This window comes from Streptomyces sp. NPDC000880 (genome assembly GCF_053599675.1).
Window position 1 is genome coordinate 173,209 of sequence record NZ_JBSFMS010000001.1, and the last position, 56,203, is coordinate 229,411.

The window sequence follows — 56,203 nt, forward strand, 5'->3', positions numbered from 1 at the left end:
GTCACCGGCCAGCGCACGCTGCGCGGCATCGATGATGCCGGTCAGCTCGTCGGCCACAGCCGCGTAGGTCTTCGCCGCCTCCCGGTGCACCCAGGCGATGGACGAGCCGGGCAGGATGTCGTGGAACTGGTGCAGCAGCACCGTCTTCCAGATCCGGTCCAACTGCCCGTACGGGTAGGGGAAGCCGGCCCGAACCGCGGCGGTCGCGGCCCACAGCTCGGCCTCGCGCAGCAGGGACTCGCTCCTGCGGTTGCCCTGCTTGGTCTTCGCCTGGCTGGTGAGGGTCGCGCGGTGCAGCTCCAGGTAGAGCTCACCGACCCAGACCGGCGGGTTCGCGTACTCCGCCTCTGCCTTGGTGAAGAAGTCGGCGGGCTTCTCCCATTCGACGGTCGCCGAGCCGTCGAGGCTGCGCAGCCGGGCAGCCTTGGCGACCATCTCGCGGGTGGTGCCGCCGCCCCCGTCGCCCCAGCCGGTGGGCGCGAGCGAGTGCCTGGCGACGCCCTTGTCCTTGAAGTTCTTCGCCGCGTGGGCGATCTCGCTGCCCTTCATCGAGCAGTTGTAGGTGTCGACGGGCGGGAAGTGGGTGAAGATGCGGGTGCCGTCGATGCCTTCCCACTGGAAGGTGTGGTGCGGGAACGAGTTGGTCCGGCTCCAGGAGATCTTCTGTGTGAGCAGCCACTTGGAGCCCGCGGCCTTGATGATCTGCGGCAGCCCGGCGGCGAAACCGAAGGTGTCGGGGAGCCACGCCTCGTCGTTCTCGATACCGAACTCGTCGAGGAAGAAACGCTTGCCGTGCACAAACTGCCGGGCCATCGCCTCCGAGCCCGGCATATTGGTGTCGGACTCGACCCACATTCCGCCGGCGGGCACGAACCGCCCTTCCGCCACCGCCTTCTTGACCTTCGCGTAGACCTCGGGCCGGTGCTCCTTGATCCAGGCGAACTGCTGCGCCTGCGACATGGTGTAGATAAAGTCCGGCTCGTCCTCCAGCAGGGCGGTCATGTTGGAGGTCGTACGGGCGACCTTGCGCACCGTCTCGCGCAGCGGCCACAGCCAGGCAGAGTCGATGTGGGCGTGGCCCACCGCGCTGATGCGGTGCGCGGTCGGTGCGGCGGGCGTCGCCAGGACGCCGGCGAGCCGCTCGCGGGCGGCGGCAGCGGTGCCGTTCACATCCTGCAGATCGATCGCGTCGAGCGCATGTCCGACGGCGCGCAGGATGTCCCAGCGGCGGGCGCCATCCACGGGCAGCTCCTGCATCAGCTCACCCAGCACCTCCAGGTCGAGCACGAGCTGCCACACGTTCTCGTCGAAGACGGCGAGATCCATGCGGGTGAGCCTGTACTGCGGGTCCGTGCCCGCGGTCTCCTTGTCGCCGAGCTGTGTCGGCAGGAAGGGGTGGTAGCCGAGGATCACCGGGTTCGATGCCGCCTCGATATACAGCCGCACCTCCTCGCCGCCCTCGACGGGCGCGCCGATGCGCACCCACTGGTTGCGCGGGTTGAGCCCCTTCACCGGGGAGCCGTCGGGGCGGTAGACGAGGCCCTCGCACTGAAAGCCGGGCATGTTCTCGTCGAAGCCGAGGTCGAGGATGGCTTCCACCGTGTTCCCGGCCCACTTTGCCGGTACGGTCCCGGTGACCCGGAACCAGCTGGTGCCCCACGGAGCGCCCCACATGTCGCCGACCGCGATCGGCGCGGGCGAGGCGGCCAGGCCTTCGGCGACCGGGACGGGCGCGCCCGGCGCGTTCCAGACGGCCACCTCCAGCGGTACGGATTCGGGGTACACGGCAGGGCGGATGCGCTCGTCGAGGACACGCTTGAGGCGGGCTTCGACCAGGGTGCGGTCGTCATGCATGAGGGGTCACTCCGAGGGTTTCGGTGGCTGTTACCCAATGATGGACGGCGGTCGCGGGGGCCGACGCGGTCTGGAGCTCCCCGACTGCGCGCAGTTCGAACCCCGCCGACCGCTCACCCTGCTCGGGCTCCAGGCCGGGAACGAAGAAGGCTCGTGACAAGTTGCCCCGAGGAGGCGCCGTGTCCCGTCGGGCAGGACGCGGTGCAGTGTGTAATGACACGTACGGCGCCAGGAGCGCCCTGCCATACGAAACACAGGTTGCCGCCCGTGGCGGCGGTGATCCGCAGCTCGCCCGGGGCGGCGGGGCTCTGTGCGGCCTTGTCGCGGACGGCCAGGGCGCCGAGCCGGGTGCTGGCGGGTGACTCGGCGCCCACGGCGCTCATCTACGACAACGATGTGATGGCCACGGCCGGAGCGAACATCACGGCGGGCCTTGGCCTGTCCGTCCCTGGCGATGTGTCGATCGTCTCGTGGGAGGACTCGGCCCTGTGCCGGATGGTCCACCCCTGGCTGACCGCGCTCTCCCGGGACACGATCGCCTTCGGGCGGATCGCCGCGCAGTGCTGACCGCGCTGCTAGACGGTGGCGCCGCCCGGGACGTACAGGTTCCGCTCCCCGAGCTCATCGAGCGCGAGATCACAGCGCCGGCGGGCATCGACTAACCTGCCGGGGCCACGATGCCGCGTGCGATGCCCAGGTCCACGAGGTCCTGGGGGCGCAGGTGAAGCTGGTCGGCCGTCTCGCGAGTCGCCCCGGCCCCGCGTTTGAGGATCGCGGCGGCCAGCTCCGGAGCTATGACGGAGAAGTAACTGTCCGGCGTGACCCAGGTGTTGTGGGGTGCGGCGAGCGCGAGTGCGCCACCGGAGCCGCCCTCGCCGATCAGCAGAGTGGTGACCGGCACGCGGACGGTGGCCACGGCGCCGAACAGGTCCGCGATGGCGGCGCCCGCTCCCGCACGTTCCGCGTCGGCGTCGTTGGCGGCGCCCGGTGTGTCGATCAGGGTGAGCACCGGGACGGACAACCGGTCGGCGAGGCGGATCAGCCGGGCCGCGGTGCGGTAGCCGGCCGGGAGTGTGGGGGTGCCGCACTGGGCGGCGTACGCGATGGCCCGGCCCTCGCGCAGGCCGAAGCCGCAGAGCATCCCGCGGTCGACACCTCCGCAGCGGTCGCCGCTGACCGACTCGCGGGTCTCGAAGTACGCGTCGAGATAGGCGGCGGCGCGGGACCGGTCGGGGGAACGGGCCTGGAGCACCGCGTCCCAGCCGGTGGCGGGGAGCCCGGCACGGCCCAGGGCATGGGGCGTCGGCGCGGGCTGGAGGAACTGGCCGGACTCGGCCGCGTGGCCTGCGGCCGGCGGCCGGTGGGCGGCATCGGACGCGGCGGGCAGCGGCGTCGAGGAACCGCCCGTCAGCAGCCTCAGCCACCGTTCCAGCGTCCCGGGCAGCTCCTCCTGCCGCACTACCGCGTCGACATGGCCCGCCGCCCATTGCGCCTTGGCCGTGTACGCGTGCGGATCCGCCTCCGGCGGGCGTACGCGCGAGCCGGCGAAGCCGATCTGGGCATCGGGCAGCGCCAGGATCACGTCCGCACCCGCGCCCAGCGTCGCCCAGCCGCCGCCCGTCGTCGGGTCGCGCACCACCGCGACCTGCGGCAGCCCGGCCGCCCGGGTCAGTGCGGACTGCCGTGCCACGCGCTGGAGTTGGACCAGCGCGCGCATCCCCTCCTGCATCCGGCTGCCGCCGGTAGCGATCAGTGAGACGACGGGCAGCCCTCGCTCTCGCGCATGCGTGTGCGCCGCCTCCAGCCGGTCGCCGGTCCGCTCGCCCAGCGATCCGCCCAGGAAGCCGAACTCGAAGGAGATCAGCACCGCTTCGGTGGCCCCGACCAGGCCGGTGCCGCAGACGACCGACTCCTGTTCGCCGGTGCGTTTCGCGGCGCGGGCGCGCTGCTCGTCGTATCCCTGCCAGGCGATGGGGCCGTCGGGGGCGGACACGCCCTCGGGGACGGGCAGTTCGGTGAAGGCGGATGTCACCCGGGTGACGGCATCGCGGGCCGTGAGGTGGTCAGTCATGGAGGGCCCGCTTCATGACCTTGCCCATGTCGTTGCGCGGCAGGGCCTCGAGAAAGCGCACGTCACGAGGGCGTTTGTGCGGGGCAAGCTGCGCTGCGACATGCGCGGACAGCTCCTCAGTCGCGGGTGGCTCGGACGGGTCGGCCGGCACGATCCAGGCGACGATCCGCTCGCCCAGGTCCGCGTCCGGCTCCCCGGTCACCGCCGCCTCCCGTACGCCGGGGTGGTCGAGCAGCGCATTCTCGATCTCGCCCGCGCCGATCTTGTAGCCGCCGCTCTTGATGAGGTCGGTGGCCTTGCGGCCGACGATCCGGACATACCCGTCGGCGTCGAGGCTCGCCATGTCCCCCGTACGGAACCAGCCGCCGTCGAAGGCGGCCGCGGTCGCGTCGGGCCGGTTCAGATACTCCGTGAAGAGGTTCGGCCCGCGCACCTGGATCTCGCCGATGCCGTCGCTCTCGTCGACCAGCCGCAGCTCAACTCCCTTGAGGGGCAAGCCGACCGTGCCGGGACGCGGCTCGCCGTCGGCGCGCACGGAGGTGTTCATGAGCGTCTCCGTCATCCCGTACCGCTCGATGACGCGGCGGCCGGTCGCCGCCGCGATCCGCTCGTGGTCGTGCACGGGCAGCGCGGCCGAGCCGGAGACCAGCAGCCGGGCCCCGGCCAGGGCCTTCGCGAGCTGCGGATCGCCGGGAACTGCCTCGGCGATCCGGTGATACATCGTCGGCACGCCGAACAGCATCGTCGCGCCCGACTCCAGCTCGCGCGCCACGCCGTCCGTGCTGAACCGTCCCAGGTGCCGCACCGAGCCGCCGCGGCGCAGCGGGCCGAGGATGCCGAGGATCAGTCCATGGACGTGGAAGAGCGGAAGGCCGTGGACGAGGACGTCGTCGGAGGTCCACTGCCAGGCGTCCTCAAGGGCGTCCAGGGTGGCGGTGATCGCGCGGCGCGGCAGCACGGCGCCCTTGGGCGGGCCCGTGGTACCCGAGGTGTAGACGATGAGGGCGGGCGCATCGGCGGACGGCTCGGGCGGCAGCGGCGCTCGCGCGGCGGTGGTCTCTATGTCCGTACGCGGCAAGGCGCGCAGTGCCGGGGGCAGTTCGGCGCCCGGCTCCGCCAGTACGAGTGACGGCGCGCTGTCCCCGACGATGTGCGCCAGCTCGCGCTCGCCGGTCTTCGGGTTGAGCGGTACGGCCGGCACACCCGCCAGCAGCGCGGCCACCACGCCCACCGCCGTCTCGAGGGTGGGCGTCGCCCAGACCGCGACCCTGCGCGCATCGGTGATCCGGGCGGCCAGTGAGCCTGCCGCCGCGGCCAGTTCAGCGTAGGTCAGAGACCGGTCGCCGAACCGGAGAGCGGGCAGCGGCGACCCTGCGGCGAGGGCGGGGAAGAGAGGGGACACGCGTCGTACTCCTTGCTGTCGTCGAGTCTGCCGGTTGTCCGAAGCCCGGCATCACGATGATCCCTCCGTACGCCGTCCGCTGGGGTGAAAAACGGTAAGGAAGCCCGGTCGCCGGGTGCGTTCCGGACCAGCACGTCGCGCAGGAGCAGCACTGCGGGCTGAGTGCGGGGCAGATGCTGCGGGACCGCTACGAACGCGAGCTCCACGCTCCCCGGCCGCGGGTAGCGCAATTCCGGGTCCACGTCGCCGGGTTCACCGCCGGCTCGTCGTCCGGCCGGGGCTCCAGCAGACCGGCCCCGTCACCGGCTCCCCGAAGCCGGCCGTATCGCTCCCCATCGCCCATCATCACGGTGGGGTGCGATATCCGCACCCCACCGCCTCTCGGCCGGTGATCCGGAACGAGTCGATGTGATCAGTACCTTCCGTGCGTGCGCGTCAGCGCATCGGGGAGATGCCGGCGTCGCCGCGAGCGCCTGCGCGGGCTCGGACACGACGGGGTGCGCGATCGTCCATGGCGGCCATGGCCAGGCCGAGCAGCAGTGCCACGGCGCCGACGATGATGTTGTTGACGATGGTCCGAGTCGTGTCGACGTTACCGACGACGACCCACGGAGAGATGATCGTCCATGCTCCGATGGCTATCGCGCACCAGGCCATGGCGTGTGTCCGCTCGTATGCCGAGCCGAACCCGCCCATGCACAGGACATAGGCGGCGCCGGTGATGAGGTTGCACACTGCCAGCGTGGTGAGGCCGTTGAACCCGGCTATCCACGGCGATGCGGCCAGGTACAGGCCGGTCAGCAGGGCGAGCGTCTCGATCGCCTGGGCACGGGGAGTGGTGGTCGCCCGTTCGAACCGGGAGCGCATCTCGGCCAGATCGGGGTGTTGCTCGATACTCGGATGGGTGGTCATTGTGGGGCGCCTCCATTCAGAAGCCTTTATCTGCCCTTTAACTCTGATATAACGCTTGTTGGGGCATTCCAGTCAACAGGTGGCGCCCAAGCACCTTTGGCCAGTGTTCTCCGGCCGCTCCGGGGGGTGCCCGGACCTGCCGAGAAGAGCACCATGGGCTCATGAACGGACGCATCGGTGACATCAGCGCACCAGGGCGCGTCGCGGCACCCGATGAAGGCATCGGCCTGGACGAACTGGCCCTCGCGGCCCGCAATCACGGGCTGCCGCTGGAGGCCATGCGCTACGACCTCACCCCGGCCGGACTGCACTACGTCCTGGTCCACTACGACATCCCCGCGGCCGACGCCGATGGGTGGGAGCTGACCGTCAGCGGCCGGGTGCGCACTTTGCTGACGCTGGACATGGCGACGCTGCGGTCGTTCCCTGCAGCCACCCAGCGCGTGACGATGGAGTGCGCGGGCAACGGCCGGGCCCGGCTCTCGCCGCGCCCGGTGAGCCAGCCCTGGCTGGTCGAGGCTGTCGGAACCGCCGAGTGGACCGGGGTGCCGCTGCGCACACTGCTCGCCGAGGCCGGGGTGGCTGCGGATGCCGTCGAGGCCGTCTTCACCGGTGCAGACCATGGCGTCGAGCGCGGTGTCGAGCAGGACTACCGGCGCAGTCTGCCGTTGCCCGTGGCAAGGGGCAACGAGCCAGAGGTGCTGGTGGCGTACGCGATGAACGGGCGTCCCCTGCCGCCGCAGCACGGCAGTCCGCTGCGGCTGATCGTCCCCGGCTGGTACGGCATGGCGCACGTGAAGTGGCTGTGCGACATCGCCCTCACCGACACCCCGTTCACCGGCTTCCAGCAGACGGTGGCCTACCGCTATCGGCAGCAGGCCGACGATCCCGGCGAGCCGGTCACCCGGATCGCGCCACGAGCCCTGATGGTCCCGCCCGGGTTCCCCGACTTCATGTCCCGGGCCCGTGTCGTACGGGCCGGTGAGGTGCCGCTGGAGGGCCGGGCCTGGTCCGGGCACGCCCCGGTGACGAGGGTGGAGGTGAGCACCGACAACGCCGGCTCCTGGCGCGAGGCCGAACTCGCCCCGGCGGACGGGCACCGGTGGGCCTGGCGGCGCTGGCAGTCCTCCTGGGCCGCCGCGCCGGGCAGCCATGTACTCAGCGTCCGCGCCACCGACGCCGATGGCCGCACTCAGCCCCTCACCGAGCCGTGGAACCGCGGCGGCTTCGCCAACAACCTGGTCCAGCGGATCCCCGTGCTGTGTCTGGAGAAATAGGTGTTCACGACGGCAGCGCCTGCTCGGCCCAGATCGTCTTGCCGGCGGATGTGTGCCGCGTGCCCCACCGCAGGGTCATCTGCGCGATGAGGAAGAGACCCCGGCCGCCTTCGTCGTCGCTGCCGGCGTGGCGCAGATGGGGTGAGGTGTGTCCGGTGTCGGAGACCTCGCAGATCAGCGTCTGCTCGCGGATGAGCCGCAGCTGAATCGGGCCGGAGGCGTACCGCATCGCATTGGTGACGAGCTCGCTCACCACCAGCTCGGTGGTGAACACGAGGTCGTCAAGGCCCCACTCGGCGACCTGCTCGGCGACCGCGGCCCGGGCCCGGCCGGCCTCCTCCGGATCGGCCGCCAGCTCCCACGCGGCCACCTGGTGGCGGTCCAGCGTGCGCGTGCGTACGAGCAGCAGCGCGGCGTCGTCGTCCACGGAACCGGGCAACAGTGGCCCCACCGCCTCGTCGCACAGTTCCTCCAGCGGGTGTCGGTGCTCGGTGAGGACGGCGCGGAGCCGGTCGAATTCGGCGTCGACGTCCCGGCCGCGGCCCCGGACGAGGCCGTCGGTGAACATGGCGACGAGGCTGCCTTCCGGCAGTTTCAGTTCCGCGCTCTCGAAGGGCAGGCCTCCGAGGCCGAGGGGCGGGCCCGCGGGCAGGTCGGGGAAGGTGACCGAGCCGGTCGCCGGGTCGACGACGCCAGGGAGGATATGGCCTGCGCGCGCCATTCGGCAGAGACCGGACACCGGGTCGTACACGGCGTACAGGCACGTCACCCCGAGCGCGGTGCCGTCGCTCTCGATGAGGGCGGCGTCCTGCTCGTCGGCGGTCTGCCCGATCAGGTCGTCCAGGCGCGCGAGGAGCTCCTCCGGCGCGAGGTCGAGCCGGGCGAGCACACGTACGCTCGTGCGTAGCTGGCCCATGGTGGCTGCGGCGCGCAGACCGTGGCCGACCACATCGCCCACGACCAGACCGACCCGCGCGCCCGACAGGGCGATGACATCGAACCAGTCGCCGCCGACTCCAGCCCTGCTGTCCGCGGGCAGATAGCGGTACGCCATCTCGACGGCCGTGAGTCGCGGCAGAGACTGCGGAAGCAGACTGCGCTGAAGCATGAGGGCGGCGGCGTGCTCACGGGTGAAGCGGCGGGCGTTGTCGATGCATACGGCGGCGCGGGCGACCAGTTCGTCGGCGACCGCCAGCTCACCGGTGTCGAACGGGTCGGGGTGGCTGTCCCGCGCGAAGGTGACCACTCCCAGCGTGGCGCCCTCGGCACGCAGGGGTACTACCAGCCGCGAGCTCGCGGGCGGTCGCCCGTCAGCGCCATGGGTGACCAGCCGGCGTTCCAGTACGGACCGCCCCGAGGAGAGGCTGCGTGCCTGGGGCGAGTCCGGCGGGAAGTCGATCCGCTGGGCGGGCCGCGCTTCGTCCGGGCCCGTTGCCCCGTGTCCTGCTCCCCACACCCGGACCACGCTTCGCGTCGGCTCACTGCCCGGCGTGGGCTGATCGCCGCCCAGGACTTCCTCCAGGAGGTCGACCGTGACCGCGTCGGCGAACTGCGGGACAGTGACAGCGGAGAGCTCCTGCGCCGTGCGGGCCATGTCCAAGGTGGTGCCCACCTGTCCGCCCGCTCGGACCAGAAGGTCCAGTCGCTGTTGCGCGAGATAGCGGGCGGTGATGTCCACCGTCTCCTCGCACACGCCCAGCGCGGGGGACCCGGCATCCTGCAGCCGGTAGTAGGAACACGACCAGACGTGGTCGTGCTCCGGGTCCGCGGGCGGGCGGCCTCGGTAGTGGAGTTCGATGACGGGCTCACCGGTGGCGAGCACCCGCCGCATGGTCTCCTCCAGCGTCGCCGGATACCGCGAGGAGAGGACCTCGCCGTGGGTCACCATGTCGTCCGGGCCCATGCCCGCGTACTGCGAGGTGCCCATCTCATGGAGCAGGGCGAAGTTCGTCCACACCACCCGTAGCTGCGTGTCGTAGATGGCCAGGCCGACCGGTGACTGCGTGGCCAGGCCGCGGAGCATCGCCTGCAGGGCCTCCCACTGTTCCGTCTCGTCCGCGTCGGCCAGGCTCAGCAGCCGGGCGGGCCCGGCTCCCGTGTGGGACAGCGGAAGCACCGTGGTGGCCACGCGGAGGGTCCGGCCGTCCCGGTGCCGCATGGGCAGCACCTGTCGACGGGAGAACGGTGCGCCCGGAAGATCCGCGGCCGTGCGATGCCCGCCCGCGGAATGCACCACCAGGGCGCCGATCGGGTGCCCGAGCACTTCCTGCGGCAGGTAGCCCAGCAGCGTCTGGGCCGTGGGGCTCCAGCCGACGACGGTGCCACGGGCGTCCAGTACGGCCGTGGCTGCTCTCGTGACGTCGAGGGGGCCGCGGAAGCCGCGATTCTCGGCTGCGTTCAGCGTGCTCATGGCACCCGCCTCGTTCCGGCCCCGACCCCGTGCGCCCGCGTCGTCCCGGCCCAGCGGGCGGCGAGCAGCAGTGCGATGTCGTCGGGCCGGTCGGTGGCGTGCCGCGCCTCGCGGATGAGGCGGTCCGCCGTCTCGGCGAGAGAGGACGAGCCGGCTTGGGCGAGTGTGCTGCGCAGCTGGTCAATGCCCAGGTCAATGTCGCTTCCCGGCAGCTCCACCAACCCGTCGGTGAACAGCGCCAGGACGTCGCCCCGCGCGAGCCGCAGTTCGGTGACGGGGTACGAGGCGTCGACGTCGACGCCGAGCACGACGCCACCGGGGAGGTCCAGGACCTCGGTGCGACCGTCGACGTGTCGCAGCAGGGGCTGCGGGTGCCCCGCCCGCACGGCCTGCGTCGCGCCCGTCGCCGGGTCGAGGACGATGTAGCAGCAGCTGGCGAACTGGCCGGGATCGAGGTCGATGAGCAGCCGGTTGGTCCCGGCCATCACCTCCTGCGGATCGTGCACGCTGAGGGCGAAGGCGCGTACGGCGCTGCGCAGTTGGCCCATGGTCGCGGCGGCGGAGACGCCGTGTCCCTGCACGTCGCCGATGACCAGGGCAAGACCCCGGCCGGTCTCGATGACGTCGTACCAGTCGCCTCCGACGTCCATTCCCTGGGTGCCGGGGAGATACCGCCCGACGGTGTCGACGTGTTCGAGTACGGGCAGCCGGTGCGGCAGCAGGGCGGCCTGCAGACCGCGGGCGAGAGCGGCCTCGGTGTCGTAGCGCTGGGCTCGCTGCAGAGCCTGCGCGATGAGTCCGGCCAGCGCGGTGAGGACCGTGCGCTCTTCGGGGCTGAAGCCGCGGGGCTGGTCGAAGCCGAGGATGCAGGAGCCGACGGGACGCCCGGAGGCGATCAGCGGCAGGAAGGCCCTGGCGCCGACGTTGGCGTCCATGGGGATGCCGGGGTAGGCGGCGCCCAGGCGTTCCATGGACTCGAAGAAGATGGGGCGGCCGGTGGTGAGGGTCTCCACGCCGGGCAGCCGGGCGTCGAGACCGACGCCGTTGAAGCGATCGAGGAAGCCACGCGGGAAACCGGTCTCCCAGGCGAGGTAGAGATGTCGCTCGCTCAGGAGGTAGATCGCCAGTTGCCGGCCGCCGAAGGCGGGCAGCAGTTCCTCCGTGACCACTGCGGACACCTGACGGGCGGTGACGGCCTCGGTCAGCGCGATGGCCAGGGCGACCGGGCGGTACAGCGCGGAGGCGCGGTCGGCGGGGGAGCCGAGTCCCGCGCCAGGCTGGGCGACGGACTCCGGCGAGTACGCGGGGCCTTCCTCCGCGGCGACAGTGAGGGTCACTCCATCGTGGCCGGGGTAGAGCGAGACGGACATCCACTCCTTGGACGCGCTCCGGGCCGTGAAGTAGACGGGCTCGTGGGAGATCAGTGCGGCCCGGAAGTGGTCCTCGTAACCGGGGTGCCCGAACCACGGCAGTGCCTCCCACAGGACACGCCCGGCCAGCTCGGACCGGGCGTGGCCGAGCAGGGTCTCCGCGCTGTGGTTGACGTGGGTGATCCGGCCGAGGCGGTCGAGCGAGAAGATGCCTCGCGGGAGCCGGTCGGTGGCTTCGGCGGCGATCGGCCCGATGCCGAGGTCCACGAGGAAGCCGGTCAGGTGACTGCCGGCCCCGTCATCCGGCGGGAGCGCGCGGCCCGAGATTTCGAGCAGGTGCGGTCGGCCGTCGGGGCCTCGTAGCCGCATCCTGCGCGCCACCGGCCGGCCCGACTCCACGGCCTGTCGGGCGATCGCCCACAGTCCGTACACGTCCTCCGGCGCCAGCCGCGCCGCAAGCGCCTCGATGGTGCCGGGGAAGGCCGCAGGGTCGCTGTCGAGGATCGCGCACAGTTCCTCGTCGGCGGATACGGAGCCGCTGACGAGGTCCCAGTCGAAGTGACCGATCCGCACCGGCGGCGTGGTGGCCGCGGGCAGCTGGACGGTGACCGGTTCACCCTCCCACTCGACGAGCGCTCCGCCGGCGCCCAGCTCCGCGAGGGTGCCGTCGAGCCGCCTCGCGGCGACTTTCAGTCGGCGGCGGTCGCTCTGGCTGACCGGGTGTCCGGGGGTGGCCCGGCGCAGCACCACGAGCACCCCGTACTTCTCGCGGCCGCTGCCGATCGGTGCGTACAGGGAGCCGAATGGGTACGGCATGCCCGCCATCAGCTGCGGGAAGCGGCGCATGGCTTCTTCGGCGTCGGCAAGATGGATGGCCTGGCCCGAGCGGTAGGCCTCGGCCACCGGGAACGGCCGGTTCACATGCATGCGCCACCAGGGGCGGAAGAGCCGGGCCGGCAGCCCGGCGAGCACGGCGAGGCGGAGCAGCCCCTGCGTCCGGGAGCGCAGGTAGATGCCACCTGCGTACCCGCCGACCGATTCGATTCCGCTGACGGCGGCCTGTGCGAGCACCATGGCCAGTTCGTCCGGAACCCGGCCGGTGGTGATCGGTTTCCCGGGCGGCGGCCCGCTCTCAGTCAGCGGTGCGTGCCCGGCCGCCCCGTACCAGTTCACACAGCCAGCATGCTCCCCGGCGGCAGTGGGGCGCATCTCAGTGCACCGCCCGCTCGGACAGCCACCGGCCCACCGAATGGAACATTGCGCACATATCGCAGGTAAAATTACACGCAGGAAGTTTTCCCTTCAAACTTCCCGCGAGCGAGCCTGGAGGTAACAGTGGATGTCCTCGTGCTCATCGGTCGCATTCTCTTCTGCGTCCTGTTCCTCAACTCGGCGATGGGCCACCTCACCAAGACGAAGGCCATGGCCGGTTACGCCGCCGCCCGCGGCGTCCCCGCCCCCGTGGCGGCGACCGCGGGCAGCGGACTCCTCCTCCTCATCGGCGCGCTGATGGTGGCGTTCGGGGTCTGGTCGGACCTGGGCGCGCTGCTGCTGGTCGTCTTCCTGGTCCCGACGGCGTTGCAGATGCACTCCTTCTGGAAGGAGACGGACGAACAGGCCAAGACGGTGGAGATGGTCAGCTTCTTCAAGGACCTGTCGCTGGCCGGTGCGGCGCTGATGCTGCTGGCCTTCTTCTCGTACGTGGGCCACGATCTGGGGCTCACTCTCACAGGTCCGCTCTTCGACATCAGCTGAGCGACCGCATCAGCCGATCGGTCAGCCAGTGTCGCCCGGCCTTCTCCTCTCCAGTGCCAGGCGGACCAGGGCCGCGGCGAAGACGGCCGGATCGGCGTCCCCCGCCAGTCGAGCGAGCTTCTTCGGCTCGTCCGGCAGCCCGAGGCGACGTGCGCCTTCGAGAGCCTTGTCGTCCAGATACGGAGCCACTTCGGGCCACACTCCCTGCACCTCGCGCAGGAAGATGTCCACGCCGGCCGGGCCGATGCCGGGGAACTTCTGCAGCAGCCCGCGCAGGGCGTCGACGTCCCCGCCGGCCTCCTTCCGCAGTCGGCGCAGATCGCCTCCGTAGGTGCTGATCAGCAGCTCGGCTCCGTCGCCGAGCTGGGTCGAGGTGCGCTCTTTGTAGCGGCGGTAGCCACCTCGCGCCAGCGCGTCGACCCGGTCCTGCCAGCTGGCCGCCGCCATCCGCTTGGGGTCGCCCAGTCCGACGTCGTAGAGCTCGCGGGCGGCGGCGACGGCGATGCTGCTGCGGATGCGGGCGCTCAGCAGGACGGCGAGCACCAGCAGCCGGTAGAGCGGCTGCGGGGTGTCCCGCAGCCGGATGCCCGCCTCCTCGGCGTACGTACGGCCGTAGGAATCGAGCAGCTCGCGGACCTTCTCCTCGTAGCGTGCTTGCGGCATGGCACGACCTCCCTTCTACGCAGGGGGTTTGAGCGGGTCGTGCCCGATCGACATCAGGCGGTGGCGCAGGCTCGGATCGCCCTCCCGCGGATCGTCATGCCGCTGGGTGCCGACGGCGTCCACCACCTCGTACATGACGTTGATGTCGTCATTCGTGAGGTCGGCGCGGCGCTTGTGCAGAATGCCGAGCACATGCAGCCCGGTGGGGCTGCCGTCGTCTTCCGGCAGCGGCTGTTCGCTCTTGTCCGCCTTGTCCGCGTCGTACGTCGTCAGCCAGGCGCTCAACTCCTGCGAGGTCATATTGACCACACGGTGGAACTCCGCCCAGAGCGCGTCGAGTTCAAGGGTGTCGATGTCGGCCATGGGTCCTTCCTCCTGGGGGTTTGCGCGGCCTCCTCGGACGGCGGCCTCCTCGGACAGCGGTCTCAGACCGTGGAGGAGAGGCCGCGCAGGGTGTCGAGCACCTCTCGGTCCGAGACCTGGCCGAAGTCCGCGTACCACTGCCCCACCGACTGGAAGTTGTGCGGCTGGTGCAGGCACATGAGGTCGTCGGCCTCCTCCTCCAGTTCCACGACGCTGCGCGGAGCGCAGACCGGCACGGCGAGAATCAGCCGTCCGGGGTTCTGGCGGCGAAGATGGCGCAGCGCGGCGTGCGCGGTGATGCCTGTGGCGAGGCCGTCGTCGACCAGGATGACACTTCGGCCCTGCACCTGAGGTTCGGGCCGCCCGGCGCGGTAGAGGTCGTCACGACGGTGCAGTTCGAGCCGTTCCATGGCCACGTCCGCCGCGAATTCCGACTCGTCCAGGCCCAGGACTTCCAGCGCCAGGCGGTCGAAGACGGGCGGGTCCTCGCCGACAACCGCCCCGATGCCGACTTCCCGTGCGCCCGGGGCACCGATCTTGCGGACCACGAGGACGTCCATGGGTACGTGCAGGGCCCGGGCGACCTCCGCGGCGACGGGCACACCGCCACGAGGCAGAGCGAGCACGACGACGTCGGTGAGGTCACCGTCCGCGGCCCATTCCAGGAGCCTGACACCAAGCTCCTGGCCGGCTTGCCGGCGATCGTCGAATCGCATGGCGTCCCTCCTAGCGACCGGCGCCCGACGTGCGCGAACGCGGTTCCGCCATCCTGCGGTGCGCAACCGCTTTCACGCTGTCCGGGAGTACCCTGCCGGCGAGCCCCTGGACCTTGGTCCTGGCAGAACCCGCGACGAGCTTCTTCCTCCCGGCCATCAGCGCCTCGAAACCCTGCCGCGCCACCAGCTCGGGATCGTCCTTCGGCTGCCGGCCGACCCTTGTGTCCTCCATCCCTGCCCGGTGGAAGAAATCCGTGTCCGTCGGCCCCGGCATGAACAAAGTGATCGTCACACCCGTGTCCTTGAGCTCGTTCTGCAAGGCCTGCGCGAACGACTGGATGAAGGACTTCGAGGCGTTGTACACGGCCTGGAAGGAGCCGGGCACGGTAGAGGCGATGGAGGAGGTGAAGAGCAGCCTGCCCTCGCCACGGGCGACCATGTCCGGCAGCAGGCGCTTCGCCAGCTGCACGGTCGAGGTGATGTTGAGGTCGATGATGCGGAGCTCGTCCGCGAGATCCGTCTCAAGGAACGCCCTGCCCTGGCCGACACCCGCGTTGAGCGCGGCGGCCGCGACCGGCCGGCCCGTGGCCGCGACGACCCGGTACAGCTGCTCCGCGCCGCCCTGCGTGGCCAGATCGACCTGGACCGCCTGGACCTCCGCGCAGGCCCCACTCGCACGGACCTCGTCCGCCGCGAGGTGCAGTTCGCCGTCCTCCGCCGCCAGTACGAGGTCGAATCCGTGCTCCGCGAATTGCTTGGCCAGTTCGAATCCGATGCCGCTCGACGCACCTGTGACGACGGCCAGTGGTTTGGTCTCGTTCATGCACTCCGGGTACCCGTCACCACATACGCAAACGTCTCCGGTCGGCTCGCCGCCTGCGGGGGTCAGGTGCGTTCCAGCTGGGCCAGCAGGCTGCTGTCGAGGTGCGACAGCAGATCTGCGGGGTCACGGTAGACGACTGCCGCTCCGGCGCCCTCCAGGTCGGCGCGCGGGATGCCCCCCGACAGCAGGCCTACGGGGCGAACGTCCGCCTTCACTGCCGCCTCCATGTCCCACACCGTGTCGCCGACGAACACCGCTTCACCCGCCGAGGCCCCGGCAAGCTCCAGGGCACGATGCACCGGATCGGGTGCCGGTTTGCCCGCGGACACGTCGTCCGCGGGCAAACTTGACTCGATGACATCGTCCGCGTCGACAGCGCGGCGCAGAGCGGCCAGCTCACGCCCTCCCGCGGAGGTGACGAGGACGATCCGCCAGCCGCGGTTCGCCAAGGTGTGCAGCAGATCGCGTGCCCCGTCCAGCGGCGCCAGGCGCTCGGCGTACGTGCCGAAGAGAGCCTTGTGCGTGGCGCTGATCTGGGCGTCCTGGTCGCGGTCCCTGCTGTCGCCGAGCAGATGCTCGATCAGATCGTCGGAGCTGAGGCCGATCGCCCGGTGGATGGCGTGGGCCGATACCCGGTGCCCGGCCTGGCGGAACGCCTCCCACCAGGTCGTCACATGCAGATGGTTCGTGTCGACGAGGGTGCCGTCGACGTCGAACAGTGCCGCGCGCGCCATGTCGTCCTCGCTCTCATGCGCCGGTGTGCCCCGTGCGCCAGTGCTCTGCCTGCCCACTGTCCCGCCATCGGGCGGTCCGCGCCTCCTAGGGCTTCAGCAGTGTCTTGATCATGCCGTCCCGCTTCTCCTGGAACATCTCGTACGCCTTCGGTCCGTCCTCCAGCGGCATCCTGTGCGTCGCGAAGCCGTCCACGCCGAGCACGTCCTCGTCGTCGAGCAGCGGCAGGATGTCGTCCACCCAGCGCTTGACGTTGGCCTGGCCCATCCGGAGCTGGATCTGCTTGTCGAACAGGGTCAGCAGCGGCAGCGGGTCGACCGCGCCGCCGTACACTCCGGACAGCGAAATCGTGCCGCCGCGCCGTACGACGTCGATCGCCGTGTAGAACGCGCTCAGGCGGTCCACACCGGCGTGTTCCATCACCCGTTCGGCGACGGCATCCGGCAGCAGGCCGGTGAGCCACTGGGCGGCCTTCACGACGGGCGCGCCGTGCGCCTCCATCCCGACGGCGTCGATCACGGCGTCGGTTCCCCGTCCGGCGGTCAGATCGCGGATGGCGTCGCCGAGCCCCTTTCCGTACCTGCGCAGGTCCATCGTCGTGACCCCATGGTGTGCGGCCCTGGCCAGCCGGGTCGGCACCAGGTCCACGCCGACGACCAGGCGGGCGCCGCGGTGCAGGGCGACGCGGGCGGCCATCTCACCGATCGGTCCGAGGCCCAGTACGGTGACCGACCCGCCCGGCGGGATGTCGGCGTACTCGACCGCCTGCCAGGCGGTGGGCAGCACGTCGGACAGATACACGAAACGCTCGTCGGGAGGCCCGTCCGGCACCTTGATCGGAAGGCTGTTGCCGAAGGGGACCCTCATGTACTCGGCCTGCCCTCCCGGCACCTGGCCGTACAGCTTGCTGTAACCGAACAGCGCGGCCCCCGTGCCCCGCTCGCGGACCTGTGTGGTCTCGCACTGCGACTGCAGGCCCTGTTCGCACATGAAGCAGTGCCCGCACGAAATGTTGAAGGGGATGACGACCCGGTCGCCGCGGGCAACGGAGGTCACTTCCGGACCTGCCTCCTCGACGATGCCCATGGGTTCGTGCCCGAGGATGTCCCCGGGGTCCAGAAACGGGCCCAGCACCTCGTACAAATGGAGGTCCGATCCGCAGATGCCGGTGGATGTGATCCGCACGATGATGTCTCCCGGATCCTTGATGTGAGGGTCGGGCACGGTGTCCACCCGCACGTCCCGCCTTCCCTGCCATGTCAGCGCGCGCATGCCGTCCTCCTGTCATGGTGATGGTTCCGGCGCACTTCGGGTCCCCCGCGGGCGACTCGTTACACGTGGGCTGCACACCACGACGACCTGCCGGTCCCTGTTTCATCCGGGCGGATCTGGACACCCGGAATGCCCGGAGCACTGGATCAAGGTGACGGAGTACGCCATGAGCCCGAACACAGGACTGCGAGTGGTGGTCACCGGGGCCACCGGCAATGTCGGCACCAGCGTGGTGCGGAGCCTGGCTGATCATCCGCAGGTCGGCTCCGTCCTGGGCCTCGCCCGCAGGATCCCCGAGCTGACTGTCCCGAAGACGGAGTGGGCCGCCGTGGATCTGGCCCGGCTGGAGGACACACCACTGCTGTGGCAGCACTTCGCCGGGGCGGACGCGGTCATCCATCTCGCCTGGCGGTTCCAGCCCACCCACGACCCGGTGGTCACCTGGGAGACGAACGTCCTCGGCTCGCTCGAGGTGTTCAACGCGGTCGCGTCCGCCGGTGTGCCGGCGCTGATCCACGCCTCATCGGTCGGCGCGTACTCACCGGGGCCGAAGGAAGGCCGCGGCGTCGACGAGTCCTGGCCCACCCATGGCTGGCCGGACGCCGCCTACTGCCGCGAAAAGGCCTACCTCGAACGAGTTCTGGACACCTACGAGCGGGACCATCCTGAGGTCCGCGTCGTGCGGATGCGGCCCTGCTTCCTGTTCAAGGAAGGCGCGGCGAGCGAACAGCGCCGCATCTTCGCCGGCCGCTTCCTGCCCGGGCCGCTGCTGCGGCCCGAACTGCTGCCGTGCGTACCGGACTTGAAGGGCCTGCGCTTCCAGGCGCTGCACACCGACGACGCCGCGGAGGCCTACCGCCTGGCTGTGCTGCGCGATGTGCGCGGAGCGTTCAATCTGGCCGCCGGACCGGTGGTGGACGCGCGGTCGTTGGGCGAACTCCTCGACGCGCGCGTGGTGCCCGTACCGCGGCAGGCAGTACGGGCGGTGCTGGCCGCTGCCTGGGGGCTGCATGTGGCCCCGGCGTCACCGCACCTGTTCGACGCGGTGCTGCGGCTGCCCCTCCTCGACCCCTCCCGTGCGCATGACGAGCTGGGCTGGAAGCCGTCACACACGTCGCTCGAGGCAATCGCGGAATTCCTGCGTGGAGTTCGCCAGGGCAGTGGCGAACCCACGGCTCCGCTCGCGGGCCACAAGGCGCATTGAACCGGCCGCGGCGCCTGACCGGCCCGCTGAGGTGGAGGATCAGCAGATGGGTGGGGGCAGCGTCGAATTCCACCGGCCGCCTCGGACGCGTTGACGTGCAAGGTCACCCCGGCCATCGCAGGATGGTGCTGTCCAGGGCGTGACTGACCGCAGGCGGGGCCACCGGCTCCTGACGAGGGAGAACCGCGATGCGCCACTATCCGCCCATCGCCGACCACGGGATGATCGGTGACCTGCAGACCGTCGCCCTGGTGGCGTCCGACGGAGCGATCGACTGGTTCTGCGCCCCGCGATTCGACTCGCCCAGCATCTTCGCCGCCCTCCTCGACCACGAGCGCGGCGGCAGCTTCAGGATCACCGCCGACCGCCCGGACGCCCGCGTCACCCAGCTCTACCTCCCGGACACCGCGGTGCTCGTCACCCGCTTCCTCACCGCCGAGGGGGTGGGCGAGGTCGTGGACTTCATGCCCGTGGACTCCCCCGAAACCGCGACGGACCGGCACCGGATGTTCCGGGTGATGCGCGTCGTACGCGGCACCATGCGCTTCACCGTGGAGTGCAGCCCTCGCTTCGACTACGGCCGCGCCACGCACGCGCTCAAGGTGACCGAGGCGGGCGACAGCGCCGTGTTCACCGGCCCCGGCATCGACCTGCACCTGCAGAGCAGCGCACCGCTGTGGACCGACAACGGCAATGACGTCCAGAGCGTCGTCACGCTCCAGGCGGGAGAGGTCGGCGCGGTCGTGCTGACCACCTGCGCGGGCGGCGCGGAGCCACCCGAGCCGCTCGGCCGCGCAGCGGCGGAGGCCACCTGGCGGTCGGCCGTAGAGTTCTGGCACCAGTGGCTGCGTACCTCCCGGTACCGCGGCCGCTGGCGGCAGACCGTGAACCGCTCGGCCATCACGCTCAAGCTGCTCACCTACGCCCCCACGGGCGCCCCGATCGCCGCCGCCACCGCCGGACTGCCCGAGCAGATCGGCGGCGAGCGCAACTGGGACTACCGCTACACGTGGATCCGGGACGCCTCGCTGTCCGTAGGGGCGCTGATCGACCTGGGTTTCGCCGAGGAGGCGAACGCCTTCCGGCGCTGGCTCGGCGGGCGGCTGGCCGCGGGCGCGACTGTCTCCGGCGAGCCCCTGCAGATCATGTACCGGGTGGACGGCGACCCGCTCCTGAGCGAGGAGGTCCTCGACCACCTGGAGGGCTACCAACAATCCTTCCCGGTACGCATCGGGAACGGCGCGGCCGACCAGCTCCAGCTCGACATCTACGGGGAGGCGGCATTCGCCCTGGCACAGTCCGGCGGCATCGCGGAGACCGGCGGCTTCGAGGGCTGGCAGGCGGTCGTCCGTGTCCTGGACTGGCTGGCCGGCGCCTGGGACCAGCCCGACGAGGGCATCTGGGAGACCCGCGGCGGCCGCAAGGACTTCACCTACAGCCGGCTGATGTCCTGGGTGGCCTTCGACCGCGGCATCCGCCTGGCCCGGGAGTACGCGCGCCCCGCCGACCTGGATCGCTGGACCGCCACCCGCGACGCGATCTTCCTCCAGGTGATGGAGCGCGGCTGGAGCGAGAAGCGCCGGGCATTCGTCCAGCACTACGCCACCGACGTCCTGGACGCCTCGCTGCTGCTCATGCCCCTCGTCGGGTTCGTCGCGCCGAAGGACCCGCGCTGGCTCGCCACTCTCGACGCCATGGACCGCGAGCTGGTCTCCGACAGCCTCGTCTACCGCTACGACCCGTCCGCGTCCCCCGACGGACTGCGGGGCTCCGAGGGCACGTTCACCCTGTGCACCTTCCACTACGTACAGGCGCTCGCCCGAGCGGGCCGGGTCGACGAGGCACGCTACGCCTTCGAGAAAATGCTCACCTACGCCAACCATGTGGGTCTCTTCGCAGAGGAGATCGGCCCGACGGGAGAGCAACTGGGCAACTTCCCGCAGGCGTTCACCCACCTGTCCCTCATCACGGCGGCGATGGCACTGGACGACGCACTCGACAAGGCCGAGGCCCGGGAGCCGTAGCCGACTCGTGAGCTATGTTTCACGAGTGGGACGAGAAGGAGGCACACCGGTGCCATCAGGGCAGCAGGCACGCGCGCAGGCGGCCGCGATCACGCCGGGACAGCGGTCTCCGGAGGCCGAGGCGGCCCCCACGGACAGGGTCCTCGCACTGTTCGGAGGCCACCGGCTGTCACCCGCCCAGCGGCGCATCGCCCAGTACCTGGTCGACCACCTCACCGAAGCGGCGTTCCTGTCGATCACGGAGCTCGCGGAGCGGGTGGGGGTGAGCCAGCCGTCGGTGACGCGCTTCGCCTCGTCCTTGGGTTTCAGCGGGTTCCCCGCCCTCCGCGAGGTGCTGCAGCCCATCGCGCTCAGCGCGGTCGCCCGGTCGCCGGACACGCGCGAAGAGATCCGCCGCAATGAGCTGCAGGCCGCTGTCGACGCCGAGATCGAGAACCTTCAGAGCCTGCGGCGCCTGCTCGCCGACCCCAACCAGATCCTCGACGTCGGACGCGAACTGGCCCGGTCGACTCCGCTGACGATTCTGGGCCTGCGGATCTCGGTGTCCCTGGCGGAGTACTTCGCCTACGCGGCGAGGCGGATCCACCCCGATGTGCGTCTGGTGACCCGCGGGGGCAGCGTCGCCTACGACGCGTTGCTCCAGTCGCGAGAGGCGGGCGGGACATGGGTGCTCGCCTTCGCTATGCCGAGGCACGCGAATGAGACCTTGGCGGCGATGCGGGCCGCCCGCAGGACGGGGCTGCGCGTCGCGCTGATCACCGACATGACTCTCGGGCCGCTGGTGGACGAAGCTGATGTGGCGCTCACCGCGGGCACCGGATCCCGGCTCGTCTTCGACTCGTATGCGGCGCCGGGGGTGCTGTCCGCGGCCGTCCTGCAGGCCATGGCCGACGCGGATCCGGGTCGTACGCAGGTGCGGCTCGAGGGGTACGAGCAGATCGCGGGACAGCACGACTTCTTCCTCGAGGACTGACGCGAACCCGCCCATCACGCCGGCCGCGGCATCACAACCCGTGCATGAAATTTTTCATACCCTTGATTACTCGACGGTATGTATATTTACTGCACGTGGTGACTGCCGGTGTGCCCCCGAAGTCGCCAGCCGGCCTCAGCCCTTCCCGGAGGAAATTCCGCCGGCCACATAACCGAACACCCAGGAACGACGCTCCCTCCTCGCGTCGCCCCTGGTGTTCTAACCGGGCGCTCCGCTTCCCGCGGACACCCGTGGCGGCCCCGGTCAACCCCTGGGCCGGGGCCGCCAGAAACCTCCGCTGTCAGAGCCCGCACGCATCGCATCCGGAAGACGCCATCGAGCTGGAGCAGCTCAGCCGCCTGGCCCGCGGCGTCCGGCTCATCACCGAAGCCGCTGTGGCGGGCACGGATCCTTTCACCGTTTTCTGCGGATGAGGATGACCGTCAGGGCGGCAAGGGCGGCCACGACAAGAACTACCGCCGCGCGCTTGGCGACCGGCACACCCGCTGTGCGCAGGAGGTCGATCGGCTCGGCCTCGTACCAGCCGGTGCGACCGAACACGGCAGGCTCGGCACTGGCGGCCTCGGCCAGATCGGGGCTGGTGGCTGCGCCAGTCGCGGCGCCGGCACCGGGGGGCGTGCTCGCGGACGGCTCCCCGCTCGCCAGCTTGCGTGATACGCAGTCGGCGAACTGGCCAACGAGCTTGTCTCCCACATCCGCCATGACCCCGCGGCCGAACTGGGCCGGCCGTCCGGTGATCGTCAGATCGGTGACGACCGTGACCGCCGTACCACCGTCCTCTTCGGCCAGCGTTCCGGTGACGGTGGCTCGCGCGGTGCCTTGCCCGCGAACTTCCTTGCCATTCGCCGTCAGGACGATCCGGTGTGCCGACTCGTCCATCTCCTCGAAAACGGCGGTGCCGAGGTAGGTCACGGTGATCGGCCCCACCTTCACCTTCACCCTGCCCATGATGTGCTCGCCGTCGAAGCCCTCAACGGTGGCGCCCGGCATACAGGGGGCGATCCGCTCGATGTCGAGCAGCACCCGCCACGCCTCGTCGACCGGGACAGGGACGGTGAACTGGTGATGCAGCTCCATGGTCTTCTCCTCACACCGGCTTCGGACGGGCACGGTGGATCGCTCCGGCTGTTTGTGCCAGCGGGCTGCCACTGCCGCCCCAGCGCAACGCGACGATCTCCGCCGCGATCGAGACCGCCACCTCCTCAGGAGTACGGGCGCCGAGGTCGAGGCCGATGGGCGAGCGCAGCCGCTCCAGCTCGGCCGCGTCGACGCCGTTCGCCCGCAGGCGCGCCAAGCGGTCCTCGTGCGTACGGCGGCTGCCCATCACACCGATGTACGCGGCCGGGGACCTCAGGGCCACTTCGAGCAGCGGGACGTCGAACTTCGGATCGTGGGTCAGCACGCAGATCACGGTCTTGTCGTCGACTTCGGTGCCCCCCAGATACCGGTGCGGCCAGTCGACCACCACCTCTACCTCGTCCGGGAAGCGCCGGGGGTCGGCGAACACCGGGCGCGCGTCGCACACGGTGACCCGGTAGCCGAGGAACGCGCCGATCCGGGCCACCGCGGCGGCGAAGTCGATCGCGCCGAACACAAGCATCCGCGGCGGCGGGGCGAAGGACTGGAGGAAGACGGTGACGTCGTCCTCGCGCCGTTCGCCGTGCGGGCCGTAGTGACGCCGGCCTGTCGCCCCCTGCGCCAGCTCGCCGCGCGCGTCGGCGGTGACCGCGGCGTCGAGGCCGTCCGATCCCAGCGAGCCGGACACCGCGTCCGGCCAGACGGCGAGTACGACACCGCGCGGGGCGGGGCCGTCGATCACTGTCGCCACCACGACCGGGCGGTGCTCGGCGACCGACGCAGCGACCTCGCCGAACGAGCCATCGGCCGCGGCCGAGACGGAGCGTACGAGGACCGTGATCTCGCCGCCGCAGGTGAGCCCGACGGCGAACGCGTCCTCGTCGCTGTAGCCGAAGGTCTGGAGCTGCGCCCGGCCGGTCTCGACGACCTCCTTGGCGAGGTCGAACACCGCGCCCTCCACGCAGCCGCCGGAGACGCTGCCCCTGACCTGGTCGTCCGGGCCCACCGCCATCGCCGCCCCGGGGCCGCGCGGCGCACTGCGGCTGACCGCGACGACGGTGGCGAGCCCGAACGGGCTTCCGGAGGCATACCAGCGGCTCAGCGCCGGGAAGATCTCACGCATCGGCCGCACCTCTCACCACTGCCGCCAGGCGCTCCAGAGCACCCAGACTGTGCCCCTCGACGAACGCGTCGACGTGGGGCAGCGCCGCTGCCATTCCGGCGGCCAGCGGCTCGTATGCCGGGCGCGCCTTGCGCGGGTTGGCCCACACCACCCGATGGGCCAGTCGGTGCAGCCGCCGCATCTGGGCCGCGAGCAGCGCCGGGTCCGATCGCTCCCACCCGTCGGACAGCACGACGACCACCGCTCCGCGGGCGGTGCCCCGCTGCCCCCACCGGTCGAGGAACCCGCGGAGCATCTCGCCGAGCCGGGTGCCTCCGCTCCAGTCGGGCACCGCCGACGCGACAGCGGCCAGCGCCGCGTCCGGATCGTGGTGCGCCATTTCGCGGGTCACGCAGGTCAGCCGGGTGCCGATGGTGAACACCTCGGTGGGCGTACGGGTACCGGACGGCGAGCCGTGCGCCGCGGCATGCGCAAAGCGCAGCAGGGCGTCCGCGTACGGGTCCATCGAGCCACTCACGTCCAGCAGCAGCACGACGCGGCGCGGCTTGGTGGCGGGCGCGCGGTGGCGCAGTCGCGCCGGTTCCCCGCCGCGGCGCAGCAACTCCCTTACGGTGCGCCGCGGATCGACGCCGCCGCGCCGGGCCGGTCGCAGCCGGGGAGTGCGGCGCGGCTCGCCGCTCAGCGAGAACGCCGCGAGCAGCCGGCGCAGATGCGTGCGCTCTGCCGCGGACAACTCGGCCATGTCGCGGTGGCGCAGGACTTCGGCGGAGCTCGCGAGGGCGGCCGCGGGCGGCGCTGCAGCCCGTTCTTCCCATGCTTCGAGGGGCGGCCGGGCCTCGGCGGCCACTACGCGAAGCACGGGCCCCGGGCCCGGGAGGCGGCGCACCCGGTCGGGGGGCCGCTGCTGCTGCGCGAAGTACGCCGCGAACACGCGCTCGTAGCGCTCCAAGTGGCTCCATCGCGTTCGGGATGAGGCGCTGCTGGGTCACGTCGACGTGGCCGATCGTGGCGTGTGCCATGGGGCTGCGCAGGATCGCCATGTGCAGCAGACCGGGGAGGGCGATGTTGTCCGTCCAGGTGGTCCGGCCGGTGACGAGCCGGGCGTCTTCCTTGCGCGTACGGGAACGGCCGACCTCGCGTTCGGCGAGCTGCTCGGTCATGTCGGCGCCTCCTGCCCGGCCGTGGCCGGAGCCTTGAGCGGGTCCGGCGCGGTCGTCGTCACGGCTTTGGGCGAGGGGGCGCGACGGCGCCGCTCCTCGGCGGCGGCCGCGAGGACGGCGCGCACGATGTTCTCGTAGCCGGTGCACCGGCAGAGGTTGCCTTCGAGGCTGTGGCGGATCTCTTCGGGCGTGGGGTCGAGGTTCCCGGTGTGCAGTAGCCGCACTGAAGGGCGTGCTGCTGATGGAACGCCGTCTGCAGCGGATGCCACTCGCTGTCGGAGGCCAGGCCCTGGATGGTCGTCACCTCTCCCCCGTCGGCCTGGACGGCCAGCACCGTGCAGCTCTTCACGCTCTCACCGTCCAGATCGACGGTGCAGGTCCCGCAGTTGGACGTGTCGCATCCGACAGGGGTACCGGTGAGGCCCAGCCGGTCGCGCAGATAGTGGACGAGCAGCAGGCGGGGTTCCACCTCGTCTTCGTACGCCGTGCCGTCCACCTTGAGTGAGATGCGGGTCATATGCCCTCCCAGATGTACGCACGAGAACAATACGGCGTTCTGGCCTGATATCTGCAACTGTAAGTGGCGGCCCTGGGACGCGCTAGCTGTTCTGTCCATGCAGGTTGGACGGGGGTGCGGATGCCTCCGGGCCCATCTGGATGGACGCTGGAGGCATGTCGGGACGCCCGCCGATCGTCGTGCACCGGATCTCCGCCTCCGGTGGCCGCCGGGTCACGGTCCGGGACCGGATCATGGGCCTCGCCCACTCCGATGCGCATCTGCTGGAGTTTCTCCGTAAGGCCGGACTGCCGGACGCCGCGGATCTTCTCGATGACCCCACCTGGACCGAGTGGGTCGGCGACCGGCCGCACGAGTACGACCCGCTGGAGATCCTGCCGTGACGACCGCCGTTCCGCTTCAGCGGCGGCGCAGGGACTTGTCGGCCAGCGCAGGCGGTGTGTAGTAGGAGTCGTCCCGGTTCAGGTCCGTGCCCGCAGGCACGATCTCGTCGATCCGGTCCAGCACGTCCTCGCTCAGTTCGACGCCCACGCCGTCCAGCAAGTCCTCGAGCTGGGCGGGCGTCCGCGGGCCGATGATCACCGAAGTGACGGCCGGGTGGGCCCGTACGAACGCGATCGCCAGGTGCGCAAGCTTCACACCCGCCTCCTCGGCGACCTTCGTCAGCTCACCGACGGCCTCCAGCTTGCGGGCGTTGCCCGGCAGCGACGGGTCGAACTTGTGCTGCTCCAGAGCCGTCCGCCCGCTGCCCGCCGTGAGGTTGATGTCCGACGGCTTCCCGTACTTGCCGGAGAGCCAGCCCGCACTCAGCGGGCCCCAGGTAAGCACGCCCATCCCGTAGCGCTGGGCGGTCGGCAGCACCGCGGCCTCGACGCCCCGGGCCAGGATCGAGTACGGCGGCTGCTCGGTGCGGAATCGGATGTGGCCGCGCCGCTCGGCCGCCCACTGGGCCTCGACGATCTGCTCCGCGGGGAAGGTGGAGTGGCCGATCGCCCGGATCTTGCCCGCGCGGACCAGGTCGGACAGGGCGGACAGGGTCTCGTCGATGTCGGTGGCCGGGTCGGGGCGGTGGACCTGGTAGAGGTCGATGTGGTCGGTGCCCAGGCGGCGCAGGCTGTCCTCGACGGCGCGGGTGAGCCAGCGCCGGGAGTTCCCGCTCCGGTTCTCGTCGTCGCCCATCGAGCCGTGGCCCTTGGTCGCGAGCACGACGTCGCCGCGGCGGCCCTTGAGGGCCCTGCCCACGATCTCCTCCGACTCGCCCTGACTGTAGATGTCGGCGGTGTCGACGAAATTGATGCCCGCGTCCAGGGCGCGGTGGATCATGCCGACCGATTCGTCGTGGTCCGGGTTGCCCATGGCGCCGAACATCATCGCGCCGAGGGCGTATTCGCTCACGGAGATGCCCGTGCCGCCAAGGATCCTGCGCTTCATGAGTGCTGTGGCCTTTCGTAGGTCGGGGGTGGTGCCCACCGTGACGTCACGTCACATCCGTCATGGGATCTCGATGACGACCTTGCCCCGGATGTGCTTCCCGGCGAAGTCGGCGACGGCCTGTACGGCGTCCTCCAAGGAGTAGCGTGCGCCGGTCTCGACCCGCAGGCGCCCGTCCGCCGCCCGGGCTGCCAAGTCCTCCAGATCGCCGGGCTCGGCCTTGAACGAGCCGATGTACACCGGGGAGACGTCGCCGCCCAGGTCGTCGGGCCCGTAGAGCGGGGACACCAGCCGGCCGCCCGGCCGGGCCGCACGCGCCGTGTTCCTGAGCCCGCCGCCCGAGTTGACCAGGTCGACGACTACATCGACCCCACCGGGCACCAGGCGCAGGGTCTCCTCCACCACATCGGCGGTCTTGTAGTCGACGGTGCCCGCGGCGCCGAGGCCGTGCAGGTACTCCTCGTCCTCCGCGGTCGCCGTGGCGATCACCCGGGACCCGAGCGCGCGGGCCAGCTGCACGGCGTACAGCCCGATCCCCCGGTGGCGCCGACCACCAGCACGCTCTCGCCCCCCGCCGGCCGGACAGCGCGCAGCAGGCAGACCGCGGTCAGCCCCGATTCGGGAATGCCCGCCCCGTGCAGGCTGTCCAGGTGCCGCGTCCATGCCGATCACCAGCGGGACCGGGTACATGTCCTTCACCGCGCCGGTGATCAGCGCCAGGTCGAGCGGGTTGAGCGCTGCGGCCTCGACCTTGATCAGCACCTGGCCTAGTCCCGGGGCGGGTGTGGGGTGGTCGGTAACCGTGATCTGGTCCAGCGGCACGTAGTCGGTGGCGACGAGGGCTTTCACGGACCACTCCCTGACGTGACGTGAGTAAGGGCTCGAGGGCACCCGGCGTGAGCCCACGCCTCTCTTCTACGCGGTCGGACCTGCTCAGGCGAGGAGCCCGACCGTACGAGCCGCCGAACGGGGACCGTGCAAGATCTGGGCGGCCGGTTTGGCCGGCTCCTCGCAGAGCAGGCCCGGCACCCGGCGTCGCGCGGTGCCGGGCATCCCGCGTCAGCGGGGGTGACCCGGCTTGGCGTACGGAGACACTCCCCCAACTCGACGATGTGATCCATGAGATCAGTGTCCGGCATCGCCGCCGCAGGCGGGCGGCCTGAAGGTGGGTGCGCCGCTCCCAGGAGAAGCTCCCGCCTCGCGCACATTCATCAGCTGTCCGAGTGAGCTGACGCCGAGCTTCGGCTCCGACTCCCACTGAGCCGACTGGGCATGAGGTCCGGGCTCCGGAGCCCGGACTCGGCCATACTGCTTCAGAGTTGCCGGGCTACCGTGAGGAGACGCATGGCCGTCCCTGTGATTCTCGACTGCGACCCCGGGCACGACGACGCGTTCAACATCTTGCTGGCCGCCGCACATCCGGCGATCGAGCTGCTCGCGATCACCACGGTCGCCGGCAACCAGACGCTGGAGAAGACCACGCTGAACGCCCGGCGGGTGTGCACTGTCGCCGGTATCGAGGGGGTGCCGATCGGGGCCGGACGGGACCGGCCGCTGCACGGGACGGCGTCGGTGGCCGCCGGCATCCATGGGGAGTCGGGCCTGGACGGGCCGGGGTTCGGGGAGCCCACTGTGCCGCTGGATCCGCGGGACGGGGTCACCCTGATCCGGGACACCCTGCTCGCGCATCCGGTGCCGGTGACGCTCGTGCCGACCGGACCGCTGACCAACGTGGCGGCGCTGCTGCTCGGCCATCCCCGGCTGGCCGAGCGCATCGAGCGCATTGTGCTGATGGGCGGTTCGACCGGCCGGGGCAACACCACGCCCGCCGCCGAGTTCAACATCGTCTGTGACCCGGAAGCCGCCGACATCGTGTTCTCCAGCGGTCTGCCGGTCACCATGATGGGGCTGAACGCCAGTCACCAGGTGCTCGCCACGGACGATGTGGTCGCGCGGATCGACGCGCTCGGCACCCCGCTCAGCCGGCTCTGCACCGAGCTGCTGACCTTCTTCGCCGCCAGGTACCGGGACGTCTTCGGTTTCGCGGCGCCGCCGCTGCACGACCCGCTGACCGTGGCGCACATCATCGATCCGCAACTGGTCAGCCTCGTCTCCGCGTCGGTCGCGGTCGAACTGACCGGCACCCACACCCGCGGTGCCACCGTGGTCGACCTGGACGGCGTCACCGGCCACCCGGCGAACGCGCACGTGGGGATGGACGTGAACGTCCCCGCCTTCTGGAACCTGATCGTCGACGCGGTACGCACCCTGGGCGGCCACGGCCGTTCATGATCGGGAGGCGGGCTCGGCGCGGGTGAAGGTGCCCAGGCCGTCCTGATCGAGGTATTCGACGCGCACCTTTGCCGCGGGGCCGCGGTCGCCGACGGTGAAGGTGACGCCCGTGAGTCCGACCGCGTTCTCCCCCGTGGTGGCAAAGCTGAACGTGTCGCCGTCGTAGTGGGTGAGGCGGAACCGCATCGGTTTCGGCCCGAGTTGGAGGGTGAGCCCGTCCTGGCCCTCCTGGCCCGCAGTGACCACAAGCTTTCCGTAGTAGGCGCTCTCGTACGTACCGGTGTACGCGCCGTCGGCGCGGGCGGGCTTGGGGTTCGCGGGCGGATCGCCGTAGTTGGTAGGGGACTTGGCGGCCTGCTCCTCCTGCTCGTAGATCCCGGCGACCAGCGGCAGCCAGTCGGCGGTGGGCTTGCCGTTCTGGGCGATGTCGAAGAAGTCCAGGGCGACGGCGTCGGCCATGCCGACCGGTTGGCCGTTGGTGAGGACGACGATGCCGAGCTTCTCACCGGGCAGCATCGTCACATTGGTGTTGGCGCCGAGCGCGAAGGCGCCGGAGTGACTGAGGCGGAGCCTGCCCTGGTCGTCATAACTGACGTTCCAGCCCAGGCCGTAGAAGCCGGTGCGGCCGGCCGGGGCCGCCGGCGGCTGGGAGAGCGTCTCGGGCAGGTGGGTGTGTTCCAGGCTTTCGGCGTCGATGATCTGCCGGCCGTCGAGCTTCCCGTTCGCCAGCTGGAGCCGCAGCCACCGGGTCATGTCGCCGGCGGTGGAACTGACGCCGCCTGCCGGCGCCTGAGCGTCCGCGTCCCGTACGAACTTCGCCTGCCAGCTGCCGTCGACGGTCTTCACATGGGTGACGGCCTTGTCCGACGCTTTCTCGTAGTCGGCGAAGCGGGCGCTGGTGGACTCCATTCCGGCCGGCTTGAACAGGGTGTCGCCGCTGAGTTTCTCCCAGCTGACGCCCTTGGCGCGGGCGACGGCCTCCGCGGCCGCGGTGAGGCCGAAGTTGGTGTACGCGTAGCTCGCGCGGAACGGGTCGAGCGGCTCGTACTTCAGATGGCTCAAGATGTACGTACGGTCGTAGCCGAGGTCCTCCAGCAGATCGCCGGCGTGGTCGGGCAGGCCGCTGCGGTGCGAGAACAGATCCGCGATGGTGACATGGCTGGTCACCCATGGATCCTTGAGGGCGAAGCCCGGGAGGTGCCCCGCCACCGGTTCGTCCCAGCTGACGACCTTTTCCCCGACTGCCCCGGCGACGACGGTGGAAGCGAGCGGCTTCGACAGCGACGCGAGCTGGAACACGGTATCGGGCCCAACTTGCGCGGACTGGCCGATCCTTCGCTCGCCGAAGCCCTTGAGGTAGACCACCCGGTCCTGGTAAACGACGCCGACGGCCGCGCCGGGCACGCCGGTGCGCTTCATCGCGTTCTCGACGACACCGTCGAGCTTGCCGATGGCGCCGTCCACATCGGCCTTGGTGAGCTGGGGCGGAGGCTGGGGCGGGGGTGCCTGCGGAGCGGACGGTGAGGGTGACGGGCTCGGCGCGGCAGCGCCGGAAGACAGCGCCGTCGCCGCGGTCAGCAGCACGGCCAGACCCGATACGGCAAGCGAACGGCTTCTGCCCAGTCGTACGCCCTTCGCGGCATGCATACATTCCATTGAACGCCCGCGGTGGGACGTTGTCGCCCGCAGGCGTTCGGGCGCTTCAGGGCACGCGCATCGCGTACCGCGCCTACCGCATCGGCACCCGCAGCGTCACCTCCCGTCACGGCCAAGGAAGGCGGCGGCGGTACCGCTCCTCGCGCGCCTGCGGCATGCGGTGCAGAGACGCCGATACGGTCGCCACAAACCACCGCCTGGAGACCTCACTTCGCGGAGACACCGATGCAGATCGACCCGACCGACCCTGAGACGTTCGAAGCTGAGCCGGACGCCGACCTCGCCCCTCACCACGACGATCGCCTCTTCGGCTCCGACCCGGACTCGGCGAATGAAGCCGACCGCGTGGAACAGGCCCGTGTCGTCGAGCTGCACGACGACGAGTACAGATAGCGCTACGCGTCGGTGCGCAGCGACGACATGTCGCTGCGCCAGGCGGCGAGGAGACAGTCGGCGAGTCGGCTCTCAAGGTGGCCTGTCGCATCGATGCCGAATGCGATGTCGGCCTCCAGTTGGGGCTCCTCCCTCAGGAGGCCTCCGATGACCTCCCGCCGCACGACCTGCTCGTGCACCGCGTCGGCTTCAACGTGCTCGTTGTAGAAGAACTCCGCGGCGGGCCCGGCCCCTGTGCGGTTCATTGCGGCGGCCAGTCGCCTCGATCCGGGAGAGGAGGTGATTTCAACGGCGGCGAAGTGTCCCACCAGGGATCCGCGCAGGGCCCGGTGCAGACCGAACAGCGACATGAGGTTCACGGTGGCCAGCACCTGTGCTGAACCGGCGTTCACATAGTGGCCGTATGCCGACTCGAGGCCGAGATCGGTCATGAGGTCGGCAAAGAGTTGAGCGTGGACACGCTCCGCCCGTCCTCCGCCGTATTCGTCGAATTCCACGGCGGCCATTCCGGCCTTGGCGCGCCCCCACAGCCGCGGCAGTACCCAGGCGTGCGGATCGGCCTCCTTGAGGTGATAGAGCGAGCGTTGCGCCGCGTATTCGCGCACCTGCCACAGCTCTCCCTCGTCCTGGAGGAAATGCGAGACGCCGGTGCCGTTGACCGGCTCCACCAGAAGTTCCGCCAATGCGTCGTCCACGGTCTCGTGGCGGGTGGCGTCAGCTCGCAGTGCGTCAAGAAATCGGCCCTCGAGCACGGAACGCACGCCCAGGAGCGCCGGGTCCCATTCGAGTGCGGCATCGACCCCCGCAAAGCCGCGGTAATGGAGCTCGTAACTCACATAGAGAGCGAGCTGCAGATCGTCCCCGTAAGGGTCGGCCCTTTGCACGGCCGGGCTTCCGGGCAGCGTTGCATCTCCGCCGAGGTGGCGGATGACCGCCGTCGAGAGTTCACCACGCTCCTGCGGCAGCGCAGGTCCCTGCTGTTCCGTAGCCATATCCCCCCAGTACCCCACGATCGTCCCTTTATCGGGCGGATGCTCCACGCAGGTGGGTTCCTCGGCCAGAGCCGTCGCACCACCCGCGCAACGGGACAGGATGTGAAACGTGGAGCACCGCGAGCCGTGGATCATCTACGCCAACTTCCTGTCCGAGGTGGCCGTCGACCTGGCCTCCCACGAGGTGCTGGAGCAGTGGGCGGCACAGGCACCGCGCAAGATCTGGCTGGCGCGCCCCGGTGATGTGGTGGTCTCCCCTGTGCCGCTCAGCCAGGACTTCCGGCGTTACGCGGGGGAACTGCTGGGCGTGCCGTACGACTCCGTGGCCGTCGTGACCGTACCGGCGACGCCCGGTGTGCCGATGGCGGAGGCGGTCCGCCGGGCCGGGCTCATGGACGAGCTCCGGGCGCTGGTCGCCGGGCGGGAGGGGGCCAGGTTGCTGCCCACCGCACTGGACGTCCCTTCGGTCGCACTCGCCGCGGAGCTGGAGGTGCCGGTAGTCCCCTACGGTCCCGGCGGAGTGGGCACGAGTGCGCTGGTCGTGACGTCCCGGCTCAATACGAAGTCCGGCTTCCGCGCAGTCGCCCGTGACCTGGGGATGCGGCTGCCGCCCGGGCAGGTCTGCCGACGCGATCGGCTGACGCGGACGGTGGCCGAACTGGTGGCGCGCCACGAGCGGGTCGTGGTCAAGCCCGACCGCTCCGCCGGTGGTCACGGGGTGCGGTTCGTCTCTCGTACGGAGCACGCCGACGCGTCCTGGGAGCGGGACTGGGCGGCCGGCCTCGTCGGCGCCCCCGGGGACTGGGTGGTCGAGCAGTGTCTCGACGTGGTCCGGTCGGTCAGCATCCAGGTGGAGGCGTGCCCCGGCAGACCACGGCTGATGTTCAGCGGTGAGATGCGCACGTCCGGCGGATCCTTCACCGGCTACGTATCACCTCTCGAAGACATGGCGGAGGACTCCGCGAAGGAGCTGGAGCAGTGGGGCCTGGCCCTCGGGCGCTACCTGGCTCGGCAGGGGTACGCCGGCCCGTACGGACTGGACGCGATCCTCGCTTCGGACGGCAGGCTGTACGCCACGGAGAGCAACGTCCGTCGGACGGCCACCACCACCCCTCACGTCATGGTCGGCCGCCTCGGCCGCGCCGCCGGGCTGAGCTCCCCCGCTTGGCTGATCGCAAACGAGCGGTCCAGAGCCGCGTACGGATTCGCCGACGCCGTGAAACTCCTGCGGGCGGCAGGACTGGACTGGAATCCGGTCCGCAAGGAGGGGGTGATCCTGTACGCGGATGCTCCCGCGGACGGCGTGTCCTGGCGGTACGCGGTCATCGGTGCTGATTCAGCCAGGACGGCGGAGATCGAGGCGCGGCTGGTACGGGAGATGGAGCTGCTCCCGTGGTGAAGGGCTGTTCATCGACAGCCCTTGTCCCGATGTCGGTGGCTGGTGTCGCACCAGGGGTACGACCGGCTGCGCCGACATGCGCACAGCGCCACCATGAAGCGGTCCGACGTCGCGCTGCTCCCGTCGTCGAGCAGCACTTCGACGGGGCCTTCCACGAGCACCGGGCCGTCCTTCGTCACGGTGATGCGACGCGGCCGTTCACTGGGGTCGGTGGGCACGGATGATCACCAGCTCTTCCTTCTCCTGGCCGGGAGCGATCAGCCCCTGGTCCGCCAGCCACGCCGCCCGGGAGCGCATGACGGGCCCGAACGGTATCCAGCGCCGGTTGGTCACGGCCGTTTCGAGGCCGGTTCGCGCGAGGCGCTCCATGGTGGGCTCCACACCGCACACGACGGAGTGCACCAGCAGCAGCGCTCCGCCCGGCCGCAACTTGGCGGCGGCACCGGCGCATATCCGGTCGACCAGGGCCCTGCCGTCGCGGCCCGCGTCCCAGGCTCGGGCCGGTCCACCGCGCGGCGGGTGACCGCCGGGGGCGGGCACATAGGGCGGGTTCGTGACCATGAGGTCGAAGCGGCGGCCTGCGGCGGGAGCCAGCAGATCGCCGTGGAGCACTTCGACGTCGAGGCGGGCGAGGGCCGCGTTGAGCCTGGTGGCCAATACGGCTTGCCATGCCGTGTCGACCGCGGTCACCCGGGCCCCGCGACGCGCGGCGGCCAGGGCGAGCGCTCCGCCGCCCGTCCCGACGTCGAGTACGTCGGCGCCGGGCCTGAGCGGTTCCCGGTCCAGAGCTTCGGCCAGCAGAAAGGTGTCTTCCTGCGGCGGGTACACACCGGGCGGCACCACCGGCGGGCCACCCGCATCGCCTGTGTCACGAGACAGAGTCGTCATGGACCCCGGGTGCCCCATGAGCCGGAAAGATCACAGCGTGGGGAACATTTCGTTATCTATGCCGCGTACCGATGGCCTGCCCTCGGCGTGAGGGCAGGCCATCGGCAAGGCAGACCAGTTACGCAGGAGGGAACTCGTCCCGGGCGCCGCCCTCGTCCTGCTGCTGGCTCTGCTCCTGCAGTCGCCGAGCCTTCTCCTGGAGCCTCTGTCGCTCCTGCGGGTCGCTCGCGCGCTCCGCGGCCTCGGACAGCTGCTGGGCCTTCTCGCGCATCTGCTGCGCTCGGCCACGAGATTCGCCTGCGGCACTCATGAGTGGCTCCTTTTCGTAGGGAGAGCGGACAGATTCAGCGAATCAGGGACCCGCCGCGCTCGCACGTCGAACCGTCACCGTGTGTCACGCCACCCCCTCCACTTTTCCCGTCCGCGCCTTCGACGAGCAGCGGTTTACGCAGGTCAGGGCGCCCACCATGGGACTTGGCCTCCCCGAAGGGTGACGTCCCGCAGAGCCAGGAGGTCCCGGGGGCCGGCGACGCGCTGGAACACGATTTCGCCACCGGCTCGGGGTCGTCCACCAGCAGAGCGAGAGGCCGAACCGGGCGGTCACGGTGTCTCGCGCCGTCTCGGTGCCGCGTTCCACGAGGCGTACCACCATCGTCCTGCCCTTGCCGTACGCGGCGGTGTCGAGTGGGACCGCCGCGGCCTGGCCCCGCTGCGTGGACGCGGCCCGGGCCGCCTCGGCCGATCGAGTGTTCTGCCGACCGGACCGGTGCCCTTCCGTGCCCTACCGGGTACAGCGGCGCACATGACTCGAATCGAGCTCGCAAGCGCGGCGTTCAGCAACCACGAGGCGATCCCCCGCCACTACAGCGGGGAAGGGGACGATGTCTCGCCTCCCTTGACCTGGTCCGGGGTGCCGGACGGGACGGCGGAGCTGGTCCTGCTCTGCGAGGACCCCGACGCCCCGAGTGGGACGTTCCTGCACTGGCTGGTCACTGGTATCGCCCCGGAGAGTTCCGGTGTGGAGGAGGCCGGGACACCTCCCGGCGGCCGCGAGTGGCCCAACGGCTTCGGACGGGTGAGCTGGGGCGGGCCGATGCCTCCACCGGGTCACGGGGCGCACCGCTACTTGTTCCGGCTGTTTGCCGTGTCGGAACCGCTGCCCCTGCACGGCCACGTGTCGTCCGACTCCGTGCACCAGGCCCTCAGCGGGCGGGAGTTGGCCGCCGGCACACTGGTGGGCACGTATCAGCGCTGACGCGCCCACGCCGATGCGCGGCGCCCTCTCCATCAGACCAGCTCAGCGGTTTGTGCCTTGGCGATGAGCATGCTGACCAGATTTCCGGTCCGCGTCCGCGTGCTCGCGGTAGGCATCCAGGTCGTCGAGACCGTTCTCCACCTCCACGAGGTGCCCGTCGGCCTCCTCTGCCCCCGCCGGACCGGTGGCCGCCGACCCGCGGAACTCGGCCGCGGCCCGGTCCGTGGCGGCACGCCGGTTTCGCAGGTCGTTGTCGGACACGCAAGAGCCCGCCCACCGCGCGGCCGTCATCGTCCAATCACGGCAACTTGGGCGCCCATCGCCACGGTGGGCCTTCGGGCGATCCGGCACCCGCGCGGGGTTGTAAACCGGTCGCCGTCCGCGTCCGCGGCCAGCCCGAAACCGCTGTTTCGCGCGTTTCCTCTTGCGCGCAAAAAAGCCCCGGTCCGGTGAACGGGCCGGACCAGGGCTCTTCGGGCGGTGTCGGTCAGCGGACGACCGGTGGCGGCAGGAGGGAGGCGACGGACACGATCAGGGGATCCAGCTCACCGTTGCCGGCCTCGGCGTCGGCGATGAGCCGGGCGCGCATCCGCGGATCCCAGAAGGTCCGGATGTGCACGGCTATCTCCTCGGCCGCCGTGGCCGGGTCGCGGTGCCGGAACTGCACCGCGATTTCGTTGGCCAGCCGTATATGTGCGGAGTTCGGTGCGTTGGTCATGTCTCACTCCACAACGGCAGGGACGGGGACGGGAGCGGAAGGCGCCGAGGCGGCCTGCTTCAGCGCCACCTGAACCGCCGTCACCTTGTACTCGGGGCAGTTGGTCGCCCAGTCCGAGTTCTCGGTCGTCACCACATTGGCCCCGGTGATGGGGTGGTGGAAGGTCGTATAGACGACACCGACCGGCATCCGGTCATCGATCCTCGCCCGCAGACTGGTCTCGCCGACCCGGCTGGCCAGCGCCACCGTGTCCCCGTCCCGGATTCCGCGCACCTCGGCGTCGTGCGGGTGCAGCTCCAGCACGTCCTCCGTGTGCCAGGCCACGTTGCCGGTACGCCGGGTCTGCGCGCCGACGTTGTACTGGGACAGAATGCGGCCCGTGGTGAGGATCAGCGGGTACTTCCGGGTGCTGCGCTCCTCGGTCGGCACGTAGACGGTGTCCACGAACCGGCCCTTGCCCCGGACGAATCCGTCCATGTGCATGATCGGCGTGCCCTCGGGCGCCGCGTCGTTGCACGGCCACTGCACGCTGCCGACCCGGTCGAGCTTGTCGAAGGACACCCCGGCGAATGTCGGCGTGGTGATCGCGACCTCATCCATGATCTGCGCGGCGTTGTCGTACTTCATCGGGTACCCCATCGCCTGCGCGATCTCGCAGACGATCTGCCATTCGTGCTTGCCGGTCTTCGGCGCCATCACCGGCCGCACCCGGTTGATCCGGCGTTCGGCGTTGGTGAACGTGCCGTCCTTCTCGAGGAAGGATGTGCCCGGCAGGAAGACATGGGCGAACTTCGAGGTCTCGTTCAGGAACAGGTCCTGCACGACCACCAGTTCCAGCGCCGACAGCGCGGCCGAGACGTGGTGGGTGTTCGGGTCCGACTGGGCGATGTCCTCGCCGTGCACGAACAGCGCCCGGAAGGAGCCGTCGATCGCCGAGTCGAACATGTTGGGGATCCGCAGGCCCGGCTCCGACTGCAGGGTTCGGCCCCACAGTGTCTCGAAGACCGTACGCACCGCGTCGTCCGACACATGGCCGTAGCCCGGCAGTTCGTGCGGGAAGGAGCCCATGTCGCACGAGCCCTGCACGTTGTTCTGCCCGCGCAGCGGGTTCACTCCGACGCCTTCGCGGCCGATGTTGCCGGTGGCCATGGCAAGGTTGGCCATGCCCATGACCATCGTCGAACCCTGGCTGTGCTCGGTGACCCCGAGTCCGTAGTAGATCGCCGCGTTCGGGGCGGAAGCGTACAGCCGGGCCGCGGCCCGCAGCTCGTCGGCCGGAACACCGGTGATGTCGGCGACCGCCTCGGGGCTGTGCTCCGGGCGGGCGATGAACCGTTCCCACGTCTCGAAGTCCTCGCAGCGCTCCTCGACGAACTCGCGGTCCACCAGGCCCTCGGTGACCACCACGTGCGCGAAGGCGTTGACCAGCGCCACATTGGTGCCGGGCGCCAGCGCCAAGTGGTGCGCGGCCTCGATGTGCGGGGAGCGCACCAGGTCGATACGCCGCGGGTCGGCGACGATGAGCTCGGCGCCCTGCCGCAGCCTGCGCTTCATGCGGGACGCGAACACCGGGTGCCCGTCGGTCGGGTTGGCGCCGATGACCAGGATGACGTCCGCCTTGGACACGGACTTGAAGTCCTGGGTGCCGGCGGAGGTGCCGTAGGTCTGCTTGAGGCCGTAGCCGGTCGGCGAGTGGCAGACCCGGGCGCAGGTGTCCACGTTGTTGTTGCCGAAGGCCGCGCGGACCATCTTCTGGACGGCGTAGACCTCTTCGTTGGTGCACCGGGAGGAGGTGATGCCGCCGATCGAATCAGCGCCGTGCTGTGCCTGGATGTCGAGCATGCGCCGGGCCACATGGCCGATGGCCTCCTCCCACTCCACCTCCCGCCAGGGGTCGGTGATCCGCTCGCGCACCATCGGCTTGAGCCGGCGGTCGGGGTGGGAGGCGTAGCCGAAGGCGAACCGGCCCTTGACGCACGAGTGGCCCTCGTTGGCCCCGCCGTCCTTGTACGGGACCATCCGTACGACCTCGTCACCGCGCATCTCGGCCTTGAAGGAGCAGCCCACACCGCAGTACGCGCAGGTGGTGATCACGCTGCGGTTCGGCATACCCAGTTCGACCACGGAACGCTCCTGGAGCGTGGAGGTCGGGCAGGCCTGCACACAGGCACCGCAGGACACGCAGTCGGAATCCATGAAACTGCCGCCCGCGCCTGCCGCGACCTTGGAGGCGAAACCCCGGCCCTCGATGGTCAGGGCGAAGGTGCCCTGCACCTCGTCGCAGGCCCGTACGCAGCGGGAGCAGGAGATGCACTTGCTCGCGTCGAAGTCGAAGTACGGGTTGGAGCTGTCGGTGGGCTCGTCGAGGTGGTTCTCACCGTCGAAGCCGTAGCGGACCTCGCGCAGACCCACGACCCCGGCCATGTCCTGCAGTTCGCAGTCGCCGTTGGCGGGACACGTCAGGCAGTCCAGCGGGTGGTCGGAGATGTACAGCTCCATGACGCCGCGGCGCAGTTCGGCCAGCTTGGGCGTCTGGGTGCGTACCTTCATACCCGGCGCGACCGGCGTGGTGCACGACGCCGGGGTGCCTTTGCGGCCGTCGATGTCCACCAGGCACAGGCGGCAGGAACCGAAGGGTTCCAGGCTGTCGGTGGCGCACAGTTTGGGGATGTCGACACCGGCCTCGGCGGCGGCACGCATCACCGAGGTGCCCTCCGGAACCAGCACCTCCTTGCCGTCGATCTCCACGGCCACGGCTGCCTCGCCCGGCCGCGCCGGAGTACCGTAATCCGGCTCCTTGATCAGGCTCATCGCCTTGCCTCCGTCGTCGCTGCGAAGTCTGCGGGAAAGTGCTCCAGGGCGCTTTTCACCGGCATCGGGGTCAGCCCGCCCATCGCGCACAGCGAGCCCTCGGTCATCAGGTCGCACAGGTCGTTCAGGAGTACGAGGTTGGCCGACCGCTCCTCGCCGGCGACGATCTTGTCGATCACCTCGACGCCGCGGACCGCTCCGACCCGGCAGGGGGTGCACTTGCCGCACGACTCGGCGGCGCAGAACTCCATGGCGAACCGGGCCTGCCCCGCCATGTCCACCGTCTCGTCGAAGACGACCACACCGCCGTGTCCGACCATCGCGCCCGCTGCCGCGAACGCCTCGTAGTCCATGGGCAGTTCAAACCGCGACGTGGGCAGATACGCCCCGAGCGGCCCGCCGACCTGGACCGCGCGCACCGGCAGCCCGGACCGGGTCCCGCCGCCGTACCCCTCGACCAGTTCGCCGAGCGTGACGCCGAAGGCCGTCTCGACAATGCCGCCGCGGGCGATGTTGCCGCCGAGCTGGAAGACCTGCGTGCCCCGGGAGCGGCCGGTGCCGAGGTCCGCGAAGGCCTTCGCGCCGCCGGCCAGGATCATCGGTACGGAACCGAGGGTGAGGACGTTGTTGACCACGGTCGGCTTGCCGAACAGGCCTTCCAGCGCCGGGATCGGCGGCTTGGCGCGGACCGTGCCGCGTTTGCCCTCCAGGCTCTCCAGCATCGAGGTCTCTTCGCCGCAGATGTACGCGCCCGCGCCGACCCGGACGAACAGATCGAAGCCGAAATCCGAGCCGAGGATGTTGCCGCCGAGCCAGCCGTGCTCGTACGCCGTCGCGATCGCCGCCCGCAGGGTGGCCACCGCGTCCGGGTACTCCGAGCGCACGTAGATGTAGCCCTCACTGGCGCCGACCGCGAGGGCGGCGATGGTCATGCCCTCGATGAGGGTGAACGGGTCGCCCTCCATCAGCATGCGGTCGGCGAACGTACCGCTGTCGCCCTCATCGGCGTTGCAGCAGACGAACTTCAGCTCCGACTCTGCCTGTTGGACCGTCTTCCACTTGATGCCGGCCGGGAAGCCCGCGCCGCCGCGGCCACGCAGCCCGGACTCGGTGACCTCGGTGACGATCTCCTCCGGGGTGAACTCCTCCAGGGCGCGCCGCAGGCCCGCCAGGCCGCCGTGCGTGACGAAGTCCTCGGCCGAGAGCGGATCGATGACGCCGACTCGGGCGAAGGTGACCCGGGTCTGGTCACGGAGCCAGCCGATGTCCTCGGTAGGACCGAGACACAGGGCGTGCCCGGCTCCGTCGAACATGCCGGCGGCCACCAGGCCGTCGACGTCCTCGGGTGCCACGGGGCCGTACGCGATCCGGCCGGCCGGGGTCGCCACCTCCACCAGGGGCTCCAGCCACAGCATCCCGCGGGAGCCGTTACGGACCAGATGCACCGTACGGCCCGCCCCAGCGGCAGCCTCGGCGATCCGGTCGGCGACCTCGTCGGCGCCCACCGAGCGGGCGGCGGAGTCACGGGGTACATAGACCGTCACAGGGGTGCTCATGCGTCCACCTCCAGCAGGGCGTCCAGCCGCTCCGGGCCGACCCGGCCGTACAACCGCCCGTCGACCTCGATCGCAGGGCCGGTGGCGCAGTTGCCGAAGCAGAACACCTGCTCCAGGGTGACCGCCCCGTCGGGGGTGGTCTCGCCGAAGGAGATCCCGAGCCGTTCGCGGGCGCGGTCCGCAACCGGCACCCCGCCTACCGCCTGGCACGCCTCCGCGCGGCAGATCCGTACGGTTCTGCGTCCCGGCGGGCTCTGGCGGAAGTCCTCGTAGAAGGTGACGACGCCGTACACGTCGGCCCTCGACAGGTTCAGTTCGGTGGCGAGGACCGGGATCACCGCCGGATCGACGTACCCCAGTTCTTCCCTGACGGTGTGGAGGATGGGCAACAGGGCACCACGGTCGCCGCGGTGCTCCGCGACGATCGAGCGCACCCGATGCTCCAAGGACTGCTCCGACAACGGCGCCATGACCCGCCCCTTCGATCGCGCGACATGCAATAGGGGCACTGTCCTGCGGATTTCCGGGCGCGTCCAAACGTTCTTGGCTATGGGCTGTTAGGCACCGTCTATCAACGATGTACAGGCGGGTGAAGATGCCTGCGCAGGATGTCGTCCAGCGCTGCGCCCATGTCGACCCGGTGAGCCACGTCCACCAGCGCCCGCACCAGGCTGAGCCCCGGATCACGGTCGGCCAGCACCAGGCCGATGTGGTGGTTGCGGGCGGGCCGCTCCATGGGCACCAGCCGCATCCCATCGGGCACGCCGAACAGGCCGAGCCACGCGTGGGCGATGACGCTGGACCACCGCCGTGTCCCGAGGTGGGAGTACAGGGCCGACACCGTGTCCGTCTCCACGGAAGGGCTGACGCTCACTCCGGAGTCTGCGAAGTTGCGGTCCAGGATCCGGCGGTTCTGCATCACCGGGGAGAGCAGGCACAGCGGGACGCCGGCCGCCTCGGCCCAGCCGACCCGCTCCCGGTCCGCCAGTTCGCAGTCCTGCGGCGTCAACAGCAGATAGCGCTCGCGGTACAGTGGAACCGTGCGTACGTTGCCGAGCGGCTCCCCGTCCACGTAACTCATCCCCACATCGAGGTCGAACTCGGCCAGCCGGTGCACCATTTCCCTCGACGACACCGATTCCAGCGAGATCCTGACCTGGCGGTACTGGTCGACGAACGGCGTGGTCAGCAACTGGGCAGCGGTCAGCGCCGTCGGGATCGCTCCCACCCGCAGCACCCCGGTCAGCCCGCCGTCCATCGCCGCGAGGTCGTCGCGCAGGGCATCGCGCTCCGCCAGAATCCTGCGGGCCCACATCACCACCCGCTCGCCCTCGGGGGTGAAGCCCTCGAAGCGCCTGCCCCGTCGCACGATCATGACCTTGAGCTCGCGCTCCAGCGTCCGGATACCCGCGGAGAGCGACGGCTGGGACACATGGCAGGTCTCGGCGGCCCGCGCGAAGTGGCGTTCCCGCGCCAGCGCGGTCAGATACTCGAGTTGTCTCAGCAGCACGGCTGGCTCCTACCCACGCAAGGCGATCCGGTGCTCGTCCGTGTACACCAGAATGCGGCGCCCCTCAGTGGCCCGTCCCCTACCCGATCAGCCATCCACCGTACGCACTGAGCGGTAGTACCAGTCCAAGCACACGGCAGACGGCCTCGGCAAGGATGCCGAAGCGCTGGAGGCGACGTGGGCGGGGCCGCGCATGGCGGTCATCGTATCCGGACGACTCGTGGACGAGAGGCTCCCGGACGTGTACCTGCGTGCCCGCTCCGGCATCAATCCGGTGATCCCGCTGGTAGGGGACCTGACCGCCGCGGTGCCGGACCGTCTGGGCCGGGCACGCGCCAAGGAGCTCCTGACCACCGCCGCCCAGCGGGCCCGTTCGGAAGGCACCACCCGCACCTGGCTCAGCGGCCTGAAGGCCAACGATCCGAAGGCGTACGAGGACAACCTCAAGGTGCTGGACGCAGTCGGGAAGGGAGAGGTCTCCCTCGGCTGGTCAACCACTACTACTGGGGCTGGCCGTCGGCAAATCCGCGACCTGGGACCCGGCCGGACTTCTCGACATCGCAGCCGACACTCCGCGTCGCCGCCGCGGGCGCGCCGCGCTCACCACGCTGCTCGCCCTGCCCCGCGCCGTGCCACCATACGCCGCCAGGAAGGATTGCGAGAGCGCGTACCCGGTGCGCATCAGGAGGTACGTCAGCGCGGCGGAGGCCACGGCCAGACCGCCGGACAAATACACGTTCGGGTGGGCCAGTTGCACTACTCCAGTGGCCAGTGCGACGCCCACCAGGGTGCCGGCGAAGCGGCCCACCGCACGGGCGTAGGTCTGGTGGAAGTCGGGCCGCATCACCATGACGGAGGTGATCGGCGCCCAGTAGCCGTGGCCCAGCGGGAGCTCCGTGCCGAGCAGGTAGCCCGAGGAGGCCACTGCCGCGAGGCGTACGGCGTGCCGAAGTACGGGCGAGTCACGGTGGAGTTCACGGCGCATCGCGCGGAGGACGACCGGCACCAGCCGGAACATCGTCGGACGCAGAAGGGGCGGGGTGTCCCTCGCACCAGCGGCCTTGCTGGGTGCCGCGTGGGTGCCGCCGCTGTCTGCGGTCTGAAGAACCTCGCCGAGCAGGTTCGCCAGCTGGACCGCAGCCTGCCGCGCAGGCCCCTCCAACACCTCGTCGTCCTCGTCGACCCGCAGGGCCGCTTTGGCGTGGGAGGGCACCTGGGCCGGGGTGCCGCGACGGATCGAACGCGCGGCGGCGTCCAGGACGTCGGCGGCCGCATTCAGCAGTTCCCGCGCCCGGTCTCGCCCAGGCCCTTCCGCCGGAGCACCTACCCGGGGGTCGGCGAGAGAGGCGACAGCGGGGCGGATGCGTTCGGCCAGGCCGCGTGGGCCGTGCAGGACGGCAGGCCGACGGCGCGCCTGTGACGGCGTGACGGCGGCGGCGCTTCGGGCCGTCATCATCGGTTCCGGGTCGAACGGGGCCGTCGGGTCATGCCTCAGCCGCCGGGCGTAGTCCGCCACGGCGGCGAAGGCGTCGGCGAGCGCGTCTCGGTGCGCTCCCCATCTACGGATCGGGAACAGCAGGATCAACGTCGCCTGCACGACGCCGCCGAGCGCGATGACCGCGGCGTGCTCCAGCGCCCCGACGACGCTGGTGGGCAGGGTGATGGTCACCAGCATGATACCGACCGTCGCGGTCGCGACGATCCCGGCGGTCGGGCCGGCGGCCCAGGCCATCCCGGCGAGAAAGGACCATGCGGCGAGCAGCAGGAGGAAGGACACAATGTGACCCGCTGCGAGGTAGCCCAGGAAGGTGCTGAGGGCCAGACCAGCGCCTGCGGCCAGCGCGATCACCTTGCGCGGACGCCAGCTCTGCTGGAATGTGGCGGTACCGGCCGAGAAGGCCCCGAACGCGGCGGACGCGGCGTACGCGGGTGAGACGAGCCACAGGGCGAGTCCGATCACGATCGCCACACCGGCCGCCGCGCGCAGCGCGATCAGGGGTTCGAGCCGCGTCCGCTCGATCGCCAGCCCTGAACGCACACTCGCCCTCAGCGCCCGTAGCCACGTCACCGAGCCGAGCCTAGGGGGAATGGAGCGGAAGTCCGCGTCAAGCCGCACCGCGGCGCGGTCGGCCCTTACCGGGACCGAACCCGTGGACCACCGGCACCGGGCGCGAGCCCCGGGCATGACATAAAATTGTATGTAATGAGCACTGCGGTACGGCTCATGCCGCAAGACCAACACACCACCAGAGCCAGACAGTCCCGCCCGGCGCCCGATACTCGACCTCGTTCTGACGGCTGATCCGGGTTGGCCGACCGAGGTCGCCGAGCGGCTGAAGAAAGATCTCGCCGACATGCTCGGCGTCGTCGGACGGGGACTGGCGGACGACGGTGGAGTCGAGCCCCTTGGGGCTGGTTGCGCAGACCGACCTCCCGCGGATGGTGCAGACGCTCAACGAGCGCCTGCAGGTCATGCGCTGGGACATCGCGGTGTTCGTGACCGACTTGCCCTACCGTGACAATGCCCGGCCAGTCGTCGCGATGCTGAGTCCGTCGGAGCGGATCGCACTGCTGTCCCTGCCCTCTCTGGGCCTGTTCCGCATCCCGCGCCGAGTTCGCGATACCGTCCTCGGCGCCATCGGTGAACTGCTCCTGGCGGAGCCTGGCAGGAGTTCTCTGCCCGGGCGGGTCCAGTACGCGGGTCAGCGGAGGAATTTCGTCCTGTCCGGCGCCCGGGGACGGCTGCGTCTGCTGGCCGGGATGGTGCGGGCCAACCGGCCCTGGCTGCTGTTCACCGGCCTGTCCCGGGCGCTCGTCGGCGTCTTCGCGACCGCCGCGTTCGGTCTGGTCAGCAGCGACGTCTGGCAGGTCAGCCTCCACCTGGGGACGGCCCGCGACGCCGCGTTCACCTTCGCATCGATCACCGCCGTGGTGGCCTGGCTCATCATCGACCACGAACTGTGGGAACGGCCGAGTGGCGAGATCGCCCGGCAGCAGGCAACTCTGTTCAATTTGGCCACGGTGGTCACCCTGTACCTCGACATCGCCTGCTTGTTCGCCGCCTTGTTCCTACTCGTCACTCTCACCGCGGCGTTCCTGCTCACCCCTGAGACGCTGCCTCCTGTCATCGGACACCATCCCGATGCGGGCTACTACCTCTCCCTCGGCTGGTTCATCGCGTCCAGGGACAGTGGGCGGCGCGCTGGGCGTCGGACTGGAGGACGACCGGGTGGTCAGCCAGGCCGCCTACGGGGAGCGTCAGCGGCAGGGGCAGCGTCAGGACACCGACTGGCCCGGCACAGGCTGACGCTCTGCCGTGCCGGGCGCGCGGACGAGGTTGCCCTCCTGCGCCTGGTGCTCGTGGACGAGTCGAACCGCTATGGCTCCCTCGCCCGCGGCGGAGGCCACTCTCTTGACGGACCCGCTCCTGACGTCGCCTGCTGCGAAGACGCCCGGAAGCGTGGTTTCCAGCATCAGCGGTCCGCGTCCGAGCGGCGCCCAGAGATCCATGTCGGCCGCCGCCTGGGCATCGGCTCCGGTAAGGACGAATCCTCGCGAATCCAGAGCGATCACATCCTTGAGCCACTCTGTGTGCGGTCGGGCTCCGATGAAGACGAAGAGGGCGCGTGCTTCCAACTCGCGGCTGCTGCCGCTGACGTTGTCCTCGACGACCAGCGAACGCAGAACGCCTTCCCCCAGGGCCTGGCGTACCTCGGTGTGGGGCAGCACTTCCACCTTCGGGTGGCGTACCACCTGATCCACCAGGTAGCGCGACATGTCCTTGGTGAGGTCGCCGCTTCGGACAATCAGGTACACCTTTGGCACAAAGCCTGCGAGGAAGAGGGCCCCCTGCCCAGCGGAGTTGCCCCCGCCGACCACGGCGACCGGGTTCATACGGCACAGATTCGCTTCGTGGAGGGTGGCGGCGTAGTAGACGCTGGTGCCTTCCAGACTGTCGATGCCCGGGACCTCGAGCCTGCGGTACCGCACTCCCGAGGCCAGGACGACCGTGCCGGCCTCGGTCTCCGTACCGTCCGCGAAGGTGACGGCGTAGTGGCCGTCGCGTCGTTCGAGGGCAGTGGCCTCGGCGGGCACGCTGATCCGTGCGCCAAATTTGTGTGCCTGGAGGACCGAGCGTTCGATGAGTTCATTGCCGGATATCCCGGACGGGAAGCCCAGATAGTTCTCGATGCGCGGCGAGGTGCCTGCCTGGCCTCCGGTGGCCATCGCGTCGACAGTGACCGTGATCAGGCCGTCGGACGCACCGTATACGGCGGAGGCGAGCCCGGCCGGGCCCGCACCGATCACCAGGAGATCGCATTCGGTGACGTCGGAGGTGAGCGCGGGAAGGCCGATGAGGCGGGCGAGCTCCGAGTTACTGGGATTGCGCAGTACCTGCCGCCCATTCCAGATGACGACCGGAGTTTCTTCCGGACGAATGCCGAACCGGCGCAGCAGCGCCTCGGCTTCCTTGTCCCTCTCCAGGTCGATCCATCGGTGCGGCAGCCGGTTTCGTGCGGCAAACTCGCGCAGTCGCAGGGTGTCCGGCGAGTAGCAGGAGCCCAGAATCCGGAATCCTGCGCCGAGTCCGATGAGCAGCGAACGACGGCCCAGGTAGGCGCGCAGCACCAGGTCTCCGAGCACCGGATTGGCGGCGACCAGGGCTCTTTGGCGATCCACCGGGACGGCGAGGGCCTCGCCCGGCTCGCGGACGATCGCGGTGTTGAACGCCGCCTGTCCTTCGAGGAGGCCGAGTTCCCCCAGGAACCGGCCTGGGCCGTGCACGGCCACCCTGCGTTCGTCGGGGCCGCCGTAGTCGTGGACGACCTCGACCATCCCGCTGAGGATCACGAGGAATTCCTGGAAAGGCTCGCCCTCGCGGAACAGCACCTCCCCCTTCCTGGTGGGGCGGCGCTCGCCGTGCCGGGACAGCTCATCGATCTGTTCCGGCGTCAGCCGGGGATAGGCACCGTGCTGGTCTGGAGTTTCGGAGATCATCTCCTGCGAGTGGGCCGTGGCGGCGTTCATCAGACCATGGCCTCGTGGACATAGCACCAGCGCCAGTTCTCGCCCGGTTCGAAGGACTGCACGATGGGGTGAGCGATGGTGCCGGCGTGCAGGCGTGCGTGCTTGAGCGGCGAGGAGTCACAGCATCCTACGTGCCCACAGGTCAGGCACAGTCTGAGGTGCACCCATGGAGAGCCGAGGCGCAGGCACTCCTCGCAGCCCTGGGGGGTGCGCGGCGTCACCGGGCGCACGAGCGAGAGGTGCGGGTCGGGTTGCATCATGACGGGCCTCCTTCCGTCGACCGGCGGTCACCGGCGACCGGCGATGGACTCCTCGACCCATTGGCGCAGTGCGGGGGCGGGCGCCGCCCCCGCCTGCCGGGCGATCACTTCTCCGTTGTCGAGCAGGAGCAAGGTCGGCACGGCCTGCACTTGGAATCGCTGGGCGAGCGCGGGTGCCTGGTCGATGTCGACCTTGACCAACTTGATCTTTCCGGCCAGCTGGTGGGCGACCTGCTCCAGCGCGGGGCTGACCATGCGGCAGGGACCGCACCAGGTGGCCCAGAGGTCGACGAGGACGAACGGCGTCGCCTTCTCGCCGATCTCCGCGAAGTCGTCGTCGCCGGCGTCGGCGATCCACGGGAGCGAGGCGCCGCAATTACCGCAGCGAGGGTGCCCTTCCGCTATTGCCGGCACCCGGTTCTTGCGGCCGCACTTGTCGCAGGCGACCGTCCTGGTCTTGTCCGCAGCCACCGGACTCACGCGGCCTTTCGGACGTCCGGCCGGGACGACCCGTCGTATGTCACCACCAGTTCACCGTTCTGGGCGTCGACCCGGATCGTTGAGCCATCCTGCACATCGCCCCGGATCAGAGCCCGTCCGACGAGCGTCTCGACTTCGTGGGAGATGTACCGCCGCAGCGGCCGTGCTCCGTAGACGGGGTCAAAGCCCTGCTGGGCGATGAGTTCCCGGGCGTGTTCGGTCAGTTCGACGGTGATCTGCCGTTCGGCCAGCCGTCGGCGCAGGTCGTCGAACTGCAGCTCGACGATGCGCTGGATCTGGTTCATGCCCAGTGGCTTGAACAGCACGATGTCGTCGACCCGATTGAGGAACTCGGGCCGGAAGTGGCTCTGCAGTTCGCCCATCACCAAGGCGCGGGCGTCGGGCTTGATCTCGCCGCCGGCGGTCACCCCGTCGAGCAGGTGGGCCGATCCGATGTTGGAGGTCATGATGATGATGGTGTTCCGGAAGTCGACGGTGCGGCCCTGTGCGTCGGTGATGCGGCCGTCGTCCAGCACCTGCAGCAAAGTGTTGAACACATCGGCATGCGCCTTCTCGATCTCGTCGAAGAGGACGACGGAGTACGGCTTGCGGCGCACGGCCTCGGTGAGCTGGCCGCCCTCCTCGTAGCCGACGTAGCCGGGAGGCGCGCCGACCAGCCTGCTCACGGTGTGCCGCTCCTGGTACTCGCTCATGTCCAGGCGGACGATGTTCTCCTCGGTGTCGAACAGCGCGGCGGCCAGAGCCTTGGCCAGCTCGGTCTTTCCGACGCCGGTGGGGCCGAGGAAGACGAACGAGCCGATGGGCCGGCGTGGGTCGCGGATGCCGGAGCGGGCCCGGATGATGGCGTCACTGACCAGCCTGACCGCCTCGTCCTGGCCGATCACGCGTTCGGTGAGGATCTCGTCCAGTCGCAGCAGCTTCTCCCGCTCGCCCTCCTGCAGCCGGGTAACGGGGATACTGGTCCACGCCGAAACGATCTCGGCGATCTCGTCCTCCGTGACGACCTCGCGCAGCATCCGGTTGTCGCCCTGCTTGGCGGCCAGCGCCTCCTCCTCGGCTTCCAGTCGGCGCTCGAGTTCGGTGAGCCTGCCGTACCGCAGTTCGGCGGCGCGGTTGAGGTCGTAGTTCCGTTCGGCCTCCTCCGCCTCCTGCCGGACCTGTTCCAGCTCCTGGCGCAGTTCCTGCACGCGCCGGATGGCCTGGCGTTCGGCCTCCCACTGGGCATGCATGGCGTCCGCCTCGGAGCGCAGGTCGGACAGTTCGTGGCGCAGTTCGTCCAGACGCTTTTGGCTGACGGGGTCGGTCTCCTTGGCGAGTGCCGCTTCCTCGATCTCCAGACGGGTCACCCGGCGGGTGATCTCGTCGAGTTCGGCCGGCATCGAGTCGATCTCGGTCCTCAGCCGTGCGCAGGCCTCGTCCACGAGGTCGATGGCCTTGTCCGGCAGGAACCGGTCGGAGATGTAGCGGTGGCTGAGGGTCGCCGCGGCAACCAGTGCGGTGTCCTGGATCTTCACGCCGTGGAAGACCTCGAGGCGTTCACGCAGCCCGCGGAGGATGGAGACGGTGTCCTCGACGCTCGGCTCGTCCACCAGGACCTGCTGGAAGCGGCGTTCGAGGGCGGCGTCGGATTCGACGTACTTGCGGTACTCCTCCAGGGTGGTGGCGCCGATCATATGCAGCTCGCCGCGAGCGAGCATCGGCTTGAGCATGTTCCCTGCGTCCATGGCGCCTTCGGCGCCTCCACCCGCGCCCACGACCGTGTGGAGCTCGTCGACGAAGAGCAGGATGCGCCCCTCGCCGGCCTTGACCTCGCTCAGCACGGCCTGCAGCCGCTCCTCGAACTCGCCGCGGTATTTGGCGCCCGCCACCAGTGAGCTCATGTCGAGGGAGAAGATCGTCTTGTCGCGCAGCCCGTCGGGTACGTCACCTCGGACGATCCGCTGCGCCAGGCCTTCTACGATGGCCGTCTTGCCGACGCCCGGATCACCGATCAGTACGGGGTTGTTCTTCGTCTTACGGCTCAGGATCTGGATGACCCGGCGGATCTCCGCGTCCCGGCCGATCACCGGGTCCATCCTGCCGCTTCGGGCTTCGAGGACCAGATCGCGGCCGTACTTCTCCAGCGCCTCGTAGGCGCCTTCGGGCGTCGCCGATGTGACGCGCTGGCTTCCGCGGATCCGGGTCAGCGCGGACAGGAACGCCTCCTTGGTGATGCCGTGCTCCTTGAGCAGCCGTCCCGCCGCGGTCCTGGATCCCTCGTCGGCCAGGGCCAGGACGAGGTGCTCCACCGACACATATTCGTCCTTGAGCCGCTTGGCCTCCTGTTCGGCCGCGTCCAGCAGCTTGGCCAGCCGCTGGGTGACGTACACCTGTCCGGGTGTGGCACCGGGTCCGGTCACCTTCGGCCGGCGCGCCAACTCGGCGGACAGGGAGGAGCGCAGCGCCTGCGTGTCGGCGCCCGCTTGGTCGAAGAGTCGCGGAATGAGTCCCTCCGGCTGGTCGAGGAGGGCGAGCAGCAAATGCTCGCCATCGACCTCGGTCTGGTCCAGCCGACCGGCGATCGTCTGCGCTTCCTGCAGAGCTTCTTGGGACTTCTGGGTGAGCCGGTTCATATCCACGTTTCATCACTCCTGGAGCCGGCGTTACTGCGCCTCAAGGCGGCCTCCAGCTCGCTGATCCGGTCGAGCAGATCTAGCACGAGGCCGAGGGAGGCGTAGTTGAGCGGGAGTCCGGCCCGTAGTCGTTGGATGCGGGCGAGCGTTGCGGGAGCGGCCGGCTCGAACCACAGCCGATCATCCGCGTCGTGGGTGGCCTCCAGGAGGCCGAGTGTGACGAACCGCCGGACGAGATCGGGATGCAGGCCGGAGCGCCGGGCGACGACGTCCAGGCTGAGCCGGCGGACCGGCACCATGGCGTAGCTGCGGACGACGACGTTGACGCTGCGCTGCTGGGCCTGCGCCGTCGCCCGGCGGTTCCCGGTGTCCGGCCCGGTGCGGGCGGCATGCCGCGGATCGTTGGTCATCCTGGCTTCCTCGGGTCGAAGGTGGAAACGGTGGCCAGCTCCTCGAAGAGCTCACGCTCCCGGTCGGTGGGTTTGGGCGGCACCATGATGCGGATCTCCGCGTAAAGGTCCCCGTTGGAGCCACGGGGGTTTGGCATGCCTTCGCCCCGCAGCCTCAGTCGGCGGCCGCTGGAGGAGCCGCTGGGGACGGTGACCTTGGCGGTGCCACCGGGGGTGGGCACCGGCACCGTTGCTCCGAGCGCCGCCTCCCAGGGCGTCACCGGCACGACGACGTGTATGTCCCGCCCCTCCAGGCGGAATCGCGAGTCGGGCTTGATCTTCACGCGCAGGTACAGATCACCCCGTGGTGCGTCGCCGCTGCCTTGCCCGCCCTGCCCGGCCAGCCTGATGCGCTGTCCCTCGGCCACGCCGGGGGGGATGTCGACGTCGAAGGTTCGCTGCCCACCGGGCCCGGCGAGGGTGACGCTGCGCCGGCCGCCGTGGTACGCCTCGTCGACACTGAGCTGGATCTCGGCCTCCTGGTCGGCGCCCGGAATCGGGCCCCGGGGCCCGCTCCTGACCCCGCCACGGCCGAACAGCCCGCCGAACAGGTCCTCGAAGTCGACGCCGGTGCCTTCGAACCCCTCACCGTAGTCCGACACGAAGCGGACCCGGCCGCCGCCGTCGCCGGTGGTCCAGCCTGACCTGCCACCACCACGGGCGCCCGCTCCCGCGGCCACCCGCTCTTCATAGTCCTCCGGGATCTGCCGGAAGTCTTCACCGAAGCGGTCGTAGCGCCGGCGCGTCCCGGGGTCGGAGAGCACGCTGTACGCCTCGTTTATCTCCTTGAAGCGCTCCTCCGCCTGCGGGTCCTTGTTGATGTCGGGGTGGTATTTGCGGGCCAACGTGCGGAATGCCTGCTGAATCTCCTCGGGGCTCGCGTTGCGCTGCACCCCGAGCACGTCGTAGAAGTCCCGTGCCATGAGGTGTCACTCCTGCCGCTTGCTGACCACGACGGCCGCGGGGCGCAGTTGGTTCTCGCCTTCGCCGTAGCCGGGGCGCACTACCTGGGCCACGGCGTTCGGCTCGACATCGGGGTCGTCGACGACGCCGACGACCTCGTGCCTGGTCGGGGCGAAGGGCACACCTGTCTCCTCGTACCGGGGATACCCGAGCCGTCGGAGCACATCGACGGCCTGGTCACGTACGGCTTTGACGCCCTCCACCACGGCGGACGGGTCGGATCCGGCGTGGGCGAGGGCCAAGTCCAGATTGTCGAGAACGGGCAGCCAGGCCGCTGCTGTGCGGGCACGCTCCAAGGCGCGTTCCCGTTCCAGCTCCTTTGCGTGGCGCTTGCGCAGGTTGTCCAGATCCGCGAGGGCGCGACGCCAGCGGTCCTGGAGTTCGTCGAGGGCAGCGGCGTGCTCGTCCACCTCCGGCGGTTCGGGATGCGGCATCTCGGTCAGCTCGTCCTGAGGCGTCGTCGGCTCCTGTTCGGTGGACATGACCACACATCAACTCTTGTGGAATTCTGCGTCGATGACGTCGTCGTCGGAACTGCTCGAGCCGCTCGCGGGACCCGCCGCTCCCGCTCCCGCACCCTCCCGGTCCTGCGCGGTCGGCCCCGCACCCGCCTGCTGCGAAGCCAGCCCGGCGTGGATCTGCTGCAGCTCGGAGGTCAGCGATCGGACCTTGTCCAGCGGTGCTTCCTCCTTGACGGCCTCCCGGGCTTCGGTGACGAGCATCTCTGCCCGTGCCTTCTCGTGCGCCGGTGCGGCGTCGCCCAGGTCGTTCAGCCGGCGTTCGACCTGATAGGCCACGGCGTCCAGCTCATTGCGGGCGTCCACGGCCTCGCGCAGCGCCTTGTCCTCGCCGCGGTGTTGCTCGGCCTCCTGGACCATCCGCTCGACCTCGCTCTGGTCGAGGTTGGATCCCTCACTGATGGTGATGGACTGCTCGGCGCCGGTGTCCTTGTCGCGTGCGGTGACGTTCAGGATGCCGTTGGCGTCGACGTCGAATATGACCTCGATCTGCGGCTCGCCCCGGGGCGCGGGCCGGATGTCCTTGAGCTGGAAACGCCCGAGGACGCGGTTGTCCGCCGCGAGCTCGCGCTCTCCCTGCAGGACGACGACGTCGACGGCTTCCTGGTTGTCCGCGGCTGTGGAGAAGGTCTCCGTGCGGCGGACCGGGATCGTGGTGTTCCGCTCAATGATCTTGGTCATGACACCGCCGCGGGTCTCCACCCCCAGCGACAGCGGGATCACGTCGAGCAGCAGCACGTCCTTGACCTCGCCCTTGAGCACGCCGGCCTGGATCGCGGCGCCCATTGCCACGACCTCGTCGGGGTTGACGCTCATGTTCGGGTCCTTGCCACCGGTCAGCCGCCGGACCAGGTTCTGGACGGCGGGGATGCGGGTGGAGCCGCCCACGAGGATGACCTCGTCGATGTCGCTGTCGGTGACCTTGGCGTCGGCCATCGCCTGCTTGACCGGCTCCATGGTCCGCTCGACCAGGTCCGCCGTGATCTGCTCGAAGGTGGACCGCATGACCGTCTCGGTCAGGTGCTTGGGGCCGGAGGCGTCAGCGGTGACGAACGGCAGGCTCACCTGCGTCTGGGTTACTGAGCTCAGCTCGGTCTTGGCCTTCTCCGCGGCTTCGAACAGTCGCTGCAGTGCCTGCGGGTCCTTGCGCAGATCGATGCCGTTCTCCTGCTGGAACTTGTCCGCGAGGTGGTCCACCAGGCGCCGGTCGAAGTCGTCGCCACCCAGATGGCTGTCGCCCGCGGTGGACCGTACCTCGACCACGCCGTCACCGACGTCGAGCAGGCTGACATCGAAGGTGCCGCCACCCAGGTCGAACACGAGTACGGTCTCGTGCCCTTTCTTGTCCAGCCCGTAGGCGAGCGCCGCTGCAGTCGGCTCGTTGATGATGCGCAGCACCTCAAGGCCCGCGATGCGCCCGGCGTCCTTCGTCGCCGTGCGCTGGGCATCGTTGAAGTAGGCGGGCACGGTGATGACCGCCTCCGTCACCCGCTCCCCCAGTTGCTTCGCGGCGTCGTCGGCGAGCTTGCGCAGCACCTGTGCGCTGATCTCCTCCGGCGCGTACAGCTTGTCGCGCACCTTGAAGCGCGCATTGCCGTGATCATCGCTGACGACGTCGAAGCCGACGGCCTTCGCCTCGTCGGAGATCTCGTCGTAGCGGCGACCGATGAAGCGCTTGGCCGAGTAGATGGTGCCCTTGGGATTGAGGATCGCCTGACGGCGGGCCAGCTGGCCCACAAGCCGTTCGCCGGTGTCGGTGAACGCGACGACCGAAGGGGTCGTGCGGCTGCCCTCAGAGTTGGGGAGAACCGTCGCCTCCCCGCCCTCCCAAGCGGCGATCACCGAGTTCGTGGTCCCGAGGTCGATTCCGACTGCCTTAGCCATGAGCTACTCCTTCGTCGAAGCCCGCGGACGAGTTCGAGCGCCAGATGTCGAGGGTTTCACCTATCGGCGGCCGGTTGTACCGACTGCTTGCTCCCGAGCTGGTCGAGCAGCCCGGCGGCGCGATCGGCCACCTCGGCGTCCACGACAACCTCGTAGCGGGTGGGCTGCATCGCACTCACAGAGGCGAAATCGCGACGCCCACGCTGCATCGCGTACATGACCAGCCCGAGCACCGCGCCGACCACAGCACCGAAGATCAGCCCGTAGAGCGCCAGGCGCAGGGACGACAGCACCGGGTCGAGCCAGTTGAGGAGTCCGAAGAGCCAGCCGATCAGGACACCGGGGATCGCCCCGGACGCAGCGCCGCTCAGCGCAGCCTTGCCGAAGTTGAGGCGGCCGACCACTTGTTCGACGAGTTGCAGATCGTGACCGACGATGGCGACCCGTTCGACGGGAAAACCCTGGTCGGACAGGTAGTCGACCGCTCGTTCCGCCTCCGCGTAGGTGGCGTACGAGGCGATCGTCCGACGATTCCGCTCGTCCATTTCCATCTCCTCCGGACAGCGCCAAGCGCCACTGGCTCACGATGACTGCTCCAGCGTCGCGACCGGAGGCGCTCCGTAGCCTGCGCCTACGGGGCCCAAATCTCGGCGGACTCTTGACCTACCAGAGCAATTCATTTAGAAAAGCAGCAAATCAGGGCAATATACGCATAACTGAGTAGCCTGGTGAGGTGCAGCGGGGGCTGGTTCTCCAGGAAGGGCCCGCCATGACTGCGACCTCGGGCAAGGCCGACCCGGCTCAGCGGAAGACCTGGGGCCGCGAACACCTCGCCAACCTCTACAGCCTGTTCGTCCTCTCAATGATCATGAACGAGGGGCAGGACGAGAGTGACATCCTGCAGCTCGCCCTGACCTCCGTGCCCGCACTCGGGCCGTGCCAGGCCGAGGCGGGCTTCCTCACCTCCGGCGAGCGCCTGATCCGCACACCCGCCGAATGGCCGCACACCGACTCCCACCTCGACGATCAGCTCCAGCACCTGGGCGGCGAGGAAGGGCCGATCCCGGTGACGGGTGGGGAGTGGGGTTGGGCCTTCGCCCTGCACACCAGCGGCGGCAGCATCGGCTACCTGGTGGTCAGCGCACCGTCGCGGCCCACCAGCGACGACCGTTTCCTGATCCAGATCCTCGCCCGGCAGACCGCGGCGGCCCTGTCGAACGCCACAGCCCGGCGGAGGGAACGCGACTATGTCGCTGAGCTGCGGCAGCTCAATGACGACCGAGCGGCCGTGAACGCCCGGCTGGCCATGTCCGTCTCCGACCTGGAGCACCAGCGCTCCGTCCACGAGGTACTCAGCGAGGCGACGGC

General features: G+C 70.0%; 48 protein-coding genes and 4 pseudogenes (2 of these 52 running past the window's edge). 12 read left to right on the forward strand and 40 right to left on the reverse strand.

The annotated features are described in order from the left end of the window. On the reverse strand, positions 1-1,854 hold the 5' portion of the coding sequence (locus tag ACWDO5_RS00665) for an alpha-mannosidase (RefSeq protein ID WP_450527159.1). 1,176 nt of this gene lie to the left of the window's left edge; the window shows 1,854 of its 3,030 coding nt (coding positions 1-1,854); it begins with the start codon at positions 1,852-1,854; its stop codon lies off the left edge, out of view. Continuing rightward, positions 1,847-2,213, reverse strand: a pseudogene (locus tag ACWDO5_RS00670) (hypothetical protein); the annotation flags it as partial. The gene ACWDO5_RS00665 and the pseudogene ACWDO5_RS00670, both read right to left, overlap by 8 nt. On the opposite strand from ACWDO5_RS00670, the pseudogene ACWDO5_RS00675 reads away from it, so the two are divergent. Next, positions 2,098-2,516: pseudogene (locus ACWDO5_RS00675) on the forward strand (substrate-binding domain-containing protein); the annotation flags it as partial. The pseudogenes ACWDO5_RS00670 and ACWDO5_RS00675 overlap by 116 nt on opposite strands. Here ACWDO5_RS00675 and ACWDO5_RS00680 read toward each other — a convergent pair. The 3 genes from ACWDO5_RS00680 to ACWDO5_RS00690 all read right to left on the reverse strand — a co-directional run bounded on the left by ACWDO5_RS00680 (position 2,513) and on the right by ACWDO5_RS00690 (position 6,239). Further along, a complete protein-coding gene (locus tag ACWDO5_RS00680) occupies positions 2,513-3,925 on the reverse strand; it encodes a carboxyl transferase domain-containing protein (protein WP_450527161.1) in 1,413 nt (470 codons plus the stop codon). The pseudogene ACWDO5_RS00675 and the gene ACWDO5_RS00680 sit on opposite strands and share 4 nt — an antisense overlap. Further along, a complete protein-coding gene (locus ACWDO5_RS00685; protein WP_450527163.1) occupies positions 3,918-5,327 on the reverse strand; it encodes an acyl-CoA synthetase in 1,410 nt (469 codons plus the stop codon). Before ACWDO5_RS00685 ends, ACWDO5_RS00680 begins: the two co-directional genes overlap by 8 nt. A gap of 435 nt (positions 5,328-5,762) precedes the next feature. After that, complete coding sequence (locus ACWDO5_RS00690; RefSeq protein ID WP_450527165.1) at positions 5,763-6,239, reverse strand: SPW repeat protein; 477 nt, start codon at positions 6,237-6,239, stop codon at positions 5,763-5,765. Positions 6,240-6,400: 161 nt separating this feature from the next. Here ACWDO5_RS00690 and ACWDO5_RS00695 point away from each other — a divergent pair, with 161 nt between their 5' ends. Continuing rightward, positions 6,401-7,516: a sulfite oxidase gene (locus ACWDO5_RS00695; RefSeq protein ID WP_450527167.1), complete on the forward strand. Its 1,116-nt coding sequence runs from the start codon at positions 6,401-6,403 to the stop codon at positions 7,514-7,516. Positions 7,517-7,520: 4 nt separating this feature from the next. On the opposite strand, the gene ACWDO5_RS00700 is transcribed toward ACWDO5_RS00695, so the two are convergent. Both ACWDO5_RS00700 and ACWDO5_RS00705 read right to left on the reverse strand, forming a co-directional pair. After that, on the reverse strand, positions 7,521-9,926 hold the full coding sequence (locus ACWDO5_RS00700) for a SpoIIE family protein phosphatase (protein WP_450527169.1): 2,406 nt from the start codon (positions 9,924-9,926) through the stop codon (positions 7,521-7,523). Then, a complete protein-coding gene (locus tag ACWDO5_RS00705; protein WP_450527171.1) occupies positions 9,923-12,505 on the reverse strand; it encodes a SpoIIE family protein phosphatase in 2,583 nt (860 codons plus the stop codon). The genes ACWDO5_RS00700 and ACWDO5_RS00705 overlap by 4 nt, the downstream gene beginning before the upstream one ends. A 126-nt stretch (positions 12,506-12,631) precedes the next feature. Between ACWDO5_RS00705 and ACWDO5_RS00710 the strand changes: the two genes are divergently transcribed. After that, on the forward strand, positions 12,632-13,051 hold the full coding sequence (locus ACWDO5_RS00710; RefSeq protein ID WP_450527173.1) for a DoxX family protein: 420 nt from the start codon (positions 12,632-12,634) through the stop codon (positions 13,049-13,051). A gap of 21 nt (positions 13,052-13,072) precedes the next feature. Here ACWDO5_RS00710 and ACWDO5_RS00715 read toward each other — a convergent pair whose 3' ends face one another. The 6 genes from ACWDO5_RS00715 to ACWDO5_RS00740 form a co-directional block, all read right to left on the reverse strand. Then, complete coding sequence (locus tag ACWDO5_RS00715) at positions 13,073-13,714, reverse strand: endonuclease (protein ID WP_450527174.1); 642 nt, start codon at positions 13,712-13,714, stop codon at positions 13,073-13,075. Between the two features lie 15 nt (positions 13,715-13,729). Further along, positions 13,730-14,077, reverse strand: a complete 348-nt coding sequence (locus ACWDO5_RS00720) for a DUF3140 domain-containing protein (protein ID WP_450527176.1) — start codon at positions 14,075-14,077, stop codon at positions 13,730-13,732. A 62-nt stretch (positions 14,078-14,139) separates the two neighbouring features. Continuing rightward, complete coding sequence (locus tag ACWDO5_RS00725) at positions 14,140-14,793, reverse strand: phosphoribosyltransferase (RefSeq protein ID WP_450527177.1); 654 nt, start codon at positions 14,791-14,793, stop codon at positions 14,140-14,142. Positions 14,794-14,803: 10 nt separating this feature from the next. Continuing rightward, positions 14,804-15,616, reverse strand: coding sequence for an SDR family NAD(P)-dependent oxidoreductase (locus ACWDO5_RS00730; RefSeq protein WP_450527178.1), 813 nt, complete (start codon positions 15,614-15,616; stop codon positions 14,804-14,806). A gap of 62 nt (positions 15,617-15,678) precedes the next feature. Beyond that, a complete protein-coding gene (locus ACWDO5_RS00735) occupies positions 15,679-16,350 on the reverse strand; it encodes an HAD family hydrolase (protein ID WP_450527180.1) in 672 nt (223 codons plus the stop codon). Positions 16,351-16,435: 85 nt separating this feature from the next. Then, positions 16,436-17,620, reverse strand: coding sequence for a zinc-dependent alcohol dehydrogenase (locus tag ACWDO5_RS00740; protein WP_450527182.1), 1,185 nt, complete (start codon positions 17,618-17,620; stop codon positions 16,436-16,438). Positions 17,621-17,786: 166 nt separating this feature from the next. Between ACWDO5_RS00740 and ACWDO5_RS00745 the strand changes: the two genes are divergently transcribed. From ACWDO5_RS00745 to ACWDO5_RS00755, 3 genes are all read left to right on the forward strand, one after another. After that, positions 17,787-18,824, forward strand: a complete 1,038-nt coding sequence (locus tag ACWDO5_RS00745) for an SDR family oxidoreductase (RefSeq protein ID WP_450527183.1) — start codon at positions 17,787-17,789, stop codon at positions 18,822-18,824. 188 nt (positions 18,825-19,012) lie between these two features. Continuing rightward, the gene (locus ACWDO5_RS00750) at positions 19,013-20,848 is read left to right on the forward strand and encodes a glycoside hydrolase family 15 protein (RefSeq protein ID WP_450527184.1); all 1,836 of its coding nucleotides are present in this window, start codon (positions 19,013-19,015) and stop codon (positions 20,846-20,848) included. Positions 20,849-20,897: 49 nt separating this feature from the next. Further along, complete coding sequence (locus ACWDO5_RS00755) at positions 20,898-21,821, forward strand: MurR/RpiR family transcriptional regulator (protein WP_450527186.1); 924 nt, start codon at positions 20,898-20,900, stop codon at positions 21,819-21,821. A gap of 414 nt (positions 21,822-22,235) precedes the next feature. Here the strand turns inward: ACWDO5_RS00755 and ACWDO5_RS00760 are convergent, their stop codons facing one another. The 4 genes and pseudogenes from ACWDO5_RS00760 to ACWDO5_RS00775 all read right to left on the reverse strand — a co-directional run bounded on the left by ACWDO5_RS00760 (position 22,236) and on the right by ACWDO5_RS00775 (position 25,719). Continuing rightward, positions 22,236-22,919, reverse strand: coding sequence for an SRPBCC family protein (locus ACWDO5_RS00760; protein ID WP_450527188.1), 684 nt, complete (start codon positions 22,917-22,919; stop codon positions 22,236-22,238). A gap of 10 nt (positions 22,920-22,929) precedes the next feature. Next, positions 22,930-24,042 (reverse strand): XdhC family protein, encoded by a 1,113-nt coding sequence (locus ACWDO5_RS00765; RefSeq protein WP_450527190.1) that lies wholly within the window; start codon positions 24,040-24,042, stop codon positions 22,930-22,932. Continuing rightward, positions 24,035-24,991 (reverse strand): vWA domain-containing protein, encoded by a 957-nt coding sequence (locus tag ACWDO5_RS00770; RefSeq protein ID WP_450527191.1) that lies wholly within the window; start codon positions 24,989-24,991, stop codon positions 24,035-24,037. Before ACWDO5_RS00770 ends, ACWDO5_RS00765 begins: the two co-directional genes overlap by 8 nt. Before the next feature lie 207 nt (positions 24,992-25,198). Continuing rightward, positions 25,199-25,719, reverse strand: a pseudogene (locus ACWDO5_RS00775) ((2Fe-2S)-binding protein). 155 nt (positions 25,720-25,874) lie between these two features. Here ACWDO5_RS00775 and ACWDO5_RS00780 point away from each other — a divergent pair. Further along, a complete protein-coding gene (locus ACWDO5_RS00780; RefSeq protein ID WP_450527193.1) occupies positions 25,875-26,102 on the forward strand; it encodes a hypothetical protein in 228 nt (75 codons plus the stop codon). Positions 26,103-26,118: 16 nt separating this feature from the next. Here ACWDO5_RS00780 and ACWDO5_RS00785 read toward each other — a convergent pair whose 3' ends face one another. Together ACWDO5_RS00785 and ACWDO5_RS00790 are read right to left on the reverse strand one after the other, a co-directional pair. Beyond that, positions 26,119-27,150, reverse strand: coding sequence for an aldo/keto reductase (locus ACWDO5_RS00785; protein WP_450527195.1), 1,032 nt, complete (start codon positions 27,148-27,150; stop codon positions 26,119-26,121). Between the two features lie 60 nt (positions 27,151-27,210). Next, complete coding sequence (locus ACWDO5_RS00790) at positions 27,211-27,999, reverse strand: zinc-binding dehydrogenase (protein WP_450527197.1); 789 nt, start codon at positions 27,997-27,999, stop codon at positions 27,211-27,213. A 495-nt stretch (positions 28,000-28,494) separates the two neighbouring features. Between ACWDO5_RS00790 and ACWDO5_RS00795 the strand changes: the two genes are divergently transcribed. Then, on the forward strand, positions 28,495-29,442 hold the full coding sequence (locus ACWDO5_RS00795) for a nucleoside hydrolase (protein ID WP_450527198.1): 948 nt from the start codon (positions 28,495-28,497) through the stop codon (positions 29,440-29,442). Here ACWDO5_RS00795 and ACWDO5_RS00800 read toward each other — a convergent pair. Then, complete coding sequence (locus tag ACWDO5_RS00800) at positions 29,437-31,089, reverse strand: serine hydrolase (RefSeq protein WP_450527200.1); 1,653 nt, start codon at positions 31,087-31,089, stop codon at positions 29,437-29,439. The genes ACWDO5_RS00795 and ACWDO5_RS00800 overlap by 6 nt on opposite strands. 234 nt (positions 31,090-31,323) lie before the next feature. Between ACWDO5_RS00800 and ACWDO5_RS00805 the strand changes: the two genes are divergently transcribed. After that, positions 31,324-31,491, forward strand: a complete 168-nt coding sequence (locus ACWDO5_RS00805; protein WP_450527201.1) for a hypothetical protein — start codon at positions 31,324-31,326, stop codon at positions 31,489-31,491. A gap of 2 nt (positions 31,492-31,493) precedes the next feature. Here ACWDO5_RS00805 and ACWDO5_RS00810 read toward each other — a convergent pair whose 3' ends face one another. Further along, on the reverse strand, positions 31,494-32,483 hold the full coding sequence (locus ACWDO5_RS00810) for an iron-containing redox enzyme family protein (protein ID WP_450527203.1): 990 nt from the start codon (positions 32,481-32,483) through the stop codon (positions 31,494-31,496). Between the two features lie 109 nt (positions 32,484-32,592). Between ACWDO5_RS00810 and ACWDO5_RS00815 the strand changes: the two genes are divergently transcribed. Further along, the gene (locus ACWDO5_RS00815; RefSeq protein ID WP_450527205.1) at positions 32,593-33,882 is read left to right on the forward strand and encodes a preATP grasp domain-containing protein; all 1,290 of its coding nucleotides are present in this window, start codon (positions 32,593-32,595) and stop codon (positions 33,880-33,882) included. A gap of 8 nt (positions 33,883-33,890) precedes the next feature. Here the strand turns inward: ACWDO5_RS00815 and ACWDO5_RS00820 are convergent, their stop codons facing one another. From ACWDO5_RS00820 to ACWDO5_RS00830, 3 genes are all read right to left on the reverse strand, one after another. Next, entirely contained in the window at positions 33,891-34,100 is a 210-nt protein-coding gene (locus tag ACWDO5_RS00820) for a CDGSH iron-sulfur domain-containing protein (RefSeq protein ID WP_450527206.1), read from the reverse strand. Beyond that, positions 34,081-34,770 (reverse strand): HemK2/MTQ2 family protein methyltransferase, encoded by a 690-nt coding sequence (locus ACWDO5_RS00825; protein WP_450527208.1) that lies wholly within the window; start codon positions 34,768-34,770, stop codon positions 34,081-34,083. Before ACWDO5_RS00825 ends, ACWDO5_RS00820 begins: the two co-directional genes overlap by 20 nt. A 118-nt stretch (positions 34,771-34,888) precedes the next feature. Then, entirely contained in the window at positions 34,889-35,080 is a 192-nt protein-coding gene (locus ACWDO5_RS00830) for a DUF6381 family protein (protein ID WP_450527210.1), read from the reverse strand. A gap of 492 nt (positions 35,081-35,572) precedes the next feature. Here ACWDO5_RS00830 and ACWDO5_RS00835 point away from each other — a divergent pair, with 492 nt between their 5' ends. Next, positions 35,573-36,025, forward strand: coding sequence for a YbhB/YbcL family Raf kinase inhibitor-like protein (locus ACWDO5_RS00835; RefSeq protein WP_450527211.1), 453 nt, complete (start codon positions 35,573-35,575; stop codon positions 36,023-36,025). A gap of 42 nt (positions 36,026-36,067) precedes the next feature. Here the strand turns inward: ACWDO5_RS00835 and ACWDO5_RS00840 are convergent, their stop codons facing one another. The 16 genes and pseudogenes from ACWDO5_RS00840 to ACWDO5_RS00915 all read right to left on the reverse strand — a co-directional run bounded on the left by ACWDO5_RS00840 (position 36,068) and on the right by ACWDO5_RS00915 (position 55,380). Then, positions 36,068-36,286, reverse strand: a complete 219-nt coding sequence (locus ACWDO5_RS00840; protein ID WP_450527213.1) for a nitrate- and nitrite sensing domain-containing protein — start codon at positions 36,284-36,286, stop codon at positions 36,068-36,070. A gap of 226 nt (positions 36,287-36,512) precedes the next feature. Next, positions 36,513-36,743: a formate dehydrogenase subunit delta gene (locus ACWDO5_RS00845; protein ID WP_450527215.1), complete on the reverse strand. Its 231-nt coding sequence runs from the start codon at positions 36,741-36,743 to the stop codon at positions 36,513-36,515. A 3-nt stretch (positions 36,744-36,746) separates the two neighbouring features. Beyond that, positions 36,747-39,554, reverse strand: coding sequence for a formate dehydrogenase subunit alpha (gene fdhF / locus ACWDO5_RS00850; RefSeq protein ID WP_450527217.1), 2,808 nt, complete (start codon positions 39,552-39,554; stop codon positions 36,747-36,749). Next, positions 39,551-41,110: a formate dehydrogenase beta subunit gene (locus ACWDO5_RS00855; protein ID WP_450527218.1), complete on the reverse strand. Its 1,560-nt coding sequence runs from the start codon at positions 41,108-41,110 to the stop codon at positions 39,551-39,553. Before ACWDO5_RS00855 ends, fdhF begins: the two co-directional genes overlap by 4 nt. After that, a complete protein-coding gene (locus ACWDO5_RS00860) occupies positions 41,107-41,580 on the reverse strand; it encodes a formate dehydrogenase subunit gamma (RefSeq protein WP_450527220.1) in 474 nt (157 codons plus the stop codon). Before ACWDO5_RS00860 ends, ACWDO5_RS00855 begins: the two co-directional genes overlap by 4 nt. A gap of 101 nt (positions 41,581-41,681) precedes the next feature. Then, positions 41,682-42,620, reverse strand: a complete 939-nt coding sequence (locus ACWDO5_RS00865; protein ID WP_450527222.1) for a LysR family transcriptional regulator — start codon at positions 42,618-42,620, stop codon at positions 41,682-41,684. A gap of 637 nt (positions 42,621-43,257) precedes the next feature. Continuing rightward, positions 43,258-44,688: pseudogene (locus ACWDO5_RS00870) on the reverse strand (FUSC family protein); the annotation flags it as partial. 1,208 nt (positions 44,689-45,896) lie between these two features. Continuing rightward, positions 45,897-47,648, reverse strand: coding sequence for an FAD-dependent oxidoreductase (locus ACWDO5_RS00875; RefSeq protein WP_450527224.1), 1,752 nt, complete (start codon positions 47,646-47,648; stop codon positions 45,897-45,899). Further along, positions 47,648-47,908, reverse strand: a complete 261-nt coding sequence (locus tag ACWDO5_RS00880) for a UBP-type zinc finger domain-containing protein (protein ID WP_450527225.1) — start codon at positions 47,906-47,908, stop codon at positions 47,648-47,650. The genes ACWDO5_RS00875 and ACWDO5_RS00880 overlap by 1 nt, the downstream gene beginning before the upstream one ends. 27 nt (positions 47,909-47,935) lie before the next feature. Continuing rightward, a complete protein-coding gene (trxA, locus tag ACWDO5_RS00885; RefSeq protein ID WP_450527227.1) occupies positions 47,936-48,379 on the reverse strand; it encodes a thioredoxin in 444 nt (147 codons plus the stop codon). A gap of 5 nt (positions 48,380-48,384) precedes the next feature. Then, a complete protein-coding gene (gene clpB / locus ACWDO5_RS00890; protein ID WP_450527229.1) occupies positions 48,385-51,027 on the reverse strand; it encodes an ATP-dependent chaperone ClpB in 2,643 nt (880 codons plus the stop codon). Next, complete coding sequence (locus ACWDO5_RS00895) at positions 51,018-51,431, reverse strand: chaperone modulator CbpM (RefSeq protein WP_450527230.1); 414 nt, start codon at positions 51,429-51,431, stop codon at positions 51,018-51,020. Before ACWDO5_RS00895 ends, clpB begins: the two co-directional genes overlap by 10 nt. Next, positions 51,428-52,393: a DnaJ C-terminal domain-containing protein gene (locus ACWDO5_RS00900; RefSeq protein ID WP_450527232.1), complete on the reverse strand. Its 966-nt coding sequence runs from the start codon at positions 52,391-52,393 to the stop codon at positions 51,428-51,430. Before ACWDO5_RS00900 ends, ACWDO5_RS00895 begins: the two co-directional genes overlap by 4 nt. Positions 52,394-52,399: 6 nt before the next feature. Continuing rightward, positions 52,400-52,915, reverse strand: coding sequence for a nucleotide exchange factor GrpE (locus ACWDO5_RS00905; protein WP_450527233.1), 516 nt, complete (start codon positions 52,913-52,915; stop codon positions 52,400-52,402). A gap of 9 nt (positions 52,916-52,924) precedes the next feature. Further along, entirely contained in the window at positions 52,925-54,835 is a 1,911-nt protein-coding gene (dnaK, locus tag ACWDO5_RS00910; RefSeq protein ID WP_450527235.1) for a molecular chaperone DnaK, read from the reverse strand. A gap of 56 nt (positions 54,836-54,891) precedes the next feature. Beyond that, the gene (locus tag ACWDO5_RS00915) at positions 54,892-55,380 is read right to left on the reverse strand and encodes a general stress protein (RefSeq protein WP_450527237.1); all 489 of its coding nucleotides are present in this window, start codon (positions 55,378-55,380) and stop codon (positions 54,892-54,894) included. A gap of 224 nt (positions 55,381-55,604) precedes the next feature. Here ACWDO5_RS00915 and ACWDO5_RS00920 point away from each other — a divergent pair, with 224 nt between their 5' ends. Beyond that, on the forward strand, positions 55,605-56,203 hold the beginning of the coding sequence (locus ACWDO5_RS00920) for a PucR family transcriptional regulator (RefSeq protein ID WP_450527239.1). Its footprint extends 1,111 nt past the window's final position; 599 of the gene's 1,710 nt are visible here — the first part of the coding sequence; its start codon is at positions 55,605-55,607; its stop codon lies beyond the right edge, outside the window.

Excerpts from the sequence above, each read along its gene's own strand:
- ACWDO5_RS00680 (WP_450527161.1), bottom strand. The coding sequence starts at position 3,925 with ATGACTGACCACCTCACGGCCCGCGATGCCGTCACCCGGGTGACATCC.
- ACWDO5_RS00690 (WP_450527165.1), bottom strand. The coding sequence starts at position 6,239 with ATGACCACCCATCCGAGTATCGAGCAACACCCCGATCTGGCCGAGATG.
- ACWDO5_RS00695 (WP_450527167.1), top strand. The coding sequence starts at position 6,401 with ATGAACGGACGCATCGGTGACATCAGCGCACCAGGGCGCGTCGCGGCA.
- ACWDO5_RS00700 (WP_450527169.1), bottom strand. The coding sequence starts at position 9,926 with ATGAGCACGCTGAACGCAGCCGAGAATCGCGGCTTCCGCGGCCCCCTC.
- ACWDO5_RS00705 (WP_450527171.1), bottom strand. The coding sequence starts at position 12,505 with ATGCGCCCCACTGCCGCCGGGGAGCATGCTGGCTGTGTGAACTGGTAC.
- ACWDO5_RS00715 (WP_450527174.1), bottom strand. The coding sequence starts at position 13,714 with ATGCCGCAAGCACGCTACGAGGAGAAGGTCCGCGAGCTGCTCGATTCC.
- ACWDO5_RS00720 (WP_450527176.1), bottom strand. The coding sequence starts at position 14,077 with ATGGCCGACATCGACACCCTTGAACTCGACGCGCTCTGGGCGGAGTTC.
- ACWDO5_RS00725 (WP_450527177.1), bottom strand. The coding sequence starts at position 14,793 with ATGCGATTCGACGATCGCCGGCAAGCCGGCCAGGAGCTTGGTGTCAGG.
- ACWDO5_RS00730 (WP_450527178.1), bottom strand. The coding sequence starts at position 15,616 with ATGAACGAGACCAAACCACTGGCCGTCGTCACAGGTGCGTCGAGCGGC.
- ACWDO5_RS00735 (WP_450527180.1), bottom strand. The coding sequence starts at position 16,350 with ATGGCGCGCGCGGCACTGTTCGACGTCGACGGCACCCTCGTCGACACG.
- ACWDO5_RS00740 (WP_450527182.1), bottom strand. The coding sequence starts at position 17,620 with ATGCGCGCGCTGACATGGCAGGGAAGGCGGGACGTGCGGGTGGACACC.
- ACWDO5_RS00745 (WP_450527183.1), top strand. The coding sequence starts at position 17,787 with ATGAGCCCGAACACAGGACTGCGAGTGGTGGTCACCGGGGCCACCGGC.
- ACWDO5_RS00750 (WP_450527184.1), top strand. The coding sequence starts at position 19,013 with ATGCGCCACTATCCGCCCATCGCCGACCACGGGATGATCGGTGACCTG.
- ACWDO5_RS00760 (WP_450527188.1), bottom strand. The coding sequence starts at position 22,919 with ATGGAGCTGCATCACCAGTTCACCGTCCCTGTCCCGGTCGACGAGGCG.
- ACWDO5_RS00765 (WP_450527190.1), bottom strand. The coding sequence starts at position 24,042 with ATGCGTGAGATCTTCCCGGCGCTGAGCCGCTGGTATGCCTCCGGAAGC.
- ACWDO5_RS00780 (WP_450527193.1), top strand. The coding sequence starts at position 25,875 with ATGTCGGGACGCCCGCCGATCGTCGTGCACCGGATCTCCGCCTCCGGT.
- ACWDO5_RS00785 (WP_450527195.1), bottom strand. The coding sequence starts at position 27,150 with ATGAAGCGCAGGATCCTTGGCGGCACGGGCATCTCCGTGAGCGAATAC.
- ACWDO5_RS00795 (WP_450527198.1), top strand. The coding sequence starts at position 28,495 with ATGGCCGTCCCTGTGATTCTCGACTGCGACCCCGGGCACGACGACGCG.
- ACWDO5_RS00800 (WP_450527200.1), bottom strand. The coding sequence starts at position 31,089 with ATGCATGCCGCGAAGGGCGTACGACTGGGCAGAAGCCGTTCGCTTGCC.
- ACWDO5_RS00805 (WP_450527201.1), top strand. The coding sequence starts at position 31,324 with ATGCAGATCGACCCGACCGACCCTGAGACGTTCGAAGCTGAGCCGGAC.
- ACWDO5_RS00810 (WP_450527203.1), bottom strand. The coding sequence starts at position 32,483 with ATGGCTACGGAACAGCAGGGACCTGCGCTGCCGCAGGAGCGTGGTGAA.
- ACWDO5_RS00825 (WP_450527208.1), bottom strand. The coding sequence starts at position 34,770 with ATGACGACTCTGTCTCGTGACACAGGCGATGCGGGTGGCCCGCCGGTG.
- ACWDO5_RS00830 (WP_450527210.1), bottom strand. The coding sequence starts at position 35,080 with ATGAGTGCCGCAGGCGAATCTCGTGGCCGAGCGCAGCAGATGCGCGAG.
- ACWDO5_RS00835 (WP_450527211.1), top strand. The coding sequence starts at position 35,573 with ATGACTCGAATCGAGCTCGCAAGCGCGGCGTTCAGCAACCACGAGGCG.
- ACWDO5_RS00845 (WP_450527215.1), bottom strand. The coding sequence starts at position 36,743 with ATGACCAACGCACCGAACTCCGCACATATACGGCTGGCCAACGAAATC.
- fdhF (WP_450527217.1), bottom strand. The coding sequence starts at position 39,554 with ATGAGCCTGATCAAGGAGCCGGATTACGGTACTCCGGCGCGGCCGGGC.
- ACWDO5_RS00855 (WP_450527218.1), bottom strand. The coding sequence starts at position 41,110 with ATGAGCACCCCTGTGACGGTCTATGTACCCCGTGACTCCGCCGCCCGC.
- ACWDO5_RS00860 (WP_450527220.1), bottom strand. The coding sequence starts at position 41,580 with ATGGCGCCGTTGTCGGAGCAGTCCTTGGAGCATCGGGTGCGCTCGATC.
- ACWDO5_RS00875 (WP_450527224.1), bottom strand. The coding sequence starts at position 47,648 with ATGAACGCCGCCACGGCCCACTCGCAGGAGATGATCTCCGAAACTCCA.
- ACWDO5_RS00880 (WP_450527225.1), bottom strand. The coding sequence starts at position 47,908 with ATGATGCAACCCGACCCGCACCTCTCGCTCGTGCGCCCGGTGACGCCG.
- ACWDO5_RS00895 (WP_450527230.1), bottom strand. The coding sequence starts at position 51,431 with ATGACCAACGATCCGCGGCATGCCGCCCGCACCGGGCCGGACACCGGG.
- ACWDO5_RS00900 (WP_450527232.1), bottom strand. The coding sequence starts at position 52,393 with ATGGCACGGGACTTCTACGACGTGCTCGGGGTGCAGCGCAACGCGAGC.
- ACWDO5_RS00905 (WP_450527233.1), bottom strand. The coding sequence starts at position 52,915 with ATGTCCACCGAACAGGAGCCGACGACGCCTCAGGACGAGCTGACCGAG.
- dnaK (WP_450527235.1), bottom strand. The coding sequence starts at position 54,835 with ATGGCTAAGGCAGTCGGAATCGACCTCGGGACCACGAACTCGGTGATC.
- ACWDO5_RS00915 (WP_450527237.1), bottom strand. The coding sequence starts at position 55,380 with ATGGACGAGCGGAATCGTCGGACGATCGCCTCGTACGCCACCTACGCG.